Origin of the sequence: Flavobacterium ajazii (genome assembly GCF_010614725.1) — a bacterium.
GTDB classification, from domain to species: Bacteria; Bacteroidota; Bacteroidia; order Flavobacteriales; family Flavobacteriaceae; genus Flavobacterium; species Flavobacterium ajazii.
Genome location: NZ_JAAEHL010000016.1, coordinates 1 through 57671, shown reverse-complemented (window position 1 = coordinate 57671; position 57671 = coordinate 1). Strand labels below are relative to the sequence as shown.

Here is a 57671-nt window from a genome sequence, read left to right as displayed (position 1 = left end):
CTACCAGTTGCCGGGTCAATTCCTAATGAAGGTACAGCCCAAAGATCGTTGCTACTTGCTCCGTCATAATATCTCGTTAAGCTGGTTGTTTTTTGTGCCTCAGAATTTAGAGAAGATAATGCGTTACCAAAACCTCCTAATTCATTGTCTCCTGTAGCTCCCATTAAGCCAATTCCCCAAACAAAATTGCGGCTTAAATCGTAGATGAAATTGTAGTTCATTTTTAATTCTAATCCCTGTGTAGTTAAGTAACCCACATTCAGAGGATAACCATTAAGTCCTGTTGAAGCAGCAAGATCTATTGATACAATCTGTGGAGACGTTTTACGTTTGTAAGCTCCCAAAGTCATTGTTAATCTGTTTCTAAACATAGCCAGATCTAATCCTAAAGACAAATCTCTGGTCCTTTGTGCTTCTAAATTTGGGTTTGCAATTTGAGAAACTCCTAATCCAGGACCAAAAACGTTTGTATTTGGATTGTATGAGTATACATCATAAGAAGCGAAACCTACTAAATTCTGGTTTCCGGTTTGACCGATATTGGCACGTATTTTAAAAATATTAACAATATCTTCGTTCATTTTGAATTCATTGTTGATATTCCAGCCAATACCTACACCCCAATAAGGCGAATATTTTTTGTTTGTTCCAAAATTTGTCGCACCTGAAATTGTCTGGGTAAAATCGAATAAAAATCTACGGTCGTAAGCGTAGTTAATCTGATTTGTTAAGTCGACGCTTCTTATTAATTCTGTATAAACATCAGGTTTGCCATTTGGCTCATATCCAAAAGCAAAGGAAGGATTTCCAGGAACTCCAAGTGGGAATCCTCGTAAAGATGTTTTGAAAGAATTATTTTTTGTTTCTAAAGCCGAAGCCCTAATGGTGTAGTTAAAAGAATGAACGCTTTTAAAAACATTAGAGTAAGTTGCACCCAGATTAGCATTCCATTTATCAGTCACAGCTTCATAGCTGCTGTATGTTCCTTTTTCTGTCGCAATATTACTTATAAAACGAGTATCGTCTGGAGAAACAAAAACCGTATTGTGATTATTAAGCCTTGAAACAGACAAAGCTCCAGTTGCTTTGATATGTGTGTTTACGTCATAATTAATAGCAAAGTTATTTGTGAAGTTAAAATCTTTTCCTTTATCATAACTTCCTAAAAAGACATTATAAAGCGGATTTGCCGGATGGTTTACAATTGTTTGTAAACTGGTTAATGGCAATGAACTTCCGTCCATATAGCGTGTGATGACTCCGTTTTCGTTATATTTTGGATAATACGGACTTGCTTTTGCCCAGGTTTCAAATGAACCATAATTTGACTCCTGATTATTTCCTCCGGAAATAAAAAATTGATTGCTAATGTTCAATTTGTTTTTTCTGTATGTCAAAGTTGTGTTGTAACCCCAGGTATCATGCTCTGATCCTTTCATGGTTCCTGTAAGCGTTTTATAATTTCCGGCAATGTTAAATCTAAATTCCTCAGAACCACCGCCAAAATTCAAACTGTGTCCCGATGTGATACCCATTTGAATCGGTTCGTTCAACCAATAAGTATTTACACCGCTTCGTACTGCTGCCAGACGTCTGTTATATTCTTTATCCCACGTTAAAGGCGTTGTTTCAGTAGTTCCATCCTTAACAATGAATGCACCGGAAAGTCTTTCAAATTCCAGTTTCTGTGCTGCATTCATTAAGTTGTAAACACTTAAATCTGCTAATTCATAAGAAGCATTATAGACATAGGAAAACTGTAATTTTCCAGGAAGAGGTTTGTTCGTTTCAATAACTACAACTCCGTTTGCAGAGCGGGATCCGTATAAAGCAGTTGAAGCAGCATCTTTCAATAAAGTTATACTTGCGATTCTGTTAATATCTAAATCTACAACCTGCTGTAAAGTAGTTGGAAAACCATCCAGTATAAATAGTGGTTGGTTAGGATCGTCTCTAAACTGGCTGTCTACCTGATTTGCCGTTAAACTTGTCTGGCCTCTCACCTCAATAGTAGGTAAAATGTTGGGGTTAGAACCTGTTATATTATTATTTACTACAATAAAAGAAGGATCCAGCGATTTTAAAGCCTGAACAGCATTTTGAGTAGAAACCTGTCTTAATTCTTCTCCTCTAAAAGTGGTTACTGCTCCGGTAATCAATTCTTTTTTACGAACAGTTACCCCTGTATTTATGACAACACCTTCTAATTGTTTGGTTTCTTCTTTTAGTGTAACGTTAATTACTTTTCGGTTATTAACAGCAACAATCTCAGCCGTATGTCCGATGTAAGTGAATAATAAAGTTCCGTCATTTGGGGCTGTAATGGTATATTTTCCGTCAAAATCTGTCTGAGCTGTTGCATTGGTTCCTCTAACTTTGATATTAACTCCCGGAAGCGGTTCTTTTTTGTCATTGGTCACCGTTCCTTTAATTTCAATTGATTTTGACTGCTGTACAACAACTTTTTCTACAGGTACAGTCTTTACCAAAATAGTATTGCCATTGGAAAAACTGAAGTTAAAATCTTTTCCCGGAAAACTGGCTTCCAGTAAATCATTGACTCTGATTTTTCCTTTTTTCAGATGTACTTTGGGTAATTTTTTAAATAAATCTTCCTGATAAATAAAGGTGTAGTTGGTTTGTTGTTTGATAAGGTCAAAAACTTCGTCAACAGTTACCGTTTTATCAGCTGTAATAACAATTTTTGCGTTTTGCGAAAAAAGATTTGCAGGGGTGAAACCAAAAATTGCAGTACAAAACAAGAAGATAAAAGCTCTCATAATGTTCATAATTAGTTTTTTTCTAAAATAGAAAAGAACGCTGGTTAATTTAAAATTCATAAATTTACATGTTAATTGGTTGGTTGGTTTTTAAAATTGATTAATTGATTATCGATACAGAAAGGGATAAAGTGCAGTACGGTGAGAGGTCTAAACTTTAATCCCTTTTCTTATTTTATTATTATTTTATGATCCTTTACTTCATAGGCATTAATAAAATTGATATTCCTGATTGTTGTTAATATGTCTTCGAGCTTTTGATTTTTATTTAATACTCCGTTAAATTTTACATTCCCTAAAGCCGGATCAGCAAAAACGATATCTACATCATACCATCTTGATAATACTCTGGCAATATCTTTTAACGGCATTCCTTTAAATACAAAAAGACCTTTTCTCCACGAAACTTCGTTGTAAACATCTACTTCGTATACAGCTATTTTAGGATTGTTTATATTTACTTTTGACTGTTCACCTGGTGCCAGAATTTCTTTTGCTTCGGCATTGTCAACAGCTACTTTGCCTTGTACAAGCGTGGTATATATTGATGTTTCGTCTCTGTAAGCTTTGATATTGAATTCGGTTCCGATAACCTCGACATTCTGCATTTGAGTTTTTACCTTAAATTTGGAACCTTTATGTTTAGTGCTTGGTGAAACTTCAAAATAAGCTTCTCCGTAAACTAGCTCTACCTGTCTCAGTTCGCCATCGGTAAAAGCAACCGGATATCTTAATTGTGATTCAGAGTTTAGCCAGACTTTTGTGCTGTCTGCCAGCTGGACAAAAAACTGCCCTCCACGCGGAATCGTTAAAAGATTGTTGGTAATGACCTGAGATTTATTTTTAGAATTGTAAATCAGTTTTTCGCCATTACTTGAAATATTTCCGGAGGTGTAGGCTTTCCCTTTTTCTAAAGCAACAACAGAACCGTCCTCAAGTGTAAGTGTTGCTTTGTCACTTCCAATTAGTATATTCTTATCTGTGTTGGCAGTTTTGTTTCCTTTTATTGTGTGGTCTGTATTGAATAATAAAGTAATCGAAATCAGCATAGCAACAGATGCAGCAGCCAGAACCTTAAATGTAGTTCCGGTATAAAATGGCCTGATTGGTACTATTTTAACTTCCTCAGGTTTTATTGCATCCTGAATCCGATTCAGTATTTTATTCTGAATGTCTTCTTTCGGGCCTAAGGTTTCATCCCAATCAGAAGCTGTTTGAAAGCTTTCGTAATAATTGAGTAATTTTTTATTCTCCTCCAAATTGGTATCTCCAGAAAGATATCTGTTTAATAACACCAAAAATTCTTCTTTTTCCATTTTTTTTATATTAATCCAGGAGTCTCAAATAGTATGTATACAAAATGAGCTGTATCCCCTAGTCGGGATAGCATTTTTTTTATTTTTTTTTAAAATTTGGGGAAAACGTCTCGAAAAACGCGGGAAATCGGTATTCAAAAAAGCTGGCCTACATTCAATAAATTAGTTTTGATTGCAAATGGATACTTATTTTATCAGATTTTTTGAAAGCCATAAAACCATTGCCATACTCGTACTGCTGCCCATAGATAAACGGATAGTCTGAAGTGCTTTTGTAATATGGTTTTCAACAGTTTTTGTAGAAATATCTAATTGAGCTGCGATTTCTTTGTGGCTTAATTGTTCCTCACGACTTAGTTTATAAACCTGCTGGCATTTTTGCGGAAGGCTTTCCACAATAGCATTAATTTGTTCAACAAGTTCTTCGTGCATCAATAAGGTTTCCGGAGTTGCATATTGAAAACGCTTGTCCAGATCATCAAAAAGCTCGACATGAATTTTGTCTTTGTTCTTTTTAAAATGACTAAAAACCTGATAACGGGCACAGGCATACATGTAACCTTTTAAAGAAATATGAATTTCAAGTTTTTCACGGTTGTTCCAGATGTTCATAAAGATATCCTGAATGATATCTTCGCACATTTCTTTGTCTTTTAATATGTTGTAGGCAGACATAAACAAACACTGCCAAAACCTGTTGTATAATTCGGTCAAAGCAGACTCTTCGCCATTGCGCAGGCGGTCAATTAATACTTTATCCTCATTTAAAACTAGATTCGACAAGTGGTATTACTTTGTTAACTGAAAAATTCGTAACAAACATACTAAAATAATTCAATGATTTTAATTTATTGTCAGTCAATAGCCTTGTTTGGTTTTTATTTGAAAATTCTGCTTAATTTGTAAATGTGCTAATTTAATAAGAATTTAAAGTTTGGAAATTTAATATTACCCAATTCTTCGATGCTATAAAAACAGATTTCCTAAAACTGATTGAACGGTATAATTTTTAAATTAAGATTAAGAACTTGTTTTAAAAAGGTTTCCGTGTAGCGAATTTCTTCAAAAGAGAAAGGGGATAAGTAAATAGAAGATGTAGTTTTATATCTGTGGGTTATTTCTCTTTTACAATCTGATGGCGTAGCCTGCTGAGCGACTGAGGAGTAATTTTTAAATAAGAAGCAATATATTGTTGCGGAACGTGTTGTGCAAGGGAAGGGTAGCGGCTTATAAATTCCAGATATTTAGTTTTGGCATTGCCGTAATTTAAGAAGTCATTGTCTTTGATTTTATTTAAAAGATGCGCTTCGGTTAAAGTTTTCAGGTAAATATAAAAGTTAGGAATTCTTTCTGTGAGTTGATCGATTGTCTTTTTAGAAAGAAAAAGAACACGGGTATTGGCAACAGCCTGAAAAGCATCTTTACAGGGCAGTGAACAGTTGTAGCTTTCCAGGTCTACAAAAAACTGATTTTCGCGCACAAAATATTTGGTTACTTCACCTTCTTTACCGGAAGTATAAACTCTTACGATTCCTTCTTCTATAAAACCAACCCTGTTTGTGATTTTACCAAAATCCTGAATAATTTCATTCGGCTTAAAAGAGTCTTCTTCAAACAAAAGTGAGATTTCTTCAATGGCATTTGCTGTTAGAATGCCCCCAAAACCCAAAACAGATTTTAATTTTTCCATGATATAGTAACTCGTTATTGAAATTCAAGATGACTGTCAGGCTGAGCGGAGTCGAAGCCTCTTGCGGTTAAAAAACCTTCGGCCCGCTCAGATGACATTATTTCTACAATTTATAAATCCATTTTGGCTATTTACTTTTAATAAAATTAGATTTTAAGCCAATTTTGCTCTATGGGTCGCTATTTTACAATCCCCAAATCTATTACGCTTTTGGCGCAGGATAAAATAGCTTTTTCCATTGGCAATGGCTGCCAGTTTAGCTCTTTTATAGCTTTTGACCGGTCTATTTTTCTTTTTATTCCCAAATCGATTAAGATTGGTTTTAATGATGTTTCGAAATTAGAGAGCAATTTAACAAAAAAATCAGGTAATTCTTTCAACGGAATCTTTCTGGCAGGATATTCTTTTTTCAAAACTCCGGCAATACTTTTAAAAGACAAGTACCCGGAAGAGGCCAGATAGCGCTGGTGGTTGGCCTGAGGTAATTCCATGGCCCTGATCAGCAAATCGGCAACGGAACGCACATCAATAATTTCGACACCAATTTTTGGAACAGCTGGCATGCTTCCGTCAATGGCTTTGATGACAATATTTGCCGAAGTTCCAAAATCTTCTTCAAGGACAGGTCCTAAAATAGCGCCAGGCAAAACAGTAACCAGTTCTAAACCTGGATTAGATTTAATAAAATCCCAGGCAGCTTTTTCGGCAATGGTTTTACTTCTGAAATAAGGAGTCGAATCTTTTTTGTTCAATTCGTTTGTCCAGTCATTTTCGGTAAAAGTAGTGCCAAGTTCTTTTTTGCTCTTACCATAAACCACTGCTGCTATTGATGATGTAATGACAACTCGCTTTACATTATTGTCAACAGCGCTTTTCAGGATGTTCAGTGCGCCGTTTCTGGCTGGCTCAATAAGTTCAGATTCATGTTTTGGGAGTTCACGCGGAAAAGGTGAAGCAATATGCTGAATGAAATCTATATTTTTTGTGAGTTCAGCCCATTTAGCAGCATCGTTCAAATCGGCTTCAACAATGGTTAAGTGCTCAATATGTGGCGTATGTTTTTTAATAATGGTTTTTAATTCATTTGCCCTGCGTAAATCCCGCACGGTGCCTGTAACTTTATAGCCTTTGTTTAATAACTGAATAGCGGTGTGAGAGCCTAAGAAACCAGATATTCCGGTAAGTAATACTTGTTTATTGTTTAAATTGTGTTCCATTGTTTTAGATTTTGATTTAAACAAAATTACCAATGGCTTTTCAGCAGGCAATTACCATTTGTTAAGAAATAAAAAAACGAATCAATTTTAAAAATGCCCGGGTTCCAAAAGATTTTATTTTAAAGTCTTAAAACTATCGGTAAAACATTCTGTGAGGAATATTAAAAATTAGTTTTATCTTAGCAGTAATGAAAGATTTTTTAATTCGGATTTCCTCAAAAAAAACAATGAAAAGCATTGAAGAAAAGGAAGTTGAAATATTTAGAAGAAACTCCAATACAATCGAAATTAATTAAAATTATCCTCATAAAATGAATAAGCAGATCTACAATCTTCTATTAGCAGATGATGATGACGATGATTGTATCTTTTTCAGGGAAGCCCTTGATGAGCTTTCACTTCCTGTAGTGCTTACAACTGTGCATGATGGAGTTGAGCTTATGGAGTATCTGGAAACTACTGGTGATAATTTGCCTGATATACTTTTTCTTGATTTAAATATGCCACGCAAAAACGGACATGAATGCCTGACAGAAATAAAGGATATTGAAGTATTAAAACAGCTTCCCGTAATTATTTTTTCGACTTCATTGGATACTAAAAATGTAGATTTACTCTATGATATGGGGGCGACTTATTACATTAGCAAGCCGGGCGATTTTTCAAAATTAAAAAAAGTAATCTCAGATGCATTCGTTAAAGCATCCGAAAATAATTTCAAACAACCTGACCGGGCGCAGTTTGTGCTTCAACCTTAAAACCGTTTTCGAATGAGCTTTACCAATAAAGAGCATTATTTTTTGGCCGATGGAGGAGAAATGGGAGAATTGATCCGGTCTAAAGACTGGAGTAAAACATCTTTAGGAAATCCTGACAACTGGCCGAAAAGTCTTCAGACAATGGTCTCAGTAATGCTTAATAATTCGTTCGGTATGTATATTGCCTGGGGGAATGATTATACACAACTGTATAATGATGCATTTCGTCCTATTCTGGGATGTATCAAACATCCGGATGCTATAGGAATCAGTTCAAAAGAAACATTTTCAGAAATATGGGAGACGATTGGGCCTATGTTTGATGATGTTATGAAGGGAAAATCAGTTGGTTCTCCTGACTTCATGATGGTATTAAACCGGAATGGTTTTAATGAAGAATGTTATTTTGATTTCTCTTACAGTCCGATAAAAAATGAAAATGGAGAAGTAGGAGGGGTTCTGGTAACGGTTATTGAAACTACAGAAAAGAAAAAAGCAACCGAAGCATTAAAAGAAAGTAATGCTAGGTTCATAAATAACATCATGCAGGCACCTGTACCAATGTGTGTGTTTAGAGGTAAGGATCATATTGTAGAAATTGCAAATACACAAATGATTCAGTTAATGGGGATCGAAGCAGAAAAGATAATAAATCAGCCTGTTTTTAAAGTGTTGCCCCAGTCAAAAGCACTGGAGGATATTTTGGATAATGTTTTTAAAACGGGTGAAATTTTTGTTGCAAATGAACAGCTTGTAAAACTAATACGAAATGGTCATACAGAAAACAGGTATGTTAATTATGTCTATGAAGCCCTTACAGAGCCCAACGGAACGATTTCCGGTGTTGTGGCTATTGCAATTGAAGTAACCGCTCAGGTTTTAGCCCGTTCGAAAGTTGAGGAAAGTGAACAAAAAATAAGGCAATTGGTAGAAAATGCGCCTTTCCCGATTGGCGTCTACGTTGGAAAAGAAATGCGCATCGAACTAGCCAATCAGTCTATTATGGATGTTTGGGGAAAAGGGAATGATGTGATAGGGAAATTATACAGAGACATCTTGCCGGAGCTTGAAAATCAACAGGTTTTTGAACAGCTTAATACCGTATTTGAAACAGGTGAATCTTTCCACAGCAAAAGTACTCAGATAGATCTTACAATAAACGGTAAATTAGAAACCTTTTATTTCAATTATAGCTTTACACCGTTATATGATATCAATGGTAATGTTTATGGTGTAATGAATACTGCAGCTGATCTTACTGATTTGTATGTTGCCAAGAAAAAAATAGAAGAAGCTGATAAACGTTTTCGTGATATTGTAAGACAGACTCCGGTTGGAATTACGATTCTCAGAGGGGCTCAGTATGTAGCTGAAATGGCAAATGAAGCGTATCTTAAATTGGTAGACAAAGAAGAAAGTTCCTTTGTTGGGAAGCCGTTATTTGAATCATTGCCCGAAGTGGAAACAACGGTAAGTTTACTGCTTGAAAATGTTTTAAAAACAGGAATTCCGTATCATGGAAATGAAGTGCCGGTTCCGTTGAGCCGTTTCGGAAAATTGGAAGTTTCTTATTTTGATTTTCTTTATTATCCTTTAAAAGAAGAAGACGGCTCTATTTCAGGTATTATCGTAACCGTTACAGAGGTAAGCGAAAAAGTACAGGCACGTAAAAAAATTGAGCAAAACGAAGAAAGGCTGAATATACTTGTCGAAGCCAGTGAACTGGGAACCTGGGAAATCAATATTAAGACCAAAGAATTAAGGTATTCTAAAAGATACCTTGAAATTGTTGGCGGATATAAAGAACAGATTGATTTAACCCACGAACAATTGCTATCCCATCTTCATCCTGATGATATGCACATCAGAAATGAGGCCCTGGAAGATGCTCTTCTTTCTGGAAACCTGAACTATGAAGCCCGATTGATTTGGGAAGATAAATCTATTCACTGGATGGAAGGGAAGGGGAAAGTTTTTTATGATGAAAATGGTAATCCTGAAAAATTAATAGGGACAATCAGGGACACTACAGTAGAAAAAAAGCGACAACAGGCAATAGAGGAAAGTGAAAAAAGGTTTCGTTCCTTAACAGAAAGTATTCCACAGCTCATTTGGGAAACTGATGAAAAAGGGAATGCCTTGTTTACATCAGGAAAATGGTTCGAATATACAGGAGTTCAGCCGGGAGAGGAAAACAGCTGGAAAGAAATGATACATCCTGATGATTTTGAAGAGAATATAAAAATATGGAGCCATTCATTAGCAACCGGTGAAGGCTACAGGGCTGATGTAAGGATCAAAAGTAAAGACGGAACTTACAGATGGCATGCTGTAATAGGCGAGCCGATACGAAATGAAAAGAATGAAATTATAAAATGGGTAGGAGCATTTACAGATATTCATGCTGAGAAAGCTTTTGCACATGAATTGGAACAACAAGTTAATACCCGTACCAAAGAATTAAATATGATAAATGAATCACTCAGAAAAAGTGAAGAGCGTTATCATTTAATGGTTGAAGAAGTGCAGGATTATGCGATATTGTACCTGAATCGTGAAGGAATAGTGGAGAATTGGAATGTCGGAGCAGAAAAAATTAAAGGATATAATGCCGGGCAAATTGTCGGGAAATCTTTTTCTGTTTTTTATACAGAAGAAGACCAAAAAAACAATCTGCCTCATAAACTGCTTGAAATTGCCCGTGAAAAAGGCAAAGCAGTTCATCAGGGATGGCGTGTGCGAAAAAATGGCACCTTGTTTTGGGCAAGTGTTGTTATCACAGCAATACATAACAAAAAAAAGGAAGTTATAGGTTTCTCAAAAGTAACGCACGACCTCACAGAAAAAAAAGAAGCAGATGACAAACTAAAACAGAATGCACTGGAGCTCGAGCAAAAAAATGCAGAACTGGAGCAAATGAATAAGGAACTACAGTCTTTTGCCTATATTTCAAGCCATGATTTACAGGAACCTCTACGAAAAATACAGACTTTTGCAACCCAGATAATGGAAAAAGAATCGGATAACTTATCAGATTTTGGAAAAGATAAATTTCAAAGAATGCAGAATGCAGCCAAGCGAATGCAGACCCTGATTAATGATCTCTTATCGTATTCCAGAACCAATATTCAGGAAAGGGTATTTGAAAAAACCGATTTGTCTAAAATTATAGACGAGGTAAAAGAAGACCTCAAAGAAGAACTGGAACAGAAGAAAGCAGTTATCGAAAAAGGGAAAACCTTTGAAGTAGATCTTATTCCGTTTCAGTTTAGGCAGCTGCTTTATAATTTAGTAAGTAATTCGATTAAATTCTCCAGACCCGAAATTCCGGCAGTAATAAAAATTAATTCAGAAATAGTAAAAGGGGCAGAGGTTAATAATAAAAAAGCGAAAGAAGATATCGACTATTGCCACATCAGTATTTCAGATAATGGTATCGGTTTTGATCAGCAATACAGTATAAAAATATTCGAAGTGTTTCAGCGTTTGCACGGGAAACTCGAATATACGGGAACAGGTATCGGACTCGCAATTGTAAAAAAGATTGTGGACAACCATAACGGATTTATTTCGGCAAACGGAGAAGAAAACGAAGGGGCTACTTTTGATATTTATATTCCCGTAAGTGAAATTAATCTTAAGCAAAATTAACAGTTCGAGGAAGTTTTATAGAATTTTAAATAATTCCCTGAATAATACAGTTTTTTATAAGTTGAGCCGTGTTTTTGGATTCGGATTTGGTCAGTATATTATTGCGATGTTTTTTTACGGTTAAAGGACTAATAAAAAGTTTTTCGGCAATTTCAGTATTGTTTAAGCCATTTGCAATCAGTTTGATAATGTCGATTTCTCTCTTTGAAAATTCTGTTAAAACCTGATTTTCTTCTTCTAAACTTAAATTCATAAAAGAAGGCTCTCCATTTAGACCAATAAGAGATATTTTATAAGTATTAAAATTACTCAAATGGTCAATTCGGGTATGGATGTTTAATGATTTTCCGTAGCCTCCATTATCATCCATAGTCAACATAATGGCCTGATGGTTAAACAAAGCATATTCTCCGTTTTCGAGTCTCGCTCTGTGGCTGTAGCTTATTTTGTAGTTTAATAATTTTTCACGCCCTATTTTTTCCTGAAAAAAGGTTGTCAAAAAAGCTTCTGCTTTTATTACAAATTCAATATCATCCGGATGAATAGCTCCCAGTATATCATTAAAAGTTATGGTTTCCGGACTGAAATTGTGCATTTCAAACAGGGAAGGACTGATATGTGAGAGTGACATATCAAAAAAATCAATGATATAAAAAGAAAACGGACCAGTACTGATTATTGAGTTTGTGAGGTCATCAAAAGTAATTTGATGTAGTTTTGTAGTTTTGATGGTTCTGTTGGAAAACCAGACATTATGAAGACTTTGAATCTCAGGAAGCATATTTTTAGGCTTAAACATTTGTTAAAGTAAATTAACGCAAAATAAACGTTAAATCAAATGATTCTATACCATATTTTCCTGCAAAAAAATATTGGCACTGAAAGAAGTAAATTAAGGTTTTTGTTTAATCTTTTGAAATATTTTTGATAACGATATTTTTAAAATCAATAGGGGAACTTTCATAGTTTAAGGAAATTCTGCCTTCGGTAGAAGAAGCTTCTATACACTCGTTAACCAGCTTTCCGTTCAGGTATTGTATGATTTTACCATTAAACGATTTGATAACAACAGAGTTCCATTCGCCATAAGGCTTTTCGTTTTCAATAAATTTGGGAGAAGTCACACTTGCGCCTGCCTCAACAAGCTTTCCATTTACTTTTGCAGTTACCTGATCTAAAAAAATAAAATCACCGGTAGTATTTTCTTTTATTTGAAACTGAATTCCCTTTGGCCAGATTTTGTCTGGGTAATCAGCAGGGATGTTGTACATGACACCGCTGTTTTTTTTGTTTTTTGTTTTAAATTTCTCTTCAACATTCCATCTGTATTCTAAACTAAGCTCAAAGTTTTTATAGCTTTTATTAGACATTAGGTAACCATTGATTTCACCATACATTCTGATCATACCGTCTGAAAACTCATAAACTTCTGAAGGTTTTTGTTTTTCAGTACTGTTTTTTGTAAAAGCATACCAGTCGTTTTCTGATAAACTTTTTTGCTGAACAGCACATGAATTTAAAAGTAAAAGAAAAGCAAAGGCAAAAGTTATTTTTTGGAACATAAGTAGAAAATTAAAAACGAAATGAATTTGACTGTTTAAAGCCGTAAAAATAAGGAATAGAAAACTTAGGAAGATTATTTAAAATTATGTTTTTTTTGAAAATAAGTTATATATGGATATGTTTTGAATATGATAAGCTTTATAAGAAGTATTACAATAAAAACACAAAAGGCTGAATCGAGACAGCCTCTTTTCTATTCAGGTACCTATCGGAGAAATCTTTTATTTACGCAATTCTCAACAGCTTGATTTTACTTTTGAGGCAACCTCTTTGTAGGCCTTAAGAATCTGTTTTCGAACCACTTTTTGCTGGATTTGAAGAAAATTTGTTAAATTAATTTTGCAAAAAAAACACTCTAAAACTTCATTGAAATCAATGCTTTAACTTTTACCTAATAAAAAAACTCAAATCCAATAAATCAATAACTAGAAAAGCTGTTAGAGATAAATTCAGGATATCTAAAAAGATAAGAATTGATAGTTTTCAGTATTATAATAACCCGTTGGTTGAAATTAAAAATAAGTCTCAGGCTGAGTCCATTCGGCTTCTCTCAGGATAAACTCAGTCGAAGCCCCTTCGTGTACAAAAACCTTCGACTCCGCTCAGGATGACACCAATTCCTTAAGTTATAAATGATATTTTATTCCCGATTTTATACTTTTTATAATCAAATCAATTTTTTTAATCAATTTCACCCAACGGGTTATAATACAAATAAAGTATCGTAATTAATCTATTGCAAAACTTTGCACAAACAAACAAACAAATATTTTAACTAATACGTTTTGTTTTGTTAACATTTACTTTCAATAAAGTAAGAAAAAGAATTTTAAATTGTTTTATTTTGACTCTTTTTTAATATAATATATTATTTTTTTAATGAAAGTACAATATTTAATAAGTAGTAAAATAAAAATTACAATATTTTGTTTGATGTTTTTAATATCTAAAAACTCCATATTTTCACAAGAGCGATATGCCCCTGGTGAAATTAAAAACATTATTCCTGAAGGAGATTTGACTGCCTCTCCCGATGTTGCATCATTCCAAAAAATGAATCTTTTTGATGTTAATTTATATACTGGAAAAGCAGATATATCAATACCTCTTTATGAAATTAAATTGGGAGATTTAATAATTCCAATCAAAATTGATTATAATACTGAAGGAATAAAAATAGATGATTTTGCTTCATGCGTTGGTTTGAACTGGAGTCTTTCTGCCGGTGGTAGCATTGTTCGAATAGTTAAAGATTTTCCAGACAACGAAGTCAGTTATGGTTTATATTCTGAGTACGACTGGGATTTGGGAGTAATTTTAAATCCCAGACTCACAGGATATGGATTTAATAGAAAAGCTGCTAATGCATCAACAGATTATTTAGCTTGGGGGCTTCCAACCGATTTGCAGTATATTCTGAAAACATGATTCAGGATTATACTCCGTTGCCTGGAGGCTTGGGAGATGTTTATGGTATTGAAAAAGATCTTTCTCCAGATATATTTATTGCTCATGGACCTGGAATAAACTCTAAATTTACCTGTATCAATAATTCACAAAAAGAAATCTATCCAAACAGTGGCAATATTTTTACAAGCTATTTTTTGGATAATGTTGGATATAAAATGGAGTCTGTTTTAATTGATAAAAAGACTATCATGGGATATGGCTTTTTTTCTGCGGGTAGCGGTAGTATGTTTCAAACTCATTTTGGAAGGACAGGCAATATAACTAAAGATTTTTCGGAGTTTAATATTACTAATGAAAAAGGTGTTAATTACAAGTTTGCTGAAGAGGAATTAAGTGAATCAATTTTAATTCCTTCTAATCTTAATGAAATTAATGACCACTTTCCCATATTTGAACAGGAGAATTCACATATTAATATGGTAATGAACAATTATTATAAAAGAATTCATACGTGGAATTTGAAAGCAATTACAAATAAAACTATTAATAAAACTGTGAATTTCGAATATGAAACTTATGGAAATAACTATGCCGTTGTAAATACATATTCTACTGGATATTCGAAAGTAAATCTACCCCCAAATCCCTTAACTTCCGATATATGTGCTTTGGATTTCCTTTCAGAACCCGTAGATCCGCTTTTTCATAAAACAGGAGCAGAAAAATATTGGGTAAAAAACCCAAGAAAAAAAAGGTTGACAAAAATAATTTTTGACCAAGGTCAAGTTGATTTCATTTACAATAATAACAGACTGGATTTTCCTGGAGAAAAATCTTTAGATGAAATTATTGTAAAAAATTTTAAGAATGAAATAGTGAGCCGTTACACTTTTAGCTATTCTTATTTTGATTCGAAAGAGGGCTGTACTTTACCAGAATGCAAAAGATTAAAACTTGTTTCCTTAAGCCAAATAGGGGCTAATGGCAAGATATTATCTCATACTTTTGATTATGAAGACACCAGAAAATTACCTAAAAGAGGTTCTTTGGAACAAGATTATTTTGGGTATTATAATAATAATGGACTAGTAGGAGTAACTTCTAGTACTGAATCTGTTTATCTGCCTAAACTTTATTTTTACAAAGACGGAGGAATAAATTCAATATTGCCTTTTAAGAAAAAATTAGATCCAAACTTCATTGAAATTCCAGGACTTATAGACTTAACTCCCAATGATTATTCATTGACAGGATTGTTAAAAAAAATCAAATATCCTACAGGTGGTTCTCTGGAGCTTAATTATGAAAATAACACTTTTAAATTTGCAAATCAGGAGTATGTATCTGGGGGAGCAAGAATTGTCAGTCAAATTTTATCTGATAACGGTATGATAAAGAAAAAAAATGAATACCAATATATTGAAGATGATGGGTCTACATCTGGCTACGTAAATAATCTTCCGGTTTTTGGATATCCGTCACTTTATAAATTGAATCCCTATAAAGTATATTCCTTTATTGTATATGATAAACCCAAATCAAATATTACGTTAACTAACGGAAGTTGTGTAGGATATTCTAAAGTTATCGAAAAAGAAGTTGATAATGGATATACAATTTATAATTTTACTTCACCAAAAACGATTACTGATGTTGAGGAAGTTAGAACACCAGTGAATAGTAATGTATTCCCTTTTTTAGGGGCTTGGGCTGAAAATTATGATTGTACCCAATCTCTCATTCTAAATTCGGCATACCCTAGTATCGCAAGAGTTGATAATGATTATATGAGGGGGAAGTTATTATCAAAAGAAATCTTTGATAAATTCAATCATCGACTATATACTGAAGAATTTAATTATTTTAATAGAGATCTGTCTGAACTTAATTTATTCAAATATTTTGGTATTACGAAAGAATCAGATCTACAAGATATTTCATATGTTTTTCGTGTTGATTCAAAAATAAAAACTTCGCAATACTTAAATAATTCGATTATAAAAACTTCTATATTGAACAGTAACCTCTCTACAACTACTACTTTTGAATACACACCCTTTTATCCTCTAATCCAAAAGGAAACATATACTGCAAATGGTTCAGATATAATCACGAATAAATATTATTGCTTTAACTCAGAAGTTTCCGCAAATCCTCAGATGACCGAATTATTAAACCAAAACAGAATAAGTGAATTAATAAAGGAAAATACATATAGAGGTAGTAATATTTTAAGTACTAGCCAATTTAACTATAATAATTTTAATGGAATTATAGATACAAAAAGTATTTCAACATCTAAGGGATTGAATTTACTAGAAGAACAGGATGTAATTGACCAGCGGGATGAATATGGAAATATAATCCAATATCATAATAAAGCGGGACTATTTACTTCTATAATATGGGGTTATAATAAAAGTGAGCCTATAGCCAAAATAGAAAATGCATCATATAGTCAGATTATATCATATGTTTCAAACCTTCAAAATCTCTCAAATACAGGAACTGAATCCAATTTAATCGTAGCATTAAATGATTTAAGAACAGCATTTCCTAATGCAGTGATATTTACATACACATACAAACCTCTCATAGGAATAACAAGTAAAACAGATTCTAAAGGCTACACCAATTATTATGAGTATGACGAATTCAATCGCTTGAAATCCACCAAGGATGCAGAAGGTAAAATACTGTCTAATTATCAATATAACTATAAGCAATAATCCAAGTATGAAAAAATATCTATTAGCTCTAATTTTGTGCAGCTTTTATTGTTTAAATGCTAAAACTGCTATTAGTTTCAATAACCCTATACCAAAGAGTACAGTCACAAATACCCAATATCCGGATTATTACCAAAGTGTCGAAGCTCGTTATTTGTCCAACACAAATGATTGGACTTCCGATGGTGCAAATGGAACAATCGAGATTTCCAATAATAATCTATATGTCGGTTTTGACCCTTCCTGGACCTACGGCCAACAAATAACTACAGGAGTTATTGCTTACATCAACATATACCCTGCCTTGCCTACTATCGAACTGGGGCCTATCTATGGCAATGGGCAGGAAACCGGATATTATGCCAAGATAGAAGACAACAACCTGGTGGTTTACACTCCAAATAATTACAGCGGAGTTTATTACACGTCCCTTTATTTTGGCATATCGATTGATTTGAATTGTGCAAAGAATTGGTATAAAGATATGGATGGCGACGGATTTGGAGACCCTAATTCCATTGCTATCATGGATTGTTACCAGCCTGATTACTACTATGTAGATAATAATTTAGACTGCAATGACCAAAGTAACACCGTCACTGAAATGCGGAATTGGTATGTTGATGCAGATAATGACAGTTATGGGGATTATCTGGATCAGAATCCCATTGCAAGTTGCCAAAAACCATCTTTTGGAAATTACGTCAGCAACAATTTAGACTGTGAAGATTCAAATAATACTATAAATCCTGCGACTGTCTGGTATGTTGATTCCGACAACGATGGGTTTGGCGACTCGAATGCTGCTCCAATTGCATCCTGCACAAAACCGGTCGGCAATTATGTAACCAACAAATTGGACAGCTGCCCTACTGAATATAACACTTCTAATAATGGCTGCCCAGTTACTATTAATAACATTAATGAAAATTATATTCGGGTCATTTCACCTACCATTCCTAGTACTAGCGTCAATGGTTTGTTAGCTGACCAAAAAACGGAAGAAATCACTTATTTTGATGGCCTTGGTCGTCCTATGCAAAAAATTGGCATTGCTGCAGGAGGAAGTGGTGAAGACATTATTACCCATATTGAATACGATAATTTTGGAAGACAGGACAAAGAACATTTGCCCTATGCAGAAACCAGCAATGAAGGTCTTCTTAGAACAGGAGATATTGCACTGGGAACTAAAAATTTCTACAATACGGCTAAATACGAAAATACCACCAATCCTTATTCTCAAAAAGAATTTGAGGCCTCACCGCTTAACAGGATTTTAAAACAGGCCGCTCCCGGAAATGATTGGAAGCTTGGAAACGGTCACGAAATAAGACTGGATTACCAGACTAATACCAATGCCGATCAGGTAAGGCGATTTGAGGTTTCTTTTATAGGTGGAAACACAGAAAACCCTTATTTAGAAGACAAAGGTATTTATGATCCTGCACAATTATACAAAACAGTTACTAAAGATGAGAATTGGACTGCAAACCAGGGATTTCCAAGCAATCATACTGCCCAAGAGTTTAAAGACAAAGAAAATCGTATTATTTTAAAAAGGACTTTTGATACAGGAAGATGGCATGATACTTATTATGTGTATGATGATTATGGAAATTTGACTTATGTATTGCCTCCCAAGCTTTTTACATACCATTCTATAACACAGTCCTTATTAGGGCTTTCTTCATACTTTTCTTCCGATTATTATTATTTTACTTTTTTTAATTCAGCTCAAAGTGATTCCGCTTATTTTGATGTAGGGCAAATAGGGGAGGATACATTAAATATCGTTCTTTATGAGTATGGCTTCATCCCTGGTTCTGAATTAAAATCCGGACCAATACCGGAGTCAGGTTTTCCCAATATCTCTGATATGGTTTTAAGCGATATTATGGTCTCGGATCAAAATGGAAACCTTGTTGTCGGAGGTGTGCTTTCTATTCAAAATGGCAGTATGTATATTACTGCAAAACCCGGAGTTGGTGTATATCCTAACAGTAATGGTGAATTTTATTTTTCAAAAACTATAAATCTTTCCACTTTACAAACAGATTTTACTCCACCAGTGTTGGATCGATCCACTTTGGATGATTTGAGTTATCAGTACAAATACGACAAACGCAATCGCCTTGTCGAGAAAAAACTACCCGGAAAAGAATGGGAATACATCATATACGACAAGCTTGACAGACCAGTTTTGACCCAGGACGCCAATTTAAGAACTGTCAACAAATGGCTGTTTACCAAGTATGATGCGTTCAATAGACCAGTCTTTACAGGTGAATATCTAAATACAATAAAAACAACACGTGCTGATGTACAGCTTTTGGCAGATGCCGGTATCACCTTATCAGAAACAAAGCAGGCGGTGGCGAATACCATCAATGGAACTACGATATATTACAGCAATTCAGCTTTTCCAAACCCAACCGATATTAATTTGTTTACCATTAATTATTACGATGATTATGATTTTGATTTAAATGGAGGAACAAGTACAACATCTTACGGAATAACTCCTATAATCAATGCCAAAGGTCTGGCTACAGGAAGCAAAATCCGTGTTTTAGGGACTGCCAACTGGATAACTAACCTGACCTATTATGATGATAAAAGCAGACCCATTTACACCTATAGCAAAAACGATTATCTGGCTACTACCGGCACGGTAAAAAATCAACTCGATTTCATCGGCAAAACTCTGGAAACCACGTCAACACACTTGAGAAACAGCATTACCACCACTATAATAGATAAATTCGACTATGATCAGGCCGGAAGGCTGACTAAGCAGACGCAGGCCATCAACGGAGCAGCTACTCCAGAAGTAATTGTTTCCAATACCTATGACGAGCTGGGACAATTAACCAGCAAAAAAGTGGGTGGAAAAACCAATAACGGACTACAAAAAGTGGATTATGCTTACAATATTCGCGGCTGGCTCAAAAGCATCAATAATCCCGATAATTTGAATCAGGACAATGATTTGTTTGGTTTTGGATTATATTACAATACCATAGCGAATCCTTCACTTTCAACTTATGATCAAAACAAGCCTTTGTACAACGGAAACATCAGCAACACTTCCTGGAAAACCAATAGCCTGAATCCCGTTTTAAAACAGTATAATTATAGCTATGACGCTTTGAATCGATTTAGGAGTGCTCTGTATGGTGAAAATAATGTTTTAAACAGAAAATTTGACGAATCCATTAGCGGCTATGACCTGAATGGAAATATTACTGGTGTACAGCGTAATATTCAATATCCTGAAAACGCAAATAATTTTACTTATATTGATTATTTAATCTATACCTATGATAAAGGCAATCGATTGACGAGAGTTGCTGATAATTATAAAAATTTTGCTTATGGTAATGAAGGATTTAAAGATGGTACAAATACCGATGATGATTACCGATATGATGCCAACGGCAATATGACTGTAGATAAAAACAAAGGCATAATAGGTGCTAACACAACAGACGGTATCGCGTACAATCATATGAATTTACCTGTAAAAATAACATTAGGAACAGGGACTATCGATTATGTGTATGATGCCACAGGTGTAAAACAACGCAAAATAGTAAGTCCGGGAATTACAACTGATTATGCCAATGGATTTCAATATGAAAACAACATATTGAAATTTTTCCCACAGCCTGAAGGGTATGTCGGGTATAATAACGGAACTTTTAGTTATATTTACCAGTACAAAGACCATTTGGGGAATGTACGGTTGAGTTATGCCGACAAAGATAATGATGGTGCAATAGTGGGTGCTACCAGCACCGATATTTTTAATGATGGATTTGAGTCTGGTAATAACTGGGGAAGCAATCCAATATACGGAGGAACAATAACAGCTTATGATACCACTAAAAAGCATTCGGGTAATACAAGTGCTAAGATTGAAAAATTGACTGCGGGAGAATTGTATGTCCATAACAATACCTGGATACCTATAAATAATGCTCAGGCAACATATTATATTTTTTCCGGTTGGGTCTACAGTAATGGTCCTTCCGCCGACATTTATTTGTTTATGAAAACTAATACCGAGACGGGATATTATACAAATGTTGATTATGTTAGAAATAATTATACTGGCCAATGGACATATATAGAGAAAATAGTGCTTGTGCCCGCCAATATTGCATCCATTAATTTAAGGATAGACAATAATGGAGGTGGAACGGTTTGGTTTGATGATGTCAGCATTAAAAAAGTTAACGATACCAATGAAATCATTGAAGAGAACAATTATTATCCGTTTGGTCTCAAACACAAAGACAGCAACAATATAGTTACTTCAACCAATCCGGGACAGAAGTATAAGTACAATGGAAAGGAGCTCCAAGACGAGCTGGGTCTTAACTTTTACGATTACGGGACACGTAATTATGATCCAGCAGTTGGAAGATGGATGAATATTGATCCACTTGCAGAACAAGGTCGCAGATGGTCACCTTATAATTATGCAATGGATAATCCTGTATATTTTATTGACCCAGATGGTATGTGGCCAGATAATCCTTTTACAGGATTAATTGATAGAGCTAAATCTGCAATGAGAAATTACGTTGCAAATAAGGTAAGTACGGTTGTTTCCAATATAAGAAATGAAGTTGCCCAAAAAGCTAGTGCTATCTTAGATAAAATAACTCCCGATATTAAAATAGGTAAACCTGAAAAAGCTAGAAAGGCTTCTGGTTCTGGTGTTAGTTTTGCGACCGAGGGAGGAAAGTCAGGGGGGATGACAACAGACCAAGTGGGTAGAGAAACGAAACAAGTTGATATGAGTGTAGTTATTGGATTGACAGATGTTTATGGTCCGCCGACAACGGTACCAGGGGTAGCACCAGATGGAAGTAATTCTTTTGTCAAAACTCCAGACGGCAGAGAAGAAGTAAAATCTGAATCAACGATGAGTAAAAGTAAAGAAGGTGATTATGTAACTATTGAAACGGAAAACTCAAGAGCTGTACCCGCAATGGGAATTAATCCATCACAAGTTCAGACATTTAAAAAAGATACAATTGTAAAAAGAGGAGATGTTAATAAAGTTAGGGCTAATGACGCTAAAGAAAAAAGTAAAGCTTATGAAAAGCAAAAAAGAATAATAGTAGCCGTTAGTGCTATTTTGATATTAAATTTTAGTTCTTGTAAAGATAATCAAAACGATAAAAAAGGCCGTTTCAAAAAAGAAGGTATTGTGTACAATGGTTTTAAAAATGAAACTGTCGAGTTTTATTTTGATTTTCCTGATACAGTCTATATTAATACAGTCTATAAGGGTAATATTAATTATAAAAGTGTACTAGATACCATTACCAAAACTTTTGATGATAAGAGAAGAAGCAGGTATATACTGTATTATATGCGAAATACAAAAGATATAAAGTATAGTGTTGATGAGCTAAAAAAAATGAAATTAGATACTTTTGGAGCAATTAATAATAAATCAATACCTATTTACGGAATAAAATTTTCAGAATTAGGAACTTATTACTTGGATGGTATTATTGATGATCATGTGACAATTGATACATTTACTCAAAAGTCCATAGATAAAGTTCGTTATATCGAGAATTTAGTAAGGGCGACACACAAAGTAATAGTTGTAAATAAACCCAATATTAAAAGTAAATGATAATTATATTAGAGAAGAATTTTGAATATAATCAACGGAAAAATTTATTTTTTGTTTTATTTATAATAGCATTTGTTTTTTTAGGGATATTAAACTCTAAATTAAATATGTTAATGTATTATATTGCAATTATTTTGAGTATAATAATTTTACTTTTAATTTCTTTATTGTTATTGAAAAAAGGCATTGTTATAAATGAGAAAAAAGTATTTATAGGGTATTTTCTTTTGGGTAAATTAATTGCAAAAAAAGAAGTTCTCATTGAAGGATTTTCCATAATATCAGTACTTATCTTTAATAAAAAGAGGAACTATAATTATGTTATCCGCCCATGGGAACCAAAGCTTGCATTGGAAATGAAATCGTTTGATATAAACTTATTAAATGTAAAACATACTTTAAGAAAAAGATTATTGCGTTTAGAAAAGGAGAAAAGTTCAAACAGAGCTATTGAATTTCTACTCCATAATTCTGACTTAAAATTTGAAAACTATAATCCAAATTTTGATTAATGTTTACATTGCGAGTTTCGTGGTGTTCAAAATAGGTGTTTTTATAAAATAATAACCTAAAGAACTAAAATAGAATTAAAATGTTAATTATTAATTTGGATATGTCAACGAAAATTCGAGACATAAATAAGGGTGCATTTTTGCACCCTTATTTACTTTAAATTCCTTTATAAAATCTCCTCTTCTTCTGTTTAAACTGTTTCGAAACATAGTCACATATTTTTTCCCTGCGAAGCAGGATGTCTGCAAGATTTTCTTTTTACATACTCTTTTAATTCAAGATCTTTATAGTTGTCAGAATATGTCGAAACAGAATTTTGATGCTTTCTTTCAAATGCAAGAATGTTGAAAGCACAGCTTTCCTGAATTCTTTTTGCACTGAATTCTTTTCCCAGACTGCTCCCATTGAAAATAAATTTTGTTTTATGGTCAACGTATGTTACTCCGTAAATCTGCCCTTCATTGCTTTTCCGTATTGGACTCTGCCGACATCTATCGGATTTAACGAAAAGGATTCTTTCTGTTTTCTTCCTTCGGCTTTTACAAGTCCGAACATTTCTTCAATTTCTTTTCGGGCAGGTTCTGATTTTCTGACTCCCAATAAATGAAGATCGATTCTTTTTCCGTCTCTCTGAATGTTGTTTGTCACTATATGACAATGAGTCATAAATTATTCCAAAAAAGTTGAACAAGTTCAATAAATTAAATAGTCATTTCGGTAAAATTTGTACTAATAAATTATAACCCCAAAATCAATTAATTATGAAATTTAAAAAAAATGCTTCACTGTTATTAGTCTCAATTTTTTTTACTGTTTCTTGCAGTAAAGACGATAACAGTGCAGTTCAAAATGAAAATGCAGTGGTTTCTGCTGATGTTTCACCGAGTACAGCAAAAGTTGGTAATTGCAGCGAAGTTCCCGGCTGGGCTTCTCAAAACGGAGGCACAACTGGTGGTGGGAGTGCGGCAGAAGAAAACGTAACTACTTACGCTAATTTAAAAACAGCTATTGAAAATAGCAATGTAAAAGTTATAAAAATATCTGGTACTATTCAGATTCCGGCTACTTCTACCGGAAGATTATTGCTTCAGGGACAGTCCGGAAAAACCATATATGGTGCAAGTGGTGCAAAATTGGTATCAACAGATCAGACTACTGCAAATTCCGGTATTATTAATATTAAAAACTGCACCAATATCATCATAAGAAATTTAATATTTGAAGGTCCGGGAGCTTATGATACTGATGGCTGGGATAATGCTATTATTGATAACTGCCAAAATGTTTGGGTCGATCATTGTGAGTTCAGAGATGGTGTCGATGGAAATTTAGACATTAAAAATAAATCTGATTTTGTTACAGTCTCTTATACAAAATTTGGTTATCAGAAAACTCCAAAAGCAGGAGGCCCCGGAGGAACTGATGATCATAGGTTTTCAAATTTAATAGGTTCAAGTGATACGGCTACAGGAGATCGCGGAAAATTGAGAATCACTTTTGCCAGATGCTGGTGGGCACCCGGATGCAAGGAGAGAATGCCAAGAGTAAGATTTGGAAAAGTTCATATTATCAACAGTTATTTTAGCAGTTCAGTAAGTAATAAATGCATTATGGCCGGTTTTGAAGCTGATATCCGGGTTGAAAAAAATGTATTCGAAAATGTTACGAAACCTATTGATTTAATGACTGGTTTTACAGCAATCACACAACTTGATAACAGTTTTATCAATACCACAAATACTGTAACTGGCAGTAACGCTTTTACACCCCCATATACAATCGTTACGCTTCTTACAACTGCTGTAAAAGCTGATGTTACCGCTAATGCCGGTGCCACTTTTACAGGAAATATTTGTGGTTCTTTTTAATTAAATTTAGCCCGCTGCTGTGATTGTTGTTAGCAAATATAATTTGTAAATGTACGCAGCTAATTTGTTTGGAAGAAATTGTTTGAATTAGACTTTTCAATTATTGACAGCGGGTTAAAATTCAGTACACATATATTTCAGTGCCTGGTGTTTTTAGATATTGAAATATATGTTTTTTAAGTATTGATGAATTAATTAGGAGGCACTCCGGAAAGAAGAGGATTATGATTATTTCGTTTTCTTTATAGAATCAAATTCGAGGGTTTTGCTTTTCAGTGCTTTTTCAAGACTTTTTATTTTTTTCATATAGACTTTATTAAGCCTTACAGCTTCATCAATCTCTGAATTTTTATCAATAGTTGTTTTGACAGATACAGGACTTTGAAAACTAATAATGTCATCGACACTGACTTCTAAAACACCGGCAATTTTTATTAATCGATTATATCCCAGTATAGTTTTTCCTTTTTCAATTTTGTTGTAACCGGACTGTGTTAATCCTAATTGACAGGCCATATATTCCTGGGTATAATTTTTTAACTCTCGTATATTCTTAATATTGTTTATTATAGAATTCCGCATATTTTTATTTAAGATGATTCTTATATTTCACATCACACAAAAATAAATACATTATATGACTAAAGATTGTATGCTTACCTCAAGGTAACTGGTTTAAAATGTAAAATATTACTTAGTATTCTCATTCTAATTCTATATGGTAGACTTAGAAAACAGTAAATGTTCTTTACTAAATGCGTTTTCTTTGAATTATCATTTTTTATTATTCACAAATAAAAATTAAGCATTAATAATGTATCGTCTAAGAAACAAAAGGAGATATTTTTGATTGGCCTTAACCACAAGACGACTATCCAAATAATTAGACCAATGACAACAAATAATGAGGAAAATGTGCCCAATGTAAAAAAACGGGTAGAAAGAATTTTAAAATGTAAAACAGAGGTTCAGCCTATTATGGATGCTATGTATGTGATAACCGGTAAGTGGAGAATACCCATAACAATAGCACTTATGGAAGGCAATAGAAGGTTTAGTGAAATTATGAAAGAAGTTCCTAAAATTACTTCAAAAGTATTGGCACAACAATTAAAGGAAATGGAGCTAAATGGATTTGTTGAAAAAAAGATTTATAGTGATAATGTAATAAGAACTGAATATGAACTCACTGAATATAGCTGGTCTGTTAAACCTGTTATATTGGCTTTAAGGGATTTTGGTATTAACCATCGTGAAAAATTAAGACAGGAAAATTTGATTTGAATTATTCCAATAAAAAAATCTCATTTTCATTATGAAAATGAGATTTTTACATATCTGAAATTTCAGTTTAATAGGTTTTAAATCTCCAGATTTGACCGACAGTTTCTCCGCCTTTCCCGTCTTTTACAACTACTTTCCAGAAATATTCTTTTGAAGGCTGCAGGGTTACATCGATTGTCTTTGTGGTATTGTTTTCACTTATTTTGGTCACAGGAGGATTTGCGGTTCCGAAATACACATCATAGCTAAGAAAATCATAGGAGTCAACATCAGCAGCATTCCACTTCAGAGTAGCTGTTGTAGCATTCAGCGTTGTATTAATTGCCGGACTGATCAGCTCTGGTGAGAAAGGCAAATGGTTGACTATGGTTTCTCCTTCTGTGTAAAATTTATAAGTCTTACTGTACTTACTTGATATACCTTCAGAATTTACGGTTTTAATTCTCCAATAATAAGCAGTGTTTAGTTCTAGTTCTATTTCCGTATAATTTGATTCGGTTTCCAATGTCTCTACAATTTGATTAAATTGATTGTCTTTGGCTATTTCTATTTGATAGATAATGAGATCATTATTCGGTTTTTTTAAATATTCCCATTCAAAGGCAACATAATTATTTATGCATAATTTATTGTTTGCAGGGGAAATTATTTTTGGGACATTAGGAGTTTCGTTTTGATTTTCATCGTCTCCGCCATTGCTGCATGCGACAAACAAAAAGCTAATAATGGTTAAGTATATAAATTTCTTCATCTTTAATTTTTTATAATTTTCACGGTTTTGATAGTATCTAAGTAGATTTTAGCGAGATAAACTCCTTTGGCTTCGTTATCGAGTGTTAATTTTGCTGTTCCGTTTTCTAAAATGTGTTTTTTATTTGATATAATGCGTCCATCTAAGCTGCTTATTTCTATAAAGACTTCTTCTTTTTTACCAGGAATGTTAATATTAAAATTTCCTGTTGTCGGATTTGGAAAGGCAGAAACGATTACGTCTAAATCTGCAATGTCTTTTGTGTAAATTCCTTCACAGGCTTTGGCTGTTTTTATTTCAAGCAAGCCTTCTTTTGCAGAAACTGAAAAATTATTTTCACTAGTTTCAAATTGTTCTACTCCATCTACAAAAATGGTATAAGGAGCTGTTCCTTCCTGAATCTCAACATCGACTTTTTTGGAAGATATGCTTGATTTTCCTGAGACTTTAGTAGCTTTTTCAATAGTGAAGGTATATTTTTGTTCAAAATCTTCATCAGGAATTGTAATTAAAACGGTGTAATTTCCGGGAGCCAGATTAGTTATGTTTAGACTATTGTCAACAAATGCCGTCGATTTTCCGTTTATACTTGCGGTGTAAGGATAGTATTCATTTGCATATATATTAATTTCCCCATTTTTTTCATTCGCACAAGATTCACTTCTCGTTTCTACTGTAAAATTATTTGCAGGAATGTTAAGACCGCATGTTGTTAAAAAAGAAGCACTGGCATCTTTCTTATCTGACCAATTAGTATCAGCATACGATCTATTATCCACTTTGATGCAGCTTAAATCAGGATTATTTTTTAAATCAAAAGTTGTAATGTTAAATTTGGTATTGTTTCCGTTTTTTAAATTCAACACTGTTAATTGATTCCCTGAACAGTTTATATCTGTTAAAGATTTGTTTTGGCTAAGGTTCAACTCCTTAATTTTATTGTTGCTGCAATTTAATTTTGACAGCGCTTTATTTTTCAAAAGGAGAAGCTGGGCAAAATTATTCCCGGAAATATCCAGTGATGTCAGAGCTGTATTATTACTAAAGTCAATATTTCCTATTTTATTTCCCGAAACATTAAGTGATATCAGATTAACCAGGTTTGAGTTATCCAAATAAGTAATTTGGTTATTTGAGCAATTTATCTCTTTTAATTTATCGAGTTGCCAGGTTGATAGTGAGGTTAGTTTATTATTGTTGCATAATAATGTTTCTAATTCCGAATTTTGATAAAGGTTTAATGATGTCATTTCATTATTGCTTACAGAAAGCCAGGTTAAGGCTTTTAAATAATAACTGTCAAAATTATTTTTTAATTTATTAGAAGCAGCATTTAAATGAGTAAGAGATATGCATTTGTCTATATCCAAATCTGTTATTTGATTGGACTGGCACTCTATTTTTGTCAAACTGGTATTTTGATTTAGGTCTAATAAAATCAATGCATTATTGGAACAATTTAATTGTGTTAATGCTTTAAATCCTTCTATTCCTTTCAAATTAGCAATGGAACTATTAGACAGATCTAACTGAGTTATTTTTTCGATACTGGAATTGGCTACAAAACCATTTTTACCATCTGTGTCAATACCCAAAGCGATGAGTTTATTTTCAAAGTTTGAATCGCTAATAATGGTAAAAGCAGTACAATCATAAGTTGTAAAAATTGCAGTACTATTTTTTTTAGAACTCCAGTTGGCATTAGCATAGGCAATATCGTCAACTGTAATACAATTGAGATTTGAATTGACGCTTAATGATAAGTCGGTAAAAAATGTGTTTTTACCATTTTTTAAATTTAAACTTACCAGGTTGTTCCATGAGCAATTTAATTTTAATAAAGCTGCGTTTTTACTTATATCTAAGTTGGTGAGGTCATTTCCTGAACAATCCAATTCTTTTAGACTAGTGTTTTTGCTAATGTCTAAACTGCTAAGGTTATTGTTTTGACAATTCAAAACAGTCAATGCTTTGAAATCTTCAATACCTTTAAGATCAGTAATCGATGCATTATTAAGATTTATCAAAGTGATATTATCAATTTTAGCGGTTTCAACTTTACCATCTGCAACTGTATCATATCCTAAGGAAATTAATTTAGCTTCAAAGTTGATATCAGGAATTAGTGTGTAAATCCTACAGTCTAAGCTAAAACCAGCAGTAGCATCTTTGGTAACAGTCCAGTTTTTGGTTGCTTTATTAACATCCGAAACCTGAATACAAGTTAGCGCTGCATTGTTAGAGCAGTTTAATGTTTTTATAACTGTATTTTTTGTTAAATCTAAATTCTTTAATGAATTTTTGGAGCAATTTAAAGTTGTTAAGGCTTTGAATCCCTCTAAACCAGATAAATTTGTAATAGAACTATTAGAAAGGTCCAGTGATGTGATGGTTTGAATACTCGAATTCAGCACGTATCCGTTTTTACCATCTTTATCAATATTAAGAGCTATTAATTTGTCTTCAAAAAAGGCATCAGGAATTACTGTAATGGTAGTACAATCCTGATCTGTAAAATAGGCATGACTGTCTTTTGAATTTGTCCATTTCGAATTTGCAGTAGTGACATCATTAACAGTTATACAATTGAGATCTAAATTTCCAGTGCAGTTTAAATAATTGAAATTGTTATTTTGATTTTTTAAATTTAAATAGGACAGTCTGTTTCCATTACAAGTTAAAGTATTTAAATTTTTGTTTTTACTAATGTCTATACTGGTTATTTTATTCGTATCACAGCCCAATGTTTTTAAAGCCAGGTTGTTGCTCACATCAATAGCGGTAAGAAGATTAGAATTACAATAAAGGTTTTTTAAAGCCGTATTTTTGTTCACATTTAAATTCGTAAGCTGATTAAAAGTACAATTTACAGTTTCTAAAGCGGTATTATTGCTTAAGTCTAAAGTTGTTAGTTTATTTGAATTACAATTTAAATTAGTAAGCTTTGTGTTTTTGCTTAAGTCTAAGCTGGTTAATCCAATTGAAGAGCAATCTAAAGTAGTAAGATTGATGTTTTTGCTTACATCTAAGGTTGAAATGGCTACCGAATAAATATTTAAAGAGGTTAATGATGTAAAGTCCTGGATACCTGTTATATCTTTAATACTATTGTACCATGGAAGCTCCAATGATTTGATGGTTTCAATATTTTTTGTAAGCACTTTACCATCGGCAACAGTATCATATCCCATGGAAATTAATGTCTTCTCAAAATTAGCATCGGGGATTAATGTATAAGAATTGCAATCTAAACTGAATTTATCTTTGGCTTCCTGGCTAGTTGTAATATTTGTTTTAGCAACATCAATATTGTTAACCTGAATGCATTTTAAACTTGCATTATTAGAGCAGTTTAAAGTCGTCAAAGCTGTGTTTTTTGAAATATTGATTCTGTCTAAAGAATTATTAGAGCAATTTAACGTTTTTAAAGCCGTAAATCCTTCTAAACCGCTTAAATCAGTAATAGAACTATTCGAAACGTCTAAAGTTGTAAGAGCCGTGATACTCGAATTGAAAACGACTCCGTTTTTGCCATCGGTATCAATACCAAGTGCTATTAATTTGTCTTCAAATTTCGCATCCGGAATTGGAGTAACACTAGAACATTCGAAAGGAGAAAATGTTTTTTTAGGAGTATTGGCTTGTGTACCCCATTTATCCTTAGCATACTCAACATCATCAACAATTACACAAGTTAGTAACGGATTATCATAAAAATTCATTGTACCGGTTTGCTTATTCTTTCCATTTTTAATGTTCAAAGAAGTTAGCTGATTGTTATAACAATAAATAGAAGTAAGAGCAGTATTTTTACTAAAATCCAAGCTGGTAATTTTATTAGAGTCACAACTTATACTATTTAAGGCTGTGTTGTTGGCTGTGTTTAAACCTGTTAATTGATTATTTGTTAAAGACAAACTTGTCAGAGCTATATTTTTACTTATATCTATACTTGTTAATTTATTGCTTCTGCAAATTAAAGTGCTTAAAGCAGTATTTTTACTTACATCAAGATTTGTTAATTGATTGTATCCGCAATCTAAATATGTTAAAGCAATAAAGTCTTGTATTCCAGTTAGATCAGTAATAGATGCATTTGAAATATTCAACGATTTGATACGGTTTATTTTTTTTGTTTCAACCTTCCCATCGACTGCAGTATCGTATCCTAAGGAAATCAATTTTGCCTCGAATCTGGAATCCGGGATTAAAGTATATGGCCTGCAATCTAAATTGAATTTATCTTTGGCGTCCTGAGTAGTGGTTATGTTTGTTTTTGCCACATTAATATCAGCAACCTGAATACAGGTTAATGTCGTGTTACCGGAACAGTCCAAAGAGGTCAGAGCCGGGTTCTTAGAAATATCTATTCCTGATAATAAATTGTTAGAACAGTTTAGGGTTTTTAAAGCAATAAATCCTTCTAAACCTTCTAAATCAGTAATAGAACTATTTGATACATTTAATGTTGTAAGTGAGGTGATACTGGAATTTAAAACCAGTCCATTTTTACCATCAGTATCAATACCAAGGGCTATTAATTTTTCTTCAAATTTAGTATCAGGAATTTGAGTAATTGACGAACAATCGTAAGAAGAGTATATTGCCGTAAAGTCTTTATTAGTGCTCCAATTTTGGTTTGAAAATGCTGCGTCGTCAACAGTTATACAGGAAAGAGCAACATTACCCCCTAAATACAAACTGTATTTTGAAAGAGAAGTGTTTTTGCTGTTTTTGATATTCAGATAAGTAAGCAGGTTACCGGCACAATCCAAACTGGTTAAAGCTGCATTTTTGCTTAAATCCAGGCTTTTTATTGCATTGCCTCTACAATTCAGACTAGTTAAAGCAATATTTTTACTTACATCTAAACTAGTTATCTTGTTAGAATAACAGTACAAGTATTTCAAAGAAAAGTTAGCAGAAAGATTTAAACTAGTTAATTGATTGCCATAACAATTCAAAGATGTCAAAGCAGTGTTTTTACTTAAATCCAAACTTGTAATTCTATTGTTTCCACAACTTAAGATACTTAATGCCACAAAATCCTGAATCCCTGTTAAATCGGTAATCGAAGAAGAAGAGATCGATAATTCTGTCAAAGTATTAACCTTTGAAGTTAATACTTTCCCATCGGCAACATCATCAATTCCTAAAGAGATTAATGTTGCTTCAAACTTAGTATCAGGAATATTCGTGTATTGTGCAAAAGCATTTGCACCCCATAAAGAGAGTAAGAATAAAAGTAATTTCGTTTTCATAAATGTGTTTTATTTAAAGCACCACAATATTACAATTCAGCTGTTTTTTGAGAGTCATCATTTATAATGATTTTACTACAGGAAAACCAAATACATTGAGTAAACAACGATTAATTATACAACTATATGCTCTTTTCTTATAAGATATAATTCAGGTTTCAGGAGTAAATTTGTATCATCACATTAAATAGAAGATTTAATATTCCAGGAAAGTAGTAACTAAAATAAAAAAGTTATGGAAAAGCAGAACAATTTCGAATACGGTCAGACAGATCCCGATTTTATTGATCAAAATACTCTTATTGATGGTAGTACTATTCAGGATAATGATCAAAATCCGCATAAACTGAATAAAGAACAAACTACAGAATTTGGAGAAAGTGATCCCGACTATATAGACCAGAATACTCTTGTCGATAATGATAATTATGCCAGAGACGAAGATCCGTATCAATATCAGGAGGAGTTTGTTGAAGATCTTTCGCATCCTGAAAATGATTTTGAAAAGAATAAAAACTCAAAACCTGAAAATGACAATTCGGAAAAAAGTGAAAATAATGATGATGCAATTAATACTGAGAATGAACAGGAAGAAGATAATGAATAATTGAATTTTTTATTAATCAGATAACTTAGATTTTAAAAAATGTTTGGGATAAAAGAGAGAAAGGATTTGAATGTCTTCCCAAAATCAAGACATCATGTTTAGTTGATATCGTTTTAAAAACACAAAAGCTACAAGATTAGATTACTTGTAGCTTTATTTGAGTAAAAATAGTTTTGTGACTGTAATTATAAGCATGGATTACTACGCCAGTTCGTTAAATCTGTACTAATTTTTTATAGGTAATTATTTAGGCATAAACCTGCTATGATCTTCTTTGTCGATGGTGTTTTCCTTAGTTTCTAATATAATAGTTTCTTCTTTAATAATTGTTTGAGTATCTTTTATATCATCTTTCCAAGTATTGTGAACAGGCATTTTGGTAATCTCTTTAGGAGTAACTGTTTTAGAATCTTTTATTAAAAAGGCAAAGAGAGGCATTGATATTCCTGTAAGTATAGCTATATATAGTCCAAAACCAATAGATAGATTTGCAGCAACAAGAGCTTCAAAAGGATCATTACTATGGGATTTAGAAGTTTTAAGGATAATTATTTGTAATAAAGCAATTATTCCTGCAAACATGCCCGGGATGATGGCAGAATAAAGTAACCCTTTATTTAATTCATTTGCCTTGTTTCCAATGAGGCTGACGAATAAGGGAATCACAAATAATACAAGTGAAATCTTTCCTAAAGTAGTGTTTATGCCTGACATTGAACCAAGGATAGGTAAGGAAGACCAGGGCATAAAAGTAGATGCTATGCCAAGTAATGCAATAATTAAAATTGTAGTTCTTTGTTTATTGGTCTCAGATCGGGGTTTAAAACCCTGCAATTTATTGCAGTACTTTAGTAATGCGAAAAAATATAATCTTTTGACTTTTTTAGTTTTGATAATAAAGTTTTCAAAATTGAGAGACTTTCAGTCTCTCGTCAAATAAACCTCTGCACTTTCAGTGCAGAGTGGTTTAGTCATAGAATTTGTTTCATTTAATTTTAGTAAATATAAAGTTTTTTGAGTTCTGTTTAACCCTAACTATAAAAAGACGGTCTCAGAAAAAGAGTTGGAATAATATTGGTTGATTTTTTTTAAATAGAAATTAAATTATAATAAACTATATCAATTAACCCTTCTAAAAGTAAGGTTAATTCTCGGTAGTACTTCCCGGGCAGTTTTAGGTACCTGATGCTGCCAGAAGCTGTTGGTGTTTCCTGCCATAAGTAAAAAAGTACCATGATGAAGAGGAATTTCTATTTGAGGAATTTCCTTTCGAAATTTATGACGGAGCCTAAACATTCTGGTTTCCCCAAAAGTAACCGAACCGATATTCATGTTTTTATTACTGCTCACAGTTTTATCACTATGCCATCCAACTCCGTCTTTTCCATTTCTGTAAAGATTAAGTAATACGGCATTAAATTGAATATGGGTTTCGTTTTCAACACGCTGTCGAATAGTTTGCAGTTCTAATGGCCAGTTTGGATCGGTTTTGTATTCATTTAATACTTCATCTCTGTACCAGGAAACCAATCGGGGGGCGGTAACTATTTTATCATACATAGGCATTTCATATTCGTGCCATTGGGTTTGATGCAGCAGGGTAGTATAATAGTAATCAGACTCTTCTTTCGAAAAAAAATTGTCAATTAAAAGTAAATCAGCATCAGGAACGTCAAATATCTTCTTCCCTCCTGTACCTGACGAAAAGAATTCGGTATCGTCAAATAGTCTCATTTTCATTGTTTTTGGAAAGCTAAAATTAGTTCATGTAGTAACATTTTTTAATATATTTGTTGTTATAAATTATAACATAATTATTATGTCGCTATTTTCAGATAATATCAGGGCATTAAGGGTAAAGGAGAAAATTTCACAGGAAAAACTCGCAGAGAATCTCGGCATCACAAGGGGTAGGTATGTCAAATACGAAGACGGAACCTCAGAGGCACCTTATGAAATCCTAAAAAAGATAGCACAACATTATCATATCAGTATTGATTTATTGCTTTCGGTTGATATACGAAAAATTAATATCGACGATTTACTAAAGCTGGAAGACAATAGATTAGTCTTACCCATACAGGTAGATCGAGAGGGGGAGAATTTTATCGAAGTTGTGACTCAAAAAGTAAAAGCAGGCTATCTGAACGGCTATGCAGATCCCGAATATATCGAAAACCTACAGCAAATCTCATTGCCATTTTTAGGTCCCGGAAAACACAGGGGGTTTCCGGTAGAAGGCGATTCAATGCCACCACACGAAGACGGGAGTATAATTATTGGTCGTTATATAGAAAGGCTGGGAGAGGTGCAGGATGGAAAAACCTACATACTGATTACCAAAAACGAAGGGATGGTATACAAGCGCCTTAATAAAAACAAAAAGAACAGCTTAGTCTTAGAATCGGATAATAGTTTTTATCCTAATTATGAAGTCAGGCTTTCTGATATTATCGAAATTTGGGAGTACCAGTGCAATATCGGGCGCAACGATAAAAAGCAGGAATTAAACGAAATAGAAAGCATGAAGGAGTTGCTTCTGGAAGTAAAAAGAGAAGTAATGGAACTGAAAAAAAATAATTCAAATGAGAGTTAATTGGAAGGTTGGCAACCATACTAGAGTCTATAGTCTCAGATATATTTAAGAACTAAATCCTAAAGGTTAAAATATTATATTCGTACTCTTGAATATTAATTACCAAAACAGGTCGAAATGGAAAATATTACCGTAATTATAATGTTATTGTTTGGCGTCGCATTCCTCAGCCTTATTAGTAAAAGATATAATTTTCCTGTTCCGGTTGTACTTGTGCTTTGCGGAGTTATTATTAGTATTATCCCAGGGCTTCCGGTAATTGCTTTAAGTCCCGAAGTCGTTTTTATTATCTTTCTTCCTCCGCTTTTATATCATGCCGCATGGTATACCAGTTGGTCTGATTTTAAACAAACTATTCGTCCTATAACTTTGGCAGCAGTGGGATTAGTGCTTTTTACGACCGTTGCGGTTGCGGTTGTCGCCCATATGTTAATCGATGATATTTCCTGGCCGTTAGCGTTTCTTTTAGGAGCGATTGTTTCGCCTCCGGATGCTGTTTCAGCAACTTCCATTACAAAAGGCTTAGGTTTACATCCCAGGCTGATTGCAATTCTCGAAGGAGAGAGCTTAATAAATGATGCTAGTGGTCTGGTGGCGTATAAATATGCTCTGACTGCAATTACAGCAGGAAATTTTGTGCTTTGGGAAGCAGGGTTGAATTTTGTTGTAATGTCAGTTTTAGGAGTCAGCATTGGTTTGGGTGTTGGTTATATAATGAGTTTTATTCATAAAAGATTTGTATGTGATGAAGTTATCGAAGCAACTTTAACTTTATTGACACCTTTTGCTTCTTATTTAATTGCAGAACATTTTGAGGCTTCAGGAGTTTTGGCAGTAGTCGCAACCGGACTTTTTCTTTCTGCAAGATCTGGAACAATTTTCACGCACGAAAGCAGAATCATGACCGGAACAATTTGGAGCGTTTTGACTAATATCTTAAACGGATTAATCTTTATCTTAATTGGATTACAGTTACGGCAAATTATTTCGGGAATTGGCGATTATTCCGGCTGGTCTTTGTTTGTTTGGGGAACTTCAGTGAGTGTGGCCGTGATTTTGGTTCGTTTTTTATGGGTAATTCCTGCAACATTACTTCCCCGGTTCATCAGTAAAAAGATCCGTCTGAAAGAAGAGTTTGATTACCGTAACATGATTATTTTTGGCTGGTCCGGAATGCGTGGTGTAGTATCTATGGCAGCTGCTTTGGCACTTCCGTTAATGATCAGTGAAACAGAAGAATTTCCTTTGCGAAACCTTATTATTTATCTGGTATTTTGTGTAATACTTTCTACTTTGGTTATTCAGGGATTTAGTTTGCCATGGTTGATTAAGAAATTAAAAATCGAACGTTATTCCATAATTGCTGAAGAGTACGATATTAGAAATATTATCGTTTCCCAGACTATTACCCATATCGAAGATAATTTCTCGTTACTCAATGATGATTTACTCCACAATATTAAAAGCAAATATGAGGTAAAATTCAATCGTCTTCAGAAAACAGAACTTCCAGCCAATTTCTTCGGAAAAGGAAATCTGATAGGAGGAGAAATTTTCAATGACTTTACCAAGCTTCAAATCGATCTTTTAAATGTAGAACGCAACAAATTGGAATCAATGCATAAAGCCGGTGCTGTTAATGAGGAAATTTTTAGAAAGATTGAAAAGGAACTGGATCTGGAAGAAACGAGATTGTGGATGGAGATGTATGAGGAATAGGCTATATAATTTAAAATATCTCCAAGTACTACTACATGTTTTTTTTTAAGTGTTTTATGTAATTCGGATTAAATATGTAGAAGTAAAAATGAAAAGCATGATCTTTTAAAAATCATGCTTTTGATTATTATAATGTTAAAACATCTTCCTTAATCCATTTTACCTCTCCATTTTCTAAAATGACAGTTATTTTGTCCCCATCTTTTACTTCACCGGAAATTATTTTCTTGGCCAAAGGTCTTCGTAAATGACTTCTGATGATACTTTTTATTGGTCTTGCCCCGTATTTTGCATTATAGCCGTTTTCGGCAAGATACAACTTTGTATCCATCGGGATTTCAACTTCTATTTTCATATTTTGAAGTAAATCCGAAAACTCTTTTTTAAGGTGGATTTCAAATATTTTTAAAGCATTTTCTTTGCTGATAGGCGCAAAAGGTACAATTTCTGTCAATCGTCCTAAAAATTCCGGTCTAAAATAATTAGCCATGATTTCCATTAGAGAAGATGAGGCTGGAATTTGCCCGCTATTGAATGTTTCTACAATATGATCTGACCCGATATTTGAAGTAAAAAGAATAATAGCGTTAGAGAAATCCCCTTCTTTTCCAAGTCGGTCATGTAATTTTCCTTCGTCCATAATTTGAAGAAATACATCATAAACAGAGGCATGCGCTTTTTCGATTTCATCAAACAATACAATAGAATACGGTTTTTGTCGTATTTTATTCACCAGCAATCCGCCTTCTTCATAACCTACATAACCCGGAGGCGCTCCATAAAGTAGTGCTGCTGAATGTTCTTCTTTAAATTCAGACATATCAAAACGGATAATGGCATTTTCATCCTGAAAAAGAAATTCTGCCAGACTTTTAGCTAACTCTGTTTTTCCTGTTCCAGTAGGTCCTAAAAAAAAGAAAGAAGCAATAGGCTGTCCGGCTTTGCTCAATCCTGACCTTGATTCTAAAATTGAGCCTGCAACGGTTGCAATACAATGATCCTGACCTATTACTCTGCGATTTAAAACATCTTCAATATTATTCAGTTTTTGCTTTTCTTCTTCTTTTAATTTCCCCGCAGGAATACCGGTTTTTTGAGCAATTATAAGAGATAAATCAAAAGCTTCAATGTGAACGCGTTTGTCCAGTGCTCTTTCTTCAAGAGTATTGATAAGGTTTTCAATATGTTTGATGATAGCTTCAGAAGTTTCAAAAATTTGTAGCTCATTTTCATCAGCCGCAATCATTAAAAATGTTGTTTTGCTGATTAAATCAGAAAGAAACCAATGGTATTCTTTTAGTAATTGATCCTCAGACAAGCTATTGTCGTTCCGCTTTAAAAGTGATAATTTATCCAAAAGAGACTGTTTTTCCTTTAAATAAGTTTCACCCGATGTTTTTAAAACCGACATAGTATGATCAATAAGATTGATCGCAGATTCAGGTAAGCTTTTTTCTTTTAAATACCTTCTGGATAAGCGGATTGATTCTGTAATGGTTTCATTGTCAATTTGTATTTTATGATGCTCCTGATACGGTTTTATTGATTCCCGAATCATTCGGAACAAAGTTTCATCATTTGATTCTTCTAATTTTACAATTTCAAACATTCCCGAAAGTCCTTGCTCTTTTTCAATTCTTTTGGAATATTCATCAATTGTAGAAGTGGCGATGATATTTAATCCTTTGGATAATTCACCTTTCAATACGTTGGATACACCCGAATCTCCTCCGTTTTTGTCTAATAGTGTATGGATTTCTTCGATTATCAATATCGCTTTTGGAAATTGTTTTAATTCCTGAATACAATTTTTTAATCGGTCTTCGATTTCGCCTTTGTAGGATGCACCCGCTATTAGTGTTGATAAATCCAGTTCAAAAAGCTGAACTTTATTTAAAACTTCAGGAACCTGATTCGCAATTACATTTTGAACAAGTGTATCGATCAATATTGATTTACCGATACCTCTGTCACCTATTAATAAAACATTAGGTTTAGAAAATCGACAAAGAATTTCCTTCATCGTATTTAATTCTGTTTCGCGACCAATCGCCAGGATTTTTTTGTTCTTTTTTTCAGAATTTTTATGAATACAGTATTTACTTAAAAAACCTTTTTTTACTTCTTGCTGAGGAATGTTAACGTCAGGTTCAGCAATTGCAAGATTTTCTAATAATTCGTTTCGGGAAATAGGGTAGGTCTTCATTTGATCGAAATTAAAGCCTACTCCCGGTGAACTTAAAGCAACTATAATGGCATAAAGGCTAATTTCATCTTCGTTTAAAATCAATCGTACCGATTCTGCTTCTTTTATAATTTCATCAATCAGATCACTTGGTTCTGTATCTGAAATATTGGTTGTTTTTGGTTCATCTTCCATACGGACTTCAGCCCATTCGTCAAGATAGTAAACATCCTTGCCCATAGCTTCAAGACGTTTTAATAGAGATAAATCTCTGTTAAGGATGGCTTTTAACAAATGTGATGCTGAGTAAAATTTATTTGAATTGTTTTTAGCAATTTTTTTAGCAATTTCAAATGCACTAAGCAATTCTGTACTGAAAATATTTTTTTCTTCCATCCTTTTTTTAATCTTTAGACCAGATTAGGTATTTTTTTACTTTATAACTAATGTTCAATCCCTTAATGCAATTGTTTTGTTTATCCTTATTAAGACGGATTGATTCTATTCTTATCTTTTTTCCTTTGATAGCAGCACATAGTTGAGAAAAAGTCAGTAAATCACTGTCATTTTTCACAATCGGAATGTCTAAATCATCACATAAAAATTCTGAAAAATCATCTTTCACTTTGCTGCCTTCAGCTACTTTGTTAAGTAAAATTTCAAATTGATCTTCAGATATTTTAGGAGCTTTTTTAATTTGTATAATACTGTCTTTTTGTGTTTTAGTTTTAGGAGCTACAGGTACATACTGCAACATGTCTTCAAGAGGGTCTTTTTTTGCAGCACCTCTTGGCAGTGAAAATGCTTCTGCTTTTTTTTCGAACTCGTAAGAGGTTATGTCGAGAGGATTTGTTTTCTTTATTACTCTGGGATGTACATAAATAATCTTCTTTGCAACTGTACCAAAGTTTCCGTTTACAACAAGAGTAACTGTTTTTTCGCCAGGAGTCGAAAAAGTATAAACCGGATTTGCAGAGGTATCATCAATTCCTTTGTTTTCTCCAAAAGCCCATTCCCAGGTTTTAGCATCTTCAGATTCAGAATTAAAATAGGTGGGCTGACCGGCAGTAATAATTTTTGAGACAATAATTTTAGGAGTTCCTATTTTATCAGTTATGTATTTATCCTTAATTATAATTTCTTTATTATGAATGCATTCTCCGTTTATGGTTAAGGTAATGAGGTATTTTCCAGGTTTTTTATAAACGTGAAATGTATGTTTTCTTACATCAGCTTCAGATCCGTCTCCAAAATCCCATTTCCATGATTTTGCATTTGGTGTCTTATCAAAAAACTCAATAGATTCTTCAGTTCTTGGATTTTCTGCCAAAACATAAAATCGTACATCTTCACAATCAACATGGTTGAAAAATTGAATTAAAAAAGCAATAATTCCAATTAATAGTAGGATTACAAAGAAAAATATAACCCTGATATCGATATTTTTTTTATTCATTTTTTTCTAAAGGCTAATAATTAAGTAAGATATTTTTTATAAAGATGCTGGCAAAAATAGTTTTTATTATTTTAAAATTGTAAAATAATTAGCATAATTTTTTACAAATTTTATTACAATTCTTACAGAATAATTTCTTAGGTTTGCGACCTCAATATTTATGAAAGAAATTTTTCATAAAAGACATATAAACTGATAAATACCACTTCCAGTCAGTTGTTAATCCAAAAACATCAATAAGTTATAGATGATTTCGTCATTGCCGTAAAAGGAAATGGCAAACAATAAGTATTTTTTTTATGAATAAAACAATTGTATTAGTACTCATAATGCTTTTAAATATAGGCTGCAGTAGTAAGAAATATATTTCTCAGGTTCCTTTTAAATATGATTATTCTTTGGAAGCACTCAAAAAGCAGGCTAAAATGGAAGAATCAGGTTTGAGCAATAAAACAGTTGTAAATGATAATTCAGAAAATTTAAGTGATGCCATTTTGGCTTTAAAAGAAAAATATTCCATTGTACTGGGCGTAATACCAAACAAGATTACGAATTACAAATTATATTCATACATAGATCCATGGATTAATACACCTTACAAAGAAAAGAGTTTTTCAAACACAGGTATTGACTGTTCTTATTTTGTTCAGTCCCTGTATAGTGAAGTTTATAAAGTTACACTTCCTAAAGACCCTGCCGGAATGTGGAAATCAAAATCGATACAGATTTTTACAGGAAGGAGCTTTTTGGCAGAAGGTGATTTGATTTTTTTCAGATACGATAAGGATCATCCTATTTCGGATGTTGGTATATACCTGCATAACGATAGAATTTTGGCCTGTACAAACAAAGGTTTGGCTATTTATAATTTTAATGACGACTATTTTCAGTTGCGATACATAGGAGCAGGAAGAATCAATGAAGACACAAAGAAAAAATAACATGAATCTTGAAGACCTGGTTCGGGAAATAGAGAATATCTCAGACGATATAAGGGCTGAAGTAATTGCTAATGAACTTCTGGAGAATACTTCTATTGTTCAGGAAGAAATTATGATTTCTAATCAGGGGCAGTTTTCAAGAGCTTATAGAAGCGATATTTTAGGAGCAGCTATCAAAGATGATAATTATGATAAGCGTGAATATCTTAATATACTGTTGTCAAGAGACAGTATTTATGATACGCTTCCGGAAGGATATATACACAGTTTAAAGGAAAATAATGCTGATAAATCTGTGCAGCAGATGATCAGGGAACATAAGCACCAGAAAAAACAGGAAGCCGAAGCACGTAATTTTTTTAATCCTTTTGAGAATGAAATTTTTCATTACAAAACCAAAATAGAAAGTGTTGAAAGGGATTTTTTATACAAACTTAATTCAGGTAAGTCATTAGAGTTTTTCTATGATTTTTGGGGACTGCCTCATATTTATCCGGCAGTATTAGTCTCTAAGTTTATTAGGCTTTTACCATATGCATACAAAATTGTAGGAGATATAGATTTAGCCTGTAAGTGTTTGTCAACTATTATAGAAGAAAAAGTGACTTTTGAAACTACAACTTCAAAAGAACTTAGTGAAGAAGGTGAGCAAATTATATTAGGCGAAAACAGATTAGGAGTAGATTTCATCAGTGGAAAAAATTATACGGATTATTCTATGAATGTAACCATAGAAATTGGCCCGATAGTTAATAAACCTTTTCATAATTATATAAACGAAGGAGATATAAAAAAGTTTATAGACTGTTTTTGCGAACACTTTTTTCCAATGGAAGTTGAGGTCAAAATAGTCTTATTGATAAACCACGAAACAGAAAAGTTTAATTTTAATAATGAGCCTGTGTTGGGCTATACAACACGACTTTAGAAATGGTAAAAAAGCATTTAGGAGCACTTATTGATGTCAGGCTCATTGTATTTTTGGTTGTAATTATAGCCGTTAGCGTTTTACTTACAATGGTATTTAGTGATAAAGTAAAAGAATTTGCAGTAAAATATAAAAAGAAATTTTATATCTATATTTTCTCAGCCATACTCATCTATGCCCTTGTAGGGTTTTTAGGCTACAACAAATTATTTACTGAAGTATCAGATGAGTTTCTTTTTTATCAGATAGCTTCTTTACTATTCGGAACGCTTCATGTTTACTTATACCGCATTTATTTTAATGAATTTAATCAAAAGCTGGTTGCTAATGAATTGCTGTTTTCGTGCTTGATAATGCTTTATTCAAGTGTATTATTCATCATTATTTATACAGCGTTAAGTGGTATTGGACTTACTTTTTTAATGTGCTCACACTTTTTGGTTTTTATAGTTCCTACCGGAGTTTACGCCGTTTTTAATTATATGCTTCAGATACCTCCAAAAGAATACGTTACATGGAAAATACCTGAACGTGAAAATCCTTTTCCGGTTGTAGAGAATGTAGAAATGAAAGACCTTCTATTGATTACTTTATTAATTCAGAAAGATTATGATAGTGAAACTTATACTTCTATCAGATCAAAAGGACCTGTAAGAATTGATTTTGGAGCTCTGTTTTACCATACGGTTACAGGATATAATAAACATAATGCCGAGAGTAAGATACAATTAAAGTATAAAGGAGAAAATTGCAACTGGGTATTTTTCCTTCAGCCAAAATGGTATCAGCCAGCCAGATATGTGGATGCAAAATATACATTAGGAATGAATGGTATAACAGAGAACTCGGTTATTATCTGTAAAAGACAAAAAGAAAAAAAGGTTGAAATAACAAAAAAAGATAAGTCAGAAGATCCGGAATTTGTATATGGTGCAAATGCAGGAATGAATTAATAACTGTAATTTGAAATCACTTCATCGATGTATTATATAGAAGAATCTGAGAAACCCGCATATACGAAACACCGATTTTATGAAATAAAAAAAGGTGATACGCTGGAAAGTGTGGCAGTAGAGTTAGGATTTGATGCACATGAACTCAGACGCTATCATAATATGTATTGTGATATTTCAGATTTGATAGAAGCTGATTTTAGCAGGCATCTGGAGTTTTTGATTTTGACACCAGTCAAAAGCGAAGATGAAGTAATTAATAAAAAGCCTAAAAAAGTCAGTTTAGGAAAAAATTACAGACTGCCTTTTACACCTGAACAAACCGATGAAAGCTATAAAGTAAAATATACTTATGAATGCGGAGACGAGATTGATGTTACAGAAATGAAGATAAGCGTAAAATGGCTCGCTTCTTATAAAAACAAGTATCATCTTTTTGAGATTAACAGAGCATCTGATATTTATATAAATGGTAAAATGCCGGACACTTTAATGGATGGATTGGCAGCTAAAACAGCTGAAGTTTTGTACCCGTTAAAAATTGTTGTGGATGAATTTGGTAAATGGATTGATATTTATAATCACGATGAAATTGAAAGTCGTTGGGGAAAAATTAAAAGTGAAATTTTAGATTATTATGAGGGAGAAGTAGTTGAAAATTATATAAAACATACAGAAGATACGCTGAAGAGTTCAGAGAGAGTATTGACATCACTTCGTTCCGATTATTTTTTGAGGACTTTTTTTAATGGCCTTCATGTAGGTTATACAGCAAATTATGAATTTGAGAGAGATTTGTTATTTCCGTTACAAAAAGAAACAGAATCAGTATTTAGAGTACAACATAAAATGGCTCCCGATTTGGATGATGCCGGTAATATTAAAATAGAACAAAAAGGAAATTATACAGATTCGGGGTTTGGTTTTTTATATGGGAATGCTCATTTGAAAGTGAATTATAATGCTGTCTACTTTTTAAATTCGGATACTTATACTGTGGAAAAAGTGAATTTGGAATGGAATATTGATAACGCTGAACCTGTAAAAACAGCGATTGAAATTGAGCTTTTGAAAAGAGACAAAGTAATTGAAAGTTAAGAAGAGTTATTTTTTTGATATCCAAATTAAGGTAAGATTATGAGTGGAAAACATGTAGTGGTACAGGGAGCGACAGTAAAATGTAAGTTTAGTGTAGAGCCTAAGTTAGATAAACTTAAGGTTAAAACACATAGTAAGCATTATGCGAATGACAAAGATGCCGCAAATAAACTCATAGCAACCGATAAAGAAATTGGACAAACATTAGAGAAAAATACTTTTGGTAAATGTAAAATGCAGCCCAACGGAAGTGGCGATTACCTGCCATGTCAGGCAGTAATTACCAAATGGAGTGGTTTTTACGAAAAAGTCACCTTGTCTAACAAAGGAAAAATATTACTGGAAGACAGTAAAGCAACCTGTCCTATTGGAGGTGCTGATTGTATTGAAGTAGATAAACACGGACAAAAAGCAGAAGTGGCTGAACAGAATGTAAAGAATGCCAAACCTCAAGTCCAAAAGCAAATAAACCCGATGGTAGATATAGAAGAGCTATTTCAAAGGAAGCATACCGACGAAGGAATACTATATAGTTAAAAAATAATTTCACTATTTTCTAAAAGCATAAAATGGCAAAGGGTGTAAAAAAAATAAAGAGGTTATCAAACAGCTTTCAATTTGACGATTATTTTAAATCTGGTGATATAATTTGTATAAATCCAAATCAAGAGGCTTTATTTGCGGTTGGCGAATGGCATAATGAAACTACTGAAGAAGAAAAAAGAAGAAATATCACATGGCTGTGGATGGATCAAAAAAAGATAGAAAAATTTAACACAACAATAAAACCAGCAGGAGTGCCTTATGGTGTTACCCTTCCTAAAAAACTATGTGGGAGATATGCCTATTACTTAGAAGTAAGTTTAGATGGTAGGCATGATCGAAGAAACACCGGGGTGAATGTATTTGGGAAATGTGAAAAAAAAATAATTTCTGCCTCTTGGAGTAAAAAACGAAACACAGCAGATCATAGTCAAATAAATTATGGACAGGACTTATTTATTACATTAGAAACAGAGGGTTTAAATGGTGACACACTAACATTAGAATTGTATAGTCAAAAAGGTTCGAAACTTATAGATAGTGTAAAAGAAAACTGCACTGATGGGATTCTCAAAGGTAAGTTCAAAATTAAATCCTTTTATAGGGAATTCCCAGGATTACCTGAAACTTTAGAAAATTTTTATATAAAAGTACTTGATTTTGAAAAAGATTATATTAAAAATGCAAGCGGGAGTGATAAAATACTTTCGTTTAAAATAATAAAAACTAACAGTATAATTGCAATACCAGTATTTGAAATACCAACCAATACGACCCCTTTAATAATTGCCGACACTCCTGGTGTGGAAGAAGTAAAAACAGAGGGCATTATTAGTGCGTATTTTGCTAAAGAAGAATTCACAAAAGAAACTACAGAGATTGATGGCCAGCATGAGTATAAATTTGCCAATCCTAACATCAAATATGATAAGAATAAAATTGCAGGTATCATTAAGAGCAAAGTTGACACACTAGTCAAAGCAGATAAAAAATATGCAAAACTTGATGATATTAAAAATGCTCTTGTAGAAGAATCGTATGCAAAAGACACTACTATAACATTTAATTTATGCAAATTAGGAGCAGAATACAAAAAAATCAATAGTGCTCCACTGGAAGAGGAAGTATATGTTATTGCAAAAACATTTTTATTAGATGGAAAAGAAATTTCTATTACAATAAAAGAAAAAGAAACCATTATAGTAGATGCAGATGTAGCTGTACCAGTTTTAGAAGCCAAAGAAGACGGAGCAGAACTTACAACTCTAAAAGCAACCGTTGAAAACGGCTTAGCAAAGGTAAAAGTGAAATTGCGCCCAAAAGCGGATGAAGATTTAAAAATATGGAAAGAAAAACTGCTTAAAGGAAAAAAAGAAGAAGCTTATACCTATACATTTAAAAGTGAAGAAACAACTATTACAGTTGACAACAAAAAGCAATTTGCAGCAATAATATTAAAAAATGCAAAAGAAGGAAAACAAGGTAATACTAAGATAGCAACCGGAAAAACAGCCTTTGCAGACGATGTAGAAAAAGCTTTAGAAAACAAAACTTACAAGGGTGGTGATCCTATTACTTTCGATACCTACAAAACACAAGCAGAAAGTCTTTGGCTAAAAGCAGAATGCCAGGGAGAGACTGTAAAACACGAAGGGGAATTTTTGAAAAGAGATGGGGAGTATTTTGTGATTGGGGGTAATGATGGATGTAAAATAGATGAAAAATACTTTTTTGAAGAGTATTCTAAAAAATTTAACGGTATTAGTGAAGATCAGAAAAGTAGTCTAACTAAAATTTTTAAATCAACGGCTGAATATTATACTAATGAAAAGCGTTGCTGTAACTTAAAACATATTGCATATATGTTAGCAACTGCAAAATTAGAAACAGCACATACTTTTAATCCAATTAATGAATATGGAGGAAATAGTTATTTTGAAAGAATGTATGATCCAATTCTAGGTAAAGATGAGAATAGAAGACAAATGGCTAAGGATGCTGAAAATACGATTGAAGGAGATGGAGTAAAATATCATGGAAGAGGGTTCGTTCAATTAACATGGAAAAAAAATTATAGAAAAATGAAAGAAAAATTTGGTGTTGATTTAATTAATCACCCAGAAAAAGCATTAGATCATGAATTAGCAATGAAAATTATGATTTATGGGATGGAGCAAGGCTCTTTTACAGATAAAAAACTATCAGATTACATAAATGGGAGTAAAACAGATTATCTTAATGCAAGAAGAATTATTAATGGAACTGATAGAGCCTCGGATATTAAAGATTATGCACAGGAAATAGAAAAATGTTTAAAAATTCAATGTAATTGTACAGGAAAAGATAATTCTGAAAGTAATGTTAATATTCATTTTGTTGGACAATCTGCTCACGAAGATGCAGTATCTCAAAACTCTATTAATATACTAAAAGAGGTTGGTAGAGCATCTAATAATAATGATATTTATATAACTAGTACCGCAAGAACACCACATGATCAAGCTAGAATAATGTTTGATAATTGTGAGAGAGATTTACAAGAACAACGCAATACATACTTAGAACCAGGTCAGAAGATAATTGATGTATATGTTACAAATGTAAATAAAACTAGGAATCAGGTTATAAGTTTAATGGAGGCAAAAATAAACGAATTAGGTCCCACAACAGTTTCGAAACATTGTGCAAATCCTAATGTAATAAATGTGTTTGATGTACCAATTAGTAGACTTATTAATCCAAATGATTTTTTAACAGAGATTCAAAAAAGAACAGAAGTAGATCAAGTTTTAATTGAGAATGCGGTGTATCATGTTGAAATTACTCAATAATAAAAATATTCATAAAATGAAGTATATATATACAATTATTCAGTTATCAATATTAAGCACTTTTATATCCTGCAAAGGGCAAGAGAAAGGGCAAGCGAATGTAATTACAAATAATCAAGCTCAAGTTACTATAACAAAAGATGGAGTATATTATTATACACCAAATATTAAAGTAATAGATTCTCTTAAAAAAACTATGGGAGAAAAGAGTTTTTATGTTATAGCAGACGATAACAACGCTTACTTTTCAGAAATATCCCAAAAACTAGGTAATAATCTCATAAAATTAAAATCTAGAAATGTTTATTTTCAAAATGAAAATTTCAATCTAAATATAGACTCTTTAAAAAATTATTGGGGAATTGTAAAGTATACCAAAGGAAATAAGCCAGTAATTTATTCTTTTATTGACTATAATTTACTTTTAAGTGAAATAAATGAAAATGGTAATAAACTGAAGAATAATGATTTAGCAAGGATTGAAAATAAGTCATTATTTGTAAATAAAAAAGAATATAAAGGTCTGATAATAAATGAAATGTCATTGAGTACAAGTTTAGAAACTGTAGATGAGAAAAGCTTTTTTTTAACGTATGAGTATAATGCATCTTCTACGAAAATGAAACAAGTTTATAGTTTTATATGTAAAAACAATGCTATTTATTTAATATCTAAAGAAATTCTAAAATATAGTAAAGAAGGTTCTTTATCTAATAAAGTGTATTTGAAAAATTATAAACTAACTAATCAATTATATAATGATTTGGAGGATATAGGGAGTTCTTTAAATGACTCATTTTCAGAAAATAAATCATTTGCACTTACAAATTTGTATGATAATGTTTACAAAAGAATTGGTGTTGTAAATTTCACAATAACAAATGATGATAAATTTATGACAGCCCCATTAAATGAAGGTAAATATATAAAAGATATTAAAATAATAGATACAGATAAACTAAATGATGTGGCATATTACTTGGAACAATCAGGAGCTTATAAAGAATCTATACTTTTTTTAAATGAGATTATAGATAATAATCCTCAGAGAGTTGTCGCATGGTTAAATTTAGCAGATGCTCAATGGGCAGATAATAAAAAAAAGGATGCTAAACTATCCTATAAAAAGTACATCTACTTAATGGAAGTCCAAAAAAAGGACATAAAGAAGATCCCTAAAAGGGCTTATGAAAGGATTAAATAAACCAATTAGTTGTGACTACAATATTTATACTTTGTAATCTATGGACCCAAACAGAGTGGTTTTGTACCCCGATAGCATGGATTTGTAATCATACCCACAAAGTAAATGACAAAATAAAAGTGAAAACGAAAGAACGATAATAATAGGGGGTAGCCTTGATAGTGTTATAGGCACAGTTGCAAATCCGCACTATCGTGTATACTAATTTTTGTAAATAATAAGAATGATTTTATGAATAAGTTATTTTTTTAAGATTAAACTTGTTTAATTAAAATAATTAACCCAAAAAATCTTTAAATAATATGTGTTAACTATAAGTAATTTTAATAAAAAGTATAATGAAATTTAAATTAACAATCTTTTTTTTAGCTCTGGCTTTGAGTAATAATGTAAGTGCACAAAACATATCAGTACAGGTATTGTCAGCAGTCGAAAAAGATAAAGTGATTAGTAATGCAGAAGTAATGATTCAGAGAAATGGTGAATCATCAGCAAAAAGCTTGACAAACAATCAGGGGAGAACTACAATCAATAGTGGATTTCTGGATGATTCAAACACATTACTGATTATCAAAAAAGACAACTATTCGAGTTTAGTGGTAAAATGTCCCTGCAACGATATGACCTATGCGTTGAGTCCGTACATGAAAAATCTGGACGGAATGAGAATCGTATTAAACTGGGGTAAAAATCCCTATGATTTAGACTCGCATTTATCTTTTCCTGGGAATCATATCTATTTTCAGCATAAAGAAGGATCTTTCTCTAATCTGGATGTAGATGATACTGATAGTTACGGACCGGAAACGATAACCATTGAAAACAAAAGATTTGGAGAAACCTATCATTACTTTGTCCATGATTTCAGCAATAAGAATGATCTCAACTCAAATAAACTATCAGCCAGTGATGCAAAAGTCTTTGTCTACGTAGGGCAGTCGTTGGTAAAAACCTACTATATCCCTAAAAACAAGACAGGTAACGTTTGGAACTTATTCAAAATAAATGAAAATGGAGAAATTATAGATATTAATACTGTCATTTCTAAAACTACTCAGGATGTTGGCATCAATTACGGTGATAACGATGTTGAAGAAGAAGTTTACGTCTCCAATGAAGATAAGAAAAGAGCGCTGCAATTGAACAGAAAAGGTGATTTAGCATATCAAAATAAAGATGTAGATGGCGCTTTAGAATTCTATAAACAAGCTATAGAATACTATCCAACATTTGGTCAGGCATACGGAAATCTAGGTCTTATGTATATCAAAAAAGGGTATAAGGCAGAAGCGATTTACGCAAACAGAAAAGCAATAACGTATGCTTCGGGTAATTCAATTAACACCACAAAAGCCAGTGCTTATTACAATATTGCTAAGATTTTTGAAAACGAAAATGATTTTGAAGAAGCACTAAACTACTACAAACTCGCCAAAGAATTAAAAGAAAATACGGTTTATGATAATGCAATTATTAGGGTTAAAGGAAAAATGCAATAAAGCTTTGTTGAAAAGAAATACATAAAAGATATGATAGAAAAATTAAATCATTTTCCCGTAAACTGGATAGACGGGATGAAAATAAACAAAAGTCATTTCCTCTCCATGCAGAACAATGTTTCTGAATTGGTAAATGACGCAATAGGAATTCATACCACACCAATGAGTTACGGTTTATTGGATTCAGGAAACCAAAATAAGGAGGCTACAAAAATCACACTCGGAATCGACAATCACAAATTACTGCGCGTTCGTGTAGAAGAATGTCATGCCATTACTCCAAATGGATCGAGAATTGAAATTAGCAGGAGCAGTACAGATACATTAGATCTTCAGGTTCCATATCCTGAGGATACTTATGAAATAAAAGATGGAGAACAATTGGTATTGTTGGCTTGTATTTCGGTAAACTCTAAAAAAAGAATTCCGTTTGGAGAGCCAGATCCTGAAGAGGTTCCGCCAAGATATCCATACACGCAACCCGAATATAAACTTCACTTAATCAAAGCTGAGGAATTTCGTTCAGGAATCGGTTACGGAGGTTTTTATCTGGCTATTGGTAAAGTTTTAATTGGTGATAACACAATCCTTGACGAAAATTATATTCCGCCATCGGTAACTGTTGCCTGTCATCCAAAACTGGTTGATATGCACGCACAGATTGCACGTACGTTTGGTCAGATCGAAATTTATTCGGTTCAGATTTCTCAAAAAATTAATCGTATTCAACAATCTGGAATTTTACCTCAGACTGTAATTCAGTTAACAGATACGACTAGTTATTATCTAGGAAGTTGTCTTACTCAGTTTCGTTGGTTCGCTTTGCATCAGCATCCTGCAGCGATGCTGACTACCGTAGTATCATTTGCAAGAGTGATCAAAAATTTTATTGATTCAAAATCCGGAGCCGGTAAAGAGGAACTATTGAATTATTTCGCTGAATGGTGCGATATATCGCAAGGAGAGTTGGAAATGCTTTTTGCATCCCTTATTAACTCCGGATACGATCATGTGCATATTGACAAAACTGCAACGTTGGTCATGAACTTTCTTGTTAAGATTGAAAAGTTGTACGAGACCTTAAACAAACTGGATTATATAGGTAAGAAGAAAGAAAATATCGAATTGTTTGTTGCCGAAACAGATCAGAAAGATATTGTTCACACTTCTAAACGACACAGTTTCTTCATAAAAGATTAAAAAAATAATTACGAATAATAAATATGGAAGTATTAAATAAACAAGAACGTCAAAAAGCATTTATAGCTTTTTTAATAGCATTTATCCTGACTTTTTCAGTGATGTTAATTGCAGTATCATTTAATTTTTATATGCCAAAAGCAGAAAATAAATTACTTAAGGCAGAAAACGAAATGATGAAAAGAGAATACGATTATCAAACTAATTTTTCGGTAAAAATTGACAGTATCAGAATGACGATTGATTCGATCAATTCACCAAAAGTGGATAACGATTTTCAGCAGCGTCTGGCAAATGTTATGATTGCCAATATGTATCAGAAAATTCCAAAAGACACTACAGACAATAAAAAGCTGTATAACAATATCATTCTCGCATACAAGAATATTATCGATTATAAAAAGCAGATCAGAAGCCTTACGCATAATTCACACCTTATAGACAGTTTGAACCAGTCGGCAAAAACGTATAAAGAAGAGCTGGAAAAAGTAAGCAGGGATTTGGATGTCTGCCGTCAGATTTATCAAAATCAATAAATAGAATTTAGAGTAAAAGAGTTAATAGAATAATCACTAAAAATTAAAAATTATGTTATCAAATTATGGAATTGGAGGTAATGAAGTAAAATTGGATGCTGATGAAGCAATCATTGCGATCCCTCAAAACAGAACACTTGTTGCTCAGAAATTAACGGTTGATGCGCCTATTAAACCAGAGTTGGTAGAAGGAATTACAAGTATCGAAAAGGCATTTGAACACTTTAAACCGGAAGTAAAAGTAAACTTTGAAACTGCTGAAGGCGCAACAAAAGTAGAAGCTTTAAATTTTAAAAATCTTGGAGATTTTGGAATAAAAGGAATTACATCACAAAGCAATTTCCTGTCTGAACTGGAAACAGAAAAAGATCAGTATCAAAAAATTATCCGTCAGTTAAAGTCTAACAAAATCCTGAAAGCGGCTTTAGAAGACGGAGAAGCAAAAAAAGCTTTATTAGAAAGCCTTGGAACGCTTATCAATGAATTAAAAGAAAATAAATAAAAATTTTAAAACACTAAGAAATGTCAAATAAAGAAGCATATAAAAATAACGACAGTGATACTGCAGTATTAGAACCTAGAGTAATTGCAGGAGCAGGTTCAATTGAAAAAAATGTTGAAAAACTGGCTAAATACGGTGGTTTTGATTTATTGGAAATGTCAATTGAAGGCATTCAGAATCTTAATCCGGAGAGAAAAGCAAGAAGAAAAATTTTCCTTGGAGAAGTAAACAAAGCAAAAGAAAGAGAAACACTTTTAAAGACGTTAGAATTATGGTCTTCGGTTTTAAGCAGCAACGAAGCTTTGACTGATATGGTGGCACAAAGTGAAGACAAAAGCAAAGAGTCTGAAGCATTGTTGAAAAAGAATCTTGCGAAAGCGATTGAAGATACAAGAGAAATTGAAGCGGCTTACAGAACAGTTGCATTGTTCTTCAAGAACACAGAAACAGATAAAGTAAAAAATGTTACAATTGTAAATGCTGATTTAGAGCAATTAAAAGATCTTGATAACACACGTTTTATTGATGCTATTCATTCAGAACTGGTAGACAATTACGATCGTTTGGATCTTAAAAACAACTACGGTATTTTGGTAATTCCAGGCTATTTAGGTTCAAATAAAGTAATCGAAAAATGGGCAAAAATTGCACATGAAAATAAAGTAATGCTGGTTACCGATTTCGAACACCTTGATGAACCGGATGATGTAATGGAAATGTTTGACGCAGCTTCTTTAACAGGTGGAGATGTGTACCGTTCTAACGTAATTATGACTTGTAACTGGTTAGTAGGGCGTGGCAGATTTGACCAGATTGGAGAAAACGAAGATTTACACATAGCTCCTTCTGCAGCACTTGCCGGAAAAATTTATAAAACGTTGATGTCTCAGGTTACAGCCGGTAAAAAATTCGGTGGAATTAATGAAGTTGACGGAGTAAAATTTGACCTGAAGAAAAGTGAAATCGCAAATCTTGAAAACTTAGGATTGGTTCCTATGGTAAACGAGTACGGAAAAGTAATGGCTTTCTCTGCCAAAACATTATTCAGCGGCGATAATTTAGGATTGCAGACCTACTCAGTTGTTCGTGTTTTTGATTACGTGACCAAAGTATTAATGGATTTCCTGAACCGTCGTGCTTTCGAAAACTTTACAGCAAAAACGCGTAAAGAAATCATGAATCAGATTGTTGCTTTCCTTGACGGAATCACAGGTCCTGATAAATTGATTGAAAATTTTGAAATCCGCAGATTCGAGCAGGATCCAATTCAGAAAGACAGAATTTATATGGATATCCATATGAAACCTTATTTCCCTGCAAAAAACTTCCTTATCAAAATGGACGGACATAAAGGAGATGACGGAACAGAATGGGATACTGATTACGAACAAAAATAATAGTAATGCCTCTATAAAAAGGAAACATATTTTTATGTTTCCTTTTTAAACAAAACATTGATCTTTTGAATGGTCAAACCAAATAATTCAAATTTATGAACCTACTAAAAACTTTGTCCGCAATCATTGTATTGTTAATAGCTTCAAATCCGGTTAAAGCTCAAAAAATACCTGTGTTAAGCGAAATAAACTGTCCTGTTACACAAAATGATTTATTGCTTTCCGGGAAACTTTTTGCAAGTGCACCGCCAATTTTGTTAAGAGTTTTTAATGAAGATTCTGAATATGCGGTACTACAGCTTGGGAAAAGAAAAGGTAGTTTGTATTTATACTTCAAAATATTCACAGATAATGTTTGTGTAAAACAGGAACAGCCATTAGAACTTTATTTCAAAAACGGGGATATGTATATTTTAAAGAATTCGTTCGCAGTAAACTGTGACGGTACAGCTGTTATGGAACTCACAGGCGCAGATATAAAAAAGCTGAATGCTAACACAATTAATACGATAAAATTTTACACCCTTAAAAGAGATTATGAGTTTAGCCCGAGTGCGGCTGATAATCAAAATCTAAAACATTATCTCAATTGTTTAAAAGTGTATAAGATTAGAAAAAAGTAGCATTAGTTTAAATTTCAAACAGTTTATGGATAAGCTTTTTTCAAATAAAATTATAAATCATCTCATAAATAGCTAAAATATGCCATTCCCGGAATTAAATCTTTCATTAGGACTTACAGATAATAAAGGTTCTGTTTTTTATGCAGGCAGCGGAGAAGGTGATGTCGTTGTCAGAACAGATTCGGCTTTAAGGAAGCATACGATCAGTATCATAATTTCAGAGCAGGAAGTTGGAACTGTAAATCTCAAAACATTCTTTGAAAGTTCTGAAATTCCTGTAGAAATTGAGGTTCCAACATATCAAATGATTGTAACTGATGATAAAACCAATGAAAAAGAAATATATAAAGTTACACGTGATACATTTTTCTTTAAAGAGAAAACCACAAAAAAAGGAATCTGGAGCTTTTTTGGTCTGAAATTTTTAGCGCCAAAGAATTTTCTTTTTGAAAACATCCCTTTTGAACCTTTAAAAGAAGAAATAGAAGTGTTTGATATTTCGAAATACAGAAAATTAAATGATGAAGAACTCTGTTATACTTTTCAAAAAGAAAATCAAAATATTCAGTTTTTTGCCGGAGATATCAATACACTAAAAATTGAAAAAGGGACAAGCTATTTTATTATTGTTGACGAAAATAAAGGCAAACGTTTTATTGGTGATATTTTGTATCGTGAGAAATTTTTAAAACTTACTCCAAAAGTAACACTCAGTATTATTAAAAGGAAAAAAGTTTCTAAAGCTATAGAAACAGGATATAACGGAAAAACGGACAGGGTAATTTATATTTAAATTGAGGAAAATATGAAAGGAGCTTTTTATAAACTGCCGATAGATTTTAATGCCATCATTCAGAAAAAAGAATTAGAAAAAACATCTATAGAACATTCTATTGCCCAGCAGATAATTTTGCTGGCAACAACAACATTTGGCGAATGCAAATTTGATGAAACTTTTGGGTCTAAAATATGGGAAATCGATTTTGATTTGCTGATGAATGAAAACACCCTGAAAGATATAATTTCCAAAACCATGAAGCATTCTTTGCTTTTACATGAAGCCAGGATTAAACTTAATGATCTCAGGGTAGAATTGTCTGAAGAAATGTTTTTTGTAGATGATATGAGCAGAGCCAAAAAAAGGGTTGATATTGTTATTGATGCTACAATAAAGAGTACCAATAGAAATTTTGATTTTAAAGGATATTTTTTTGTAGGTCCATTATCATATAAATAAAATTAAAAAGTAAATAAAATTGTATTAATATTTTTTCAATTGTAAGAATTATTTTTATATTTGTCACATGAATAAATAAATTAATAATTAAAAATTTTTATTATGTCGTTTTTAACATCGTTGTCAGTAGCCGGAAAGGATTACAAAGTATTAAATGTGAGTTATGATTTAGCTCAGGAAACAGATGCTTCAGGGCGTCCATCTACAGTAACACGTGGAGGAAGAATTATGCTTGAAGTAGAATCTACAGGTAGCACTGAATTGTTTGAGTGGATGACCAATAATTTCGAAAGAAAAGATGGTTCTGTAAAATTCATCAAACGTGATTCTAATGCTACTTTAAAAGAGCTAAAGTTTACAGAGGCTTACATGGTTAAGTACAAAGAAAACTTTGATCATAACAGTGACACTCCTTTAACGGAAACTTTTATGATCTCAGCACGTAAAATTTCGATGGGCGGAGGAGAATTTGATAATGCATGGGTATAATCCTTTGGACTTTATCAAACTTTTTTAAGCTTGAAACTATTAAAGGAAGTCCTGCTATGGGACTTCCTTTTTTGTTTAATCAGCACTAAATCTATTTCATATCTTTTAATAACCTAACAAATCTACACATGAGTTTTTTATCTAAATTAAATATAGACGGAGAAGAATACAATGTTCTTGAATTCAATGTAAACTTCAAACAAGAGATTGACAACACAAGTAAACCTACCGGAAACGCTAAAGGCGGAATTATAAAAATGGTAATCGAGGCTACTAAGGATACCAATTTTTTGAGCTGGATGCTAAATGGCGATTTGACAAAAGATGGTAAAATCATTTTTTACAGAAGAGATGCTATGAGTAAAATGAAAGAACTTACGTTTACGAAAGCATTTTGTATTGGTTATGACGAACAATTTACAAGTACTACCGAAGTACCGATGAAAATTACTATAGAATTAGTATCTAAAGAATTGACTTTTGGTGATGCTAAATTTTCTAATAACTGGATAGCTTTAGGTTAATTGTAAAGAACCAATAAAATAAGTACGTATTATTATGGCACATTTTTCAGAACAAGTACATATCAGTATAGGCAGTTTTACCCAAAACGTAGTTTATCATAATTTAGAAGTGTCACAAAAGATGGCAGATCATCATCACTTTTCTTTTGT

At 32.8% G+C, this 57671-nt stretch carries 43 protein-coding genes (1 of these 43 running past the window's edge); 28 read left to right on the top strand and 15 right to left on the bottom strand.

Going from position 1 to position 57671, the window contains the following annotated elements; translation table 11 throughout:
* The 5 genes from GWR14_RS22265 to GWR14_RS22245 all read right to left on the bottom strand — a co-directional run.
* Window positions 1-2789, bottom strand: partial view of a SusC/RagA family TonB-linked outer membrane protein gene (locus tag GWR14_RS22265; protein WP_163411343.1) — the 5' portion only. It extends 541 nt beyond the left edge of the window; the window shows 2789 of its 3330 coding nt (coding positions 1-2789); it begins with the start codon at window positions 2787-2789; its stop codon lies beyond the left edge, outside the window.
* A 161-nt stretch (window positions 2790-2950) separates the two neighbouring features.
* Complete coding sequence (locus GWR14_RS22260; protein WP_163411342.1) at window positions 2951-4096, bottom strand: FecR family protein; 1146 nt, start codon at window positions 4094-4096, stop codon at window positions 2951-2953.
* Between the two features lie 186 nt (window positions 4097-4282).
* Complete coding sequence (locus GWR14_RS22255) at window positions 4283-4879, bottom strand: RNA polymerase sigma factor (RefSeq protein ID WP_163411341.1); 597 nt, start codon at window positions 4877-4879, stop codon at window positions 4283-4285.
* Between the two features lie 331 nt (window positions 4880-5210).
* Window positions 5211-5786, bottom strand: a complete 576-nt coding sequence (locus tag GWR14_RS22250) for a Crp/Fnr family transcriptional regulator (protein ID WP_163411340.1) — start codon at window positions 5784-5786, stop codon at window positions 5211-5213.
* 179 nt (window positions 5787-5965) lie between these two features.
* A complete protein-coding gene (locus tag GWR14_RS22245; RefSeq protein WP_163411339.1) occupies window positions 5966-7003 on the bottom strand; it encodes an SDR family oxidoreductase in 1038 nt (345 codons plus the stop codon).
* A 311-nt stretch (window positions 7004-7314) separates the two neighbouring features.
* Between GWR14_RS22245 and GWR14_RS22240 the strand changes: the two genes are divergently transcribed.
* Together GWR14_RS22240 and GWR14_RS22235 are read left to right on the top strand one after the other, a co-directional pair.
* Window positions 7315-7761, top strand: coding sequence for a response regulator (locus GWR14_RS22240; RefSeq protein WP_163411338.1), 447 nt, complete (start codon window positions 7315-7317; stop codon window positions 7759-7761).
* Window positions 7762-7773: 12 nt separating this feature from the next.
* The gene (locus GWR14_RS22235) at window positions 7774-11412 is read left to right on the top strand and encodes a PAS domain-containing sensor histidine kinase (protein ID WP_163411337.1); all 3639 of its coding nucleotides are present in this window, start codon (window positions 7774-7776) and stop codon (window positions 11410-11412) included.
* 25 nt (window positions 11413-11437) lie between these two features.
* Here the strand turns inward: GWR14_RS22235 and GWR14_RS22230 are convergent, their stop codons facing one another.
* Both GWR14_RS22230 and GWR14_RS22225 read right to left on the bottom strand, forming a co-directional pair.
* Window positions 11438-12211, bottom strand: a complete 774-nt coding sequence (locus GWR14_RS22230) for a LuxR C-terminal-related transcriptional regulator (protein ID WP_223150993.1) — start codon at window positions 12209-12211, stop codon at window positions 11438-11440.
* Window positions 12212-12317: 106 nt separating this feature from the next.
* The gene (locus tag GWR14_RS22225; RefSeq protein WP_163411336.1) at window positions 12318-12974 is read right to left on the bottom strand and encodes a 3-keto-disaccharide hydrolase; all 657 of its coding nucleotides are present in this window, start codon (window positions 12972-12974) and stop codon (window positions 12318-12320) included.
* Between the two features lie 934 nt (window positions 12975-13908).
* Between GWR14_RS22225 and GWR14_RS22220 the strand changes: the two genes are divergently transcribed.
* From GWR14_RS22220 to GWR14_RS22205, 4 genes are read left to right on the top strand one after another with little or no spacing between them, the layout of a single operon-like run.
* Complete coding sequence (locus tag GWR14_RS22220; protein ID WP_163411335.1) at window positions 13909-14403, top strand: hypothetical protein; 495 nt, start codon at window positions 13909-13911, stop codon at window positions 14401-14403.
* Window positions 14400-17114 (top strand): RHS repeat protein, encoded by a 2715-nt coding sequence (locus GWR14_RS22215; RefSeq protein WP_163411334.1) that lies wholly within the window; start codon window positions 14400-14402, stop codon window positions 17112-17114. The genes GWR14_RS22220 and GWR14_RS22215 overlap by 4 nt, the downstream gene beginning before the upstream one ends.
* Window positions 17115-17121: 7 nt before the next feature.
* Window positions 17122-22776, top strand: a complete 5655-nt coding sequence (locus tag GWR14_RS24080) for a DUF6443 domain-containing protein (RefSeq protein WP_223150992.1) — start codon at window positions 17122-17124, stop codon at window positions 22774-22776.
* A complete protein-coding gene (locus GWR14_RS22205) occupies window positions 22773-23288 on the top strand; it encodes a hypothetical protein (protein WP_163411333.1) in 516 nt (171 codons plus the stop codon). Before GWR14_RS24080 ends, GWR14_RS22205 begins: the two co-directional genes overlap by 4 nt.
* 439 nt (window positions 23289-23727) lie before the next feature.
* On the opposite strand, the gene GWR14_RS23940 is transcribed toward GWR14_RS22205, so the two are convergent.
* A complete protein-coding gene (locus GWR14_RS23940) occupies window positions 23728-23955 on the bottom strand; it encodes a relaxase/mobilization nuclease domain-containing protein (protein ID WP_246236370.1) in 228 nt (75 codons plus the stop codon).
* Between the two features lie 95 nt (window positions 23956-24050).
* On the opposite strand from GWR14_RS23940, the gene GWR14_RS22195 reads away from it, so the two are divergent.
* On the top strand, window positions 24051-25157 hold the full coding sequence (locus tag GWR14_RS22195; RefSeq protein ID WP_163411332.1) for a pectate lyase family protein: 1107 nt from the start codon (window positions 24051-24053) through the stop codon (window positions 25155-25157).
* A 228-nt stretch (window positions 25158-25385) separates the two neighbouring features.
* On the opposite strand, the gene GWR14_RS22190 is transcribed toward GWR14_RS22195, so the two are convergent.
* Window positions 25386-25739: a helix-turn-helix domain-containing protein gene (locus tag GWR14_RS22190; protein WP_163411331.1), complete on the bottom strand. Its 354-nt coding sequence runs from the start codon at window positions 25737-25739 to the stop codon at window positions 25386-25388.
* A gap of 309 nt (window positions 25740-26048) precedes the next feature.
* Between GWR14_RS22190 and GWR14_RS22185 the strand changes: the two genes are divergently transcribed.
* Window positions 26049-26441: a winged helix-turn-helix transcriptional regulator gene (locus tag GWR14_RS22185; protein WP_163411330.1), complete on the top strand. Its 393-nt coding sequence runs from the start codon at window positions 26049-26051 to the stop codon at window positions 26439-26441.
* Window positions 26442-26508: 67 nt separating this feature from the next.
* On the opposite strand, the gene GWR14_RS22180 is transcribed toward GWR14_RS22185, so the two are convergent.
* Together GWR14_RS22180 and GWR14_RS22175 are read right to left on the bottom strand one after the other, a co-directional pair.
* Complete coding sequence (locus GWR14_RS22180; protein WP_163411329.1) at window positions 26509-27192, bottom strand: fibronectin type III domain-containing protein; 684 nt, start codon at window positions 27190-27192, stop codon at window positions 26509-26511.
* A 2-nt stretch (window positions 27193-27194) separates the two neighbouring features.
* Window positions 27195-32453: a leucine-rich repeat domain-containing protein gene (locus GWR14_RS22175; RefSeq protein ID WP_163411328.1), complete on the bottom strand. Its 5259-nt coding sequence runs from the start codon at window positions 32451-32453 to the stop codon at window positions 27195-27197.
* A 235-nt stretch (window positions 32454-32688) separates the two neighbouring features.
* Between GWR14_RS22175 and GWR14_RS22170 the strand changes: the two genes are divergently transcribed.
* Entirely contained in the window at window positions 32689-33060 is a 372-nt protein-coding gene (locus tag GWR14_RS22170; protein ID WP_187356560.1) for a hypothetical protein, read from the top strand.
* A gap of 243 nt (window positions 33061-33303) precedes the next feature.
* Here GWR14_RS22170 and GWR14_RS22165 read toward each other — a convergent pair whose 3' ends face one another.
* Both GWR14_RS22165 and GWR14_RS22160 read right to left on the bottom strand, forming a co-directional pair.
* Window positions 33304-33894 carry a hypothetical protein gene (locus tag GWR14_RS22165; RefSeq protein WP_163411327.1) on the bottom strand — a complete coding sequence of 197 codons (591 nt, stop codon included), beginning with the start codon at window positions 33892-33894 and terminating at the stop codon, window positions 33304-33306.
* A 285-nt stretch (window positions 33895-34179) separates the two neighbouring features.
* Window positions 34180-34794, bottom strand: coding sequence for an alpha-ketoglutarate-dependent dioxygenase AlkB family protein (locus GWR14_RS22160; RefSeq protein WP_163411326.1), 615 nt, complete (start codon window positions 34792-34794; stop codon window positions 34180-34182).
* 85 nt (window positions 34795-34879) lie between these two features.
* Between GWR14_RS22160 and GWR14_RS22155 the strand changes: the two genes are divergently transcribed.
* A complete protein-coding gene (locus tag GWR14_RS22155) occupies window positions 34880-35656 on the top strand; it encodes an XRE family transcriptional regulator (protein WP_163411325.1) in 777 nt (258 codons plus the stop codon).
* A gap of 117 nt (window positions 35657-35773) precedes the next feature.
* Window positions 35774-37375, top strand: coding sequence for a Na+/H+ antiporter (locus tag GWR14_RS22150; RefSeq protein ID WP_163411324.1), 1602 nt, complete (start codon window positions 35774-35776; stop codon window positions 37373-37375).
* 127 nt (window positions 37376-37502) lie between these two features.
* Here GWR14_RS22150 and GWR14_RS22145 read toward each other — a convergent pair whose 3' ends face one another.
* Together GWR14_RS22145 and GWR14_RS22140 are read right to left on the bottom strand one after the other, a co-directional pair.
* On the bottom strand, window positions 37503-39956 hold the full coding sequence (locus GWR14_RS22145; RefSeq protein ID WP_163411323.1) for an AAA family ATPase: 2454 nt from the start codon (window positions 39954-39956) through the stop codon (window positions 37503-37505).
* A 7-nt stretch (window positions 39957-39963) separates the two neighbouring features.
* Window positions 39964-41016 (bottom strand): PKD domain-containing protein, encoded by a 1053-nt coding sequence (locus tag GWR14_RS22140; protein WP_163411322.1) that lies wholly within the window; start codon window positions 41014-41016, stop codon window positions 39964-39966.
* 299 nt (window positions 41017-41315) lie between these two features.
* Between GWR14_RS22140 and GWR14_RS22135 the strand changes: the two genes are divergently transcribed.
* The 17 genes from GWR14_RS22135 (at window position 41316) to tssD (GWR14_RS22055) (ending at window position 57521) form a co-directional block, all read left to right on the top strand.
* Window positions 41316-41957, top strand: a complete 642-nt coding sequence (locus GWR14_RS22135; RefSeq protein ID WP_163411321.1) for a C40 family peptidase — start codon at window positions 41316-41318, stop codon at window positions 41955-41957.
* A gap of 1 nt (window position 41958) precedes the next feature.
* Window positions 41959-42885, top strand: a complete 927-nt coding sequence (locus tag GWR14_RS22130; protein WP_246236369.1) for a type VI secretion system baseplate subunit TssG — start codon at window positions 41959-41961, stop codon at window positions 42883-42885.
* 2 nt (window positions 42886-42887) lie between these two features.
* Entirely contained in the window at window positions 42888-43838 is a 951-nt protein-coding gene (locus GWR14_RS22125) for a TssN family type VI secretion system protein (protein WP_163411319.1), read from the top strand.
* A 27-nt stretch (window positions 43839-43865) separates the two neighbouring features.
* Window positions 43866-44936 carry a peptidoglycan-binding protein LysM gene (locus GWR14_RS22120; protein WP_163411318.1) on the top strand — a complete coding sequence of 357 codons (1071 nt, stop codon included), beginning with the start codon at window positions 43866-43868 and terminating at the stop codon, window positions 44934-44936.
* A 39-nt stretch (window positions 44937-44975) separates the two neighbouring features.
* Entirely contained in the window at window positions 44976-45473 is a 498-nt protein-coding gene (locus GWR14_RS22115; RefSeq protein WP_163411317.1) for a DUF4280 domain-containing protein, read from the top strand.
* A gap of 32 nt (window positions 45474-45505) precedes the next feature.
* On the top strand, window positions 45506-48310 hold the full coding sequence (locus GWR14_RS23795; RefSeq protein ID WP_223150991.1) for a lysozyme family protein: 2805 nt from the start codon (window positions 45506-45508) through the stop codon (window positions 48308-48310).
* Window positions 48311-48326: 16 nt separating this feature from the next.
* Window positions 48327-49514, top strand: a complete 1188-nt coding sequence (locus GWR14_RS22105) for a tetratricopeptide repeat protein (protein ID WP_163411316.1) — start codon at window positions 48327-48329, stop codon at window positions 49512-49514.
* 338 nt (window positions 49515-49852) lie between these two features.
* Entirely contained in the window at window positions 49853-51013 is a 1161-nt protein-coding gene (locus GWR14_RS22100; RefSeq protein ID WP_163411315.1) for a tetratricopeptide repeat protein, read from the top strand.
* Window positions 51014-51043: 30 nt separating this feature from the next.
* Window positions 51044-52213, top strand: coding sequence for a hypothetical protein (locus GWR14_RS22095; RefSeq protein WP_163411314.1), 1170 nt, complete (start codon window positions 51044-51046; stop codon window positions 52211-52213).
* A 23-nt stretch (window positions 52214-52236) separates the two neighbouring features.
* A complete protein-coding gene (tssO, locus tag GWR14_RS22090; protein ID WP_031457441.1) occupies window positions 52237-52749 on the top strand; it encodes a type VI secretion system TssO in 513 nt (170 codons plus the stop codon).
* Between the two features lie 52 nt (window positions 52750-52801).
* On the top strand, window positions 52802-53251 hold the full coding sequence (locus GWR14_RS22085) for a hypothetical protein (protein ID WP_187356559.1): 450 nt from the start codon (window positions 52802-52804) through the stop codon (window positions 53249-53251).
* A 20-nt stretch (window positions 53252-53271) separates the two neighbouring features.
* Window positions 53272-54648 carry a DUF5458 family protein gene (locus GWR14_RS22080; protein ID WP_163411313.1) on the top strand — a complete coding sequence of 459 codons (1377 nt, stop codon included), beginning with the start codon at window positions 53272-53274 and terminating at the stop codon, window positions 54646-54648.
* A gap of 95 nt (window positions 54649-54743) precedes the next feature.
* Window positions 54744-55271, top strand: coding sequence for a hypothetical protein (locus tag GWR14_RS22075; protein ID WP_163411312.1), 528 nt, complete (start codon window positions 54744-54746; stop codon window positions 55269-55271).
* A gap of 79 nt (window positions 55272-55350) precedes the next feature.
* Window positions 55351-56064 carry a type 2 periplasmic-binding domain-containing protein gene (locus GWR14_RS22070; protein ID WP_163411311.1) on the top strand — a complete coding sequence of 238 codons (714 nt, stop codon included), beginning with the start codon at window positions 55351-55353 and terminating at the stop codon, window positions 56062-56064.
* A gap of 12 nt (window positions 56065-56076) precedes the next feature.
* Window positions 56077-56508: a GPW/gp25 family protein gene (locus GWR14_RS22065; protein ID WP_163411310.1), complete on the top strand. Its 432-nt coding sequence runs from the start codon at window positions 56077-56079 to the stop codon at window positions 56506-56508.
* A gap of 102 nt (window positions 56509-56610) precedes the next feature.
* The gene (gene tssD / locus GWR14_RS22060) at window positions 56611-56997 is read left to right on the top strand and encodes a type VI secretion system tube protein TssD (protein WP_110345063.1); all 387 of its coding nucleotides are present in this window, start codon (window positions 56611-56613) and stop codon (window positions 56995-56997) included.
* A 128-nt stretch (window positions 56998-57125) separates the two neighbouring features.
* Entirely contained in the window at window positions 57126-57521 is a 396-nt protein-coding gene (tssD, locus tag GWR14_RS22055; protein ID WP_163411309.1) for a type VI secretion system tube protein TssD, read from the top strand.
* Window positions 57522-57671 lie beyond the last annotated feature (150 nt).

What these genes read in the sequence shown, in the direction of transcription:
- GWR14_RS22260 (WP_163411342.1), bottom strand. Translation starts at nt 4,096, where the DNA reads ATGGAAAAAGAAGAATTTTTGGTGTTATTAAACAGATATCTTTCTGGA.
- GWR14_RS22250 (WP_163411340.1), bottom strand. Translation starts at nt 5,786, where the DNA reads ATGGAAAAATTAAAATCTGTTTTGGGTTTTGGGGGCATTCTAACAGCA.
- GWR14_RS22245 (WP_163411339.1), bottom strand. Translation starts at nt 7,003, where the DNA reads ATGGAACACAATTTAAACAATAAACAAGTATTACTTACCGGAATATCT.
- GWR14_RS22240 (WP_163411338.1), top strand. Translation starts at nt 7,315, where the DNA reads ATGAATAAGCAGATCTACAATCTTCTATTAGCAGATGATGATGACGAT.
- GWR14_RS22235 (WP_163411337.1), top strand. Translation starts at nt 7,774, where the DNA reads ATGAGCTTTACCAATAAAGAGCATTATTTTTTGGCCGATGGAGGAGAA.
- GWR14_RS22230 (WP_223150993.1), bottom strand. Translation starts at nt 12,211, where the DNA reads ATGTTTAAGCCTAAAAATATGCTTCCTGAGATTCAAAGTCTTCATAAT.
- GWR14_RS22225 (WP_163411336.1), bottom strand. Translation starts at nt 12,974, where the DNA reads ATGTTCCAAAAAATAACTTTTGCCTTTGCTTTTCTTTTACTTTTAAAT.
- GWR14_RS22220 (WP_163411335.1), top strand. Translation starts at nt 13,909, where the DNA reads ATGTTTTTAATATCTAAAAACTCCATATTTTCACAAGAGCGATATGCC.
- GWR14_RS22215 (WP_163411334.1), top strand. Translation starts at nt 14,400, where the DNA reads ATGATTCAGGATTATACTCCGTTGCCTGGAGGCTTGGGAGATGTTTAT.
- GWR14_RS24080 (WP_223150992.1), top strand. Translation starts at nt 17,122, where the DNA reads ATGAAAAAATATCTATTAGCTCTAATTTTGTGCAGCTTTTATTGTTTA.
- GWR14_RS22205 (WP_163411333.1), top strand. Translation starts at nt 22,773, where the DNA reads ATGATAATTATATTAGAGAAGAATTTTGAATATAATCAACGGAAAAAT.
- GWR14_RS23940 (WP_246236370.1), bottom strand. Translation starts at nt 23,955, where the DNA reads ATGACTCATTGTCATATAGTGACAAACAACATTCAGAGAGACGGAAAA.
- GWR14_RS22195 (WP_163411332.1), top strand. Translation starts at nt 24,051, where the DNA reads ATGAAATTTAAAAAAAATGCTTCACTGTTATTAGTCTCAATTTTTTTT.
- GWR14_RS22190 (WP_163411331.1), bottom strand. Translation starts at nt 25,739, where the DNA reads ATGCGGAATTCTATAATAAACAATATTAAGAATATACGAGAGTTAAAA.
- GWR14_RS22185 (WP_163411330.1), top strand. Translation starts at nt 26,049, where the DNA reads ATGACAACAAATAATGAGGAAAATGTGCCCAATGTAAAAAAACGGGTA.
- GWR14_RS22180 (WP_163411329.1), bottom strand. Translation starts at nt 27,192, where the DNA reads ATGAAGAAATTTATATACTTAACCATTATTAGCTTTTTGTTTGTCGCA.
- GWR14_RS22175 (WP_163411328.1), bottom strand. Translation starts at nt 32,453, where the DNA reads ATGAAAACGAAATTACTTTTATTCTTACTCTCTTTATGGGGTGCAAAT.
- GWR14_RS22170 (WP_187356560.1), top strand. Translation starts at nt 32,689, where the DNA reads ATGGAAAAGCAGAACAATTTCGAATACGGTCAGACAGATCCCGATTTT.
- GWR14_RS22160 (WP_163411326.1), bottom strand. Translation starts at nt 34,794, where the DNA reads ATGAGACTATTTGACGATACCGAATTCTTTTCGTCAGGTACAGGAGGG.
- GWR14_RS22155 (WP_163411325.1), top strand. Translation starts at nt 34,880, where the DNA reads ATGTCGCTATTTTCAGATAATATCAGGGCATTAAGGGTAAAGGAGAAA.
- GWR14_RS22150 (WP_163411324.1), top strand. Translation starts at nt 35,774, where the DNA reads ATGGAAAATATTACCGTAATTATAATGTTATTGTTTGGCGTCGCATTC.
- GWR14_RS22145 (WP_163411323.1), bottom strand. Translation starts at nt 39,956, where the DNA reads ATGGAAGAAAAAAATATTTTCAGTACAGAATTGCTTAGTGCATTTGAA.
- GWR14_RS22140 (WP_163411322.1), bottom strand. Translation starts at nt 41,016, where the DNA reads ATGAATAAAAAAAATATCGATATCAGGGTTATATTTTTCTTTGTAATC.
- GWR14_RS22135 (WP_163411321.1), top strand. Translation starts at nt 41,316, where the DNA reads ATGAATAAAACAATTGTATTAGTACTCATAATGCTTTTAAATATAGGC.
- GWR14_RS22130 (WP_246236369.1), top strand. Translation starts at nt 41,959, where the DNA reads ATGAATCTTGAAGACCTGGTTCGGGAAATAGAGAATATCTCAGACGAT.
- GWR14_RS22125 (WP_163411319.1), top strand. Translation starts at nt 42,888, where the DNA reads ATGGTAAAAAAGCATTTAGGAGCACTTATTGATGTCAGGCTCATTGTA.
- GWR14_RS22120 (WP_163411318.1), top strand. Translation starts at nt 43,866, where the DNA reads ATGTATTATATAGAAGAATCTGAGAAACCCGCATATACGAAACACCGA.
- GWR14_RS22115 (WP_163411317.1), top strand. Translation starts at nt 44,976, where the DNA reads ATGAGTGGAAAACATGTAGTGGTACAGGGAGCGACAGTAAAATGTAAG.
- GWR14_RS23795 (WP_223150991.1), top strand. Translation starts at nt 45,506, where the DNA reads ATGGCAAAGGGTGTAAAAAAAATAAAGAGGTTATCAAACAGCTTTCAA.
- GWR14_RS22105 (WP_163411316.1), top strand. Translation starts at nt 48,327, where the DNA reads ATGAAGTATATATATACAATTATTCAGTTATCAATATTAAGCACTTTT.
- GWR14_RS22100 (WP_163411315.1), top strand. Translation starts at nt 49,853, where the DNA reads ATGAAATTTAAATTAACAATCTTTTTTTTAGCTCTGGCTTTGAGTAAT.
- GWR14_RS22095 (WP_163411314.1), top strand. Translation starts at nt 51,044, where the DNA reads ATGATAGAAAAATTAAATCATTTTCCCGTAAACTGGATAGACGGGATG.
- tssO (WP_031457441.1), top strand. Translation starts at nt 52,237, where the DNA reads ATGGAAGTATTAAATAAACAAGAACGTCAAAAAGCATTTATAGCTTTT.
- GWR14_RS22085 (WP_187356559.1), top strand. Translation starts at nt 52,802, where the DNA reads ATGTTATCAAATTATGGAATTGGAGGTAATGAAGTAAAATTGGATGCT.
- GWR14_RS22080 (WP_163411313.1), top strand. Translation starts at nt 53,272, where the DNA reads ATGTCAAATAAAGAAGCATATAAAAATAACGACAGTGATACTGCAGTA.
- GWR14_RS22075 (WP_163411312.1), top strand. Translation starts at nt 54,744, where the DNA reads ATGAACCTACTAAAAACTTTGTCCGCAATCATTGTATTGTTAATAGCT.
- GWR14_RS22070 (WP_163411311.1), top strand. Translation starts at nt 55,351, where the DNA reads ATGCCATTCCCGGAATTAAATCTTTCATTAGGACTTACAGATAATAAA.
- GWR14_RS22065 (WP_163411310.1), top strand. Translation starts at nt 56,077, where the DNA reads ATGAAAGGAGCTTTTTATAAACTGCCGATAGATTTTAATGCCATCATT.
- tssD (WP_110345063.1), top strand. Translation starts at nt 56,611, where the DNA reads ATGTCGTTTTTAACATCGTTGTCAGTAGCCGGAAAGGATTACAAAGTA.
- tssD (WP_163411309.1), top strand. Translation starts at nt 57,126, where the DNA reads ATGAGTTTTTTATCTAAATTAAATATAGACGGAGAAGAATACAATGTT.